Raw genomic sequence first — 57,671 nt, forward strand, 5'->3', positions numbered from 1 at the left:
GGTTACATTCCGAACCCGGAAGCTAAGCCTCACAGCGCCGATGGTACTGCAGGGGGGACCCTGTGGGAGAGTAGGACGCCGCCGAACAATCATTCCAAAAAGACCCCCTCCCATTCGGGAGGGGGTCTTTTTGCGTTAACCTCTGCCAATGCAGAACCTGACCCTGACCTGGCAGTCCGCCGGGGGTGCCGCCGTCGGCCTCTACGGTGGTGCGTACGTCGCCGCGAGGGTCCGGAAGCCGGGGGTCTCGGCGCTGCTGCGGGAGGCCGGCACCCTGCTGGCGCTGTTCGCGCTCTGGCAGTTGGTGGGGCACCTGTCGGTGATGAGCGCCGACCACGCGTTGGACCGGGCGAGCTGGATCCACCACACCGAGCAGATCATCGGACTGCCGAACGAGGCGTCCTGGCAGGCGGCGATCACGCCGTACCCGGTGCTGGTGAGGCTGGCGAACTACTACTACGCGGTCATGCACTTCGCCGTGATGCTTGCTGTGCTGCTCTGGGTGTTCCTGCGGCACCGGGAGCGCTACGCGTGGGTGCGCAACACGGTGGTGATCACCACCGCGGTCTGTCTGCTGGTGCAGTTCATCCCGGTGGCGCCGCCGCGGATGCTGCCGCAGAGCGGGTTCGTCGACGTGGCCGCCGAGTACGGGCAGTCGGTGTACGGGGGTGCGGTCGGCGGGGTGGTGGCCGATCAGCTGTCGGCGATGCCGTCGGTGCACGTCGCCTGGTGCGTGCTGGCGGCGGTCGCGGTGGTGCGGGTGTCGCCGAGCCCGTTCCGCTGGGTGGTGGTGTTGCATCCGGTGCTGACGGTCGCGGTGGTCGTGGTGACGGCCAACCACTTCTGGGCGGACGGCATCGTCGCCGTTGCGATCCTGCTCTTCGCCTACGTCGTCCTGGCGTTGGTGGCGCGCCGACGGGGTCGGGCCGCCGTCGAGACGGCGACCCGACCCCGCAGTGGTGCCGAGGAGCGACTGAAGCAGATCACTTGACCGGCAGGGCGACCTTCCCCCAGGAGCCGTTGCTCAGTGCGGAGGTGGCCCAGTACCAGGCGACGAGCCCGGAGACGGCCGCGATCCAGCCGGCCGCCTTGGCGAGGCCGCCGTACCCACCGAAGGTGGCGATGGCGGACAGCACCAGGGAGAGCGTCAGCAGACCGTAGACGGCGCGACTGAACAGACCGGCGCCCCAGCTGGCCGCCGTGAGGCTGAGGGCGAGCAGGGCCCACAGCAGCAGGAACAGTCCGGCCGCGTTCTTGCTCACGCCGCCCGCCACCGACCAGGTCGCCCAGAAGGCGCCGAGGCTGGTGAAGGCGGTGCCGGTGAAGCCCTCGCCGCGGCGGAGCTGCCACAGGCCCGCGATGAAGAGGGTGACGCCGCCGAGCAGGTGGGCGAGGTGGGCCGCGTCCCCGACACCGGCGCCGTGCAGGATTCCGGTGGAGAGCAGACCGTAGGCGAGCAGTGTCAGGCCGAGGGCGAGGTAGCCGAGGTTACCCGCGTCGGCTCCGGTGGAGCGGGCGTTCGATGCCCCGGTAGCGTCGTTGCTCACCGGAGGCTCCTTTCACTCTGGGCGCGCGCAGGGCGCAGTGACGCTTGGTGTCGTGTCGGTGAGTGGATGCGCGCGACCGCGCCGAGGGCGCACGGCGAAGGGCGTGCGCGGGCAGCGGTCAGAAGTGAGGTCAGAAGTGATGGGCCAGCGGAGAGCCGCTGGTCACGTCCCCGCCGGGGGAGATTCCCCGGCTAGATCGGTGTACCCGGCCCAACTCGCTTGTACCCTTGTGAAGATAACAATTTGTGACCGTGTCAGGCGGTGCGCTGGGTCGGCACCCGCAGGGTCAGGATCGCCATGTCGTCGGACGGCGGCTCCGGGGCGAAGCGCTCGACCGCGCGCTGCACCCGCAGCGCGACCGCCCCGGCGGTCAGGCCGGTGCAGCCGGTGAGTACCTCGGCCAGGCCGTCGTCGCCCAGCATCCGCCGCCCCTCGCGGCGTTCGGTGACACCGTCGGTGACGCAGAGCAGGACCTCGCCGGGGGAGAGCACCAGGTGCTCGGCGGTGAGGTCGAGGTCGTCCATGACGCCGAGCAGTGGCTGCGGGGTGGCGGCCCGGTCGACCCGGCCGTCGGTGCGCAGTCGTAGCGGCAGCGGGTGGCCGGCGCAGACCAGGGACAGTTCGGTGCTGCCGTCCGGGCGGGGCGTCAGTTCGCCGTAGAGCAGGGTGAGGAAGCGGCTGCGCGAACCCTCGTCCAGGATGGCCGCGTTGAGCCGGCGGAGCACCTGCGGGGCGTCCAGGCCCTCGCGGGCGAGCAGCCGCAGCGAGTGCCGGGCCAGGCCGGTGACCGAGGCGGCCTCGGGGCCGGTGCCGCAGACGTCGCCGATCGCGAAGCCGTAGGTGCCCTCGCGGATGGTGAACAGGTCGTAGAAGTCGCCGCCGACCTCGTTGCCCTCGCCGGCCGCCTGGTAGTAGACGTCCACCTCGACGCCCGGGATCTCGGGCAGGTCCGGGGGCAGCAGGCTGCGCTGGAGGGCCTGGCTGGTGGCGGTGCGCTCCGAGTAGAGCCGGGAGTTGTCGAGGGCGAGGGCGGCCCGCCGGGAGAGGTCCTCGGCGAGTTCGAGGATCTCCTGGCGGAAGCGGACGCCGGACGGGACGCCCAGCGCGAGCAGGCCGATGACCCGGTTGCGGGCGGTCAGCGGCAGCACCACGGTCTCGCCGAGCAGTCCGGCCAGTTCGGGGCCGTCGGTGAGGCCGAGGGCCTCGGCGGTCCCGGCGGGAGCCGTCCAGAATCGGACGCCGTGGGTGGGGCCGGCCTCGGGGGCGGGGGTCTTGTCGAGCAGGTCGCGCAGCGGGTCGATCCGGTCCTCGTCCTCGTGCAGGACGAAGGCGAGGCCGGCCGAGGCGCCGTGGTCGCCGTTGGTGTAGACGGCGCACCAGGAGGAGAGGGTGGGGACGGCCATCTGGGCCATCAGGGCGAGGGTCTGCTCGTGTTCGAGCGTGCCGGCCAGCAGGTCGGAGGCCTCGACGAGGAAGGACAGCGAGCCGCGGCGCAGCCGTTCCAGCTCGGTCAGCCGGGTGCTCTCGACGGCCAGGGCGACCCGGTCGGCCGCGAACTGCAGCCGCAGCGCGTCCTCGTTGTCGTAGCGGCCGGGCACGGCGGTGGCGATGCCGAGCGAGCCGATCAGCCGGCCCTCGACCTTGAGCGGGACGGTGACCAGGGAGCGCATGCCGCTGTCGGCGAGCAGCGGCAGGCCGGTGGGGCGGGCGGCGAGGTCCTCGTGGACGGAGGGCAGCCGGGCGGAGTCGTAGCGGTTGCCGGTCCCGACCGGGAAACGGGCGTGCCGGCGGTGCCCGTGGTTGAGGCCGGCGGCGGCGCGGAGCTCGAACTCGGTCTCGTCGTCGCTGGTGAGCAGCAGGTACGCGGCGTCGGCGTCGAGCAGGTCGCGGGCGCGTTCGACGGTGCGCTGCAGCAGGGTGTCGAGGTCGTCGGTGTCGACCGGGCCGGCCAGCAGGTCGAGCCGGGGGCCGGTCGGGTCGGGGCGCTCGCCGGGCAGGGTGCGGGCGGGGGAGCGCAGCACGGCGCGGTCGGGTTCGAGGACGAGCAGGCAGAGCGTGGAGGGAACGCCCTCGGTGTCACGCACGCGCACCTGGACGCCGTACACCTCGACCTCCTCGCCGTCGGCGCGGCGGACGCCGTAGCCGCCCTCCCAGCGGGCCAGCCGCAGGGTGTCGGTGAGGCCGAGGCCGCGGCCGGGGGACTGCGGCCAGACCGCGAGGTCGGCCCAGGGACGGCCGAGGACGGCGGTGGCGGGGTACTGGAAGAGGGCCGCGGCGTCCGGGTTCCAGGCCAGGACGCGGCCGTCCTCGTCGAGCTGGACGACGGCGACGTGCACCGGTCCGGGGCTGCTGGGCAGGTCGCTGCCGGGGGTGGCGGGGACGGCGTAGCGGGTGCCGACCACGTGGGCGGGCAGGGTGAGCCGGAACCAGACGGTCTTCTGCCCGGCCGCGTACTCGACGCCCCAGCGCTCGGCCAGGGCGGAGCACATCAGCAGGCCCCGGCCGCCCTCGCCGTCGGGGTCGGCGTAGCGGTGCCCGTCGCCGAGCGAGGGCAGGCCGCGCTCGGGGTGGTGGTCGGTGACCTCGATCCGGACGGTCTCCTCCTCGCGCAGGCAGCAGACCTCGGCGGCGGTGCCGGCGTGCACGACGGCGTTGGTGACCAGTTCGCTGACCAGGACGACGGCGTCGTCCACGACCTCGGGCAGGCCCCAGCCGAGCAGCGCGTCCCGGACGAACCCCCGGGCGGCGGCCGCGGACCGGCCGTCGGGATCGAAGGTGGCGGCTGCGCGCGCGGTGACCACGTTGCCACTTCTCCTCTGCTGCTCTTGCCCTGGCTGTTCGGGGTGCGGCGCCGACTTCCCCGTGCGCGCCGTCGGGGTGGGCGGCGTCGCTGGGTCGGGTCGCGGCCCGGTGCAGCGCTCCACCCTACTTTCCGCTTGGTTCCCCGTGGGGGCGGGGCCGCGAAACAGGCACCTGGGGGTGATTCTGCCCACCTGTTTCGGACGGTGCGGTACCAACCGAGCGCAACCACCCGTATACCCGGTGCCAGTGCTGCCAGACTGGGGGGTCCGCGACGGCTGGTGGGAGCAGTACGGTCGTGTGGGTGCCGGTGCGCCGTGGGGTCCGCCGGTACGCAGCCCAGCCGGGCCGGTGCCCGGGTGCGTGCCGTACGGCACGGCGGTCACCGGACAGTTCACTATGTGGGAGGGGCCCGTTGAGTTCGGCCACCAAGGACGCAACCAAGGACGCAACCGGTACGACGCCGCCCGCTCCGCGCGGTGGACGGTCCGGGACGGCGCTGCGGAGCGCGGCCGGCCGGCGATCGGGTCACAACCGCGGCGCCGAGCCGGCCGATCTGCGCAAGCTGCTGGCCGCGTTGACCGCGATGCGGGACGGCAACTTCCGTCGCCGGCTGACGGTTCCGGGCGACGGGCCGCTGGCGGAGATCGCCGCGGTGTTCAACGAGGTCGCCGAGCGCAACCAGCACCTGACCGGTGAACTGGCCCGGGTGCGGCGGGCGGTGGGCCGCGAGGGCCGGTTGAACGAGCGGCTGGAGACCGGTGCGGGCGAGGGCGCCTGGATGGCGGCCGTCGACAACTGCAATGCGCTGATCGACGACCTGGCCCGTCCGATGGCCGAGGTGGGCCGGGTGCTGAGCTCGATCGCCGAGGGCGACCTGGACCAGAAGATGGAGCTGCGCTCGCTGCACAGCAACGGGGTGAGCCACCCGCTGCGCGGCGAGTACCTGAAGATCGGGCGGACCGTCAACGGACTGGTGGACCAGCTCTCGGAGTTCACCGACGAGGTGACCCGGGTGGCCCGCGAGGTGGGCACCGAGGGCAAGCTCGGCGGTCAGGCCAAGGTCCGCAGTGTGTCCGGCAGTTGGAAGGACCTGGCGGACTCGGTCAACACCATGGCGGGCCGGCTGACCGCGCAGGTGCGCAACATCGCCCAGGTGACCACGGCGGTGGCCAAGGGCGACCTGTCCCGCAAGGTCACCGTGGACGTGGCCGGCGAGATGCTGGAGCTGAAGAACACCGTCAACACGATGGTGGACCAGCTGAACAGCTTCGCCGCCCAGGTCACCACGGTGGCCCGGGACGTCGGTACCGAGGGCCGGCTCGGTGGTCAGGCGCAGGTGCCGGGCGTGGCCGGGGTGTGGCGCGAACTCACCGACTCGGTGAACTTCATGGCCGACAACCTGACCGGCCAGGTGCGCAACATCGCCCAGGTGACCACGGCGGTGGCGCGCGGGGACCTCTCGCAGAAGATCGAGGTGGACGCGCGCGGCGAGATGCTGGAGCTGAAGAACACCATCAACACGATGGTGGACCAGCTGTCCGGCTTCGCTGAACAGGTGACCCGGGTGGCCCGTCAGGTGGGTACCGAGGGGCGGCTCGGCGGTCAGGCGCAGGTGCCCTGGGCGGCCGGGGTGTGGCGGGATCTGACCGACAACGTCAACTTCATGGCGAACAACCTCACCGATCAGGTGCGCAACATCGCCCAGGTGACGACCGCGGTCGCCAAGGGCGACCTGTCGCAGAAGATCCAGGTGGACGCGCGCGGGGAGATCCTGGAGCTGAAGAACACCATCAACACGATGGTGGACCAGCTCTCCTCGTTCGCGGACGAGGTGACCCGGGTGGCCCGGGACGTCGGCACCGAGGGCATCCTCGGCGGCCAGGCCAGCGTGCCCGGGGTGTCCGGCACCTGGAAGGACCTGACCAACAGCGTCAACCTGATGGCCAACAACCTGACCAGCCAGGTCCGCAGCATCGCCGAGGTGACCACCGCGGTGGCGCGCGGCGACGTGTCGAAGAAGATCACCGTCGACGCCCGGGGCGAGATCCTGGAGCTGGTGACCACCGTCAACACGATGGTCGACCAGCTGTCGGCCTTCGCCGACGAGGTCACCCGGGTGGCGCGCGAGGTGGGTACCGAGGGCATCCTGGGCGGCCAGGCGCGGGTGCGCGGGGTGTCGGGCATCTGGAAGGACCTGACCGACAACGTCAACTTCATGGCGTCGAACCTGACCGGTCAGGTGCGCAACATCGCCGAGGTTGCCTCCGCGGTGGCCCGCGGCGACCTCTCCAAGAAGATCACCATCGATGCCCAGGGCGAGATCGCGACGCTCGCCGGGACCCTGAACACCATGGTCGACCAGCTGTCCGCGTTCGCGGTGGAGGTCACCCGGGTGGCCCGCGAGGTGGGCACCGACGGCACCCTGGGCGGTCAGGCGAGCGTGCCGGGCGTGGCCGGCATCTGGAAGGACCTGACCGACAACGTCAACCAGATGGCCAACAACCTCACCGGCCAGGTCCGCAACATCGCGCTGGTGATCACGGCGGTCGCCCGCGGTGACCTGTCGCAGAAGATCGACGTCGACGCGCGCGGCGAGATCCTCCAGCTCAAGACCAACATCAACACCATGGTCGACCAGCTCTCGGCCTTCGCCGACGAGGTCACCCGGGTCGCCCGAGAGGTGGGCACCGACGGGCGCCTGGGCGGCCAGGCCCGGGTGCCCGGCGTGGACGGCACCTGGCAGGACCTCACCGAGTCGGTGAACGAGCTGGCCAACAACCTGACCCGGCAGGTGCGCGCGATCGCCCAGGTCGCCACCGCGGTGACCAGGGGCGACCTGAGCCTGCGGATCGACGTGGACGCCGCGGGGGAGCTCGACGAGCTCAAGGACAACATCAACCAGATGATCGCCAACCTGCGCGAGACCACCCGCACCAACCAGGAGCAGGACTGGCTCAAGACCAACCTGGCCCGGATCTCCGGCCTGCTCCAGGGCCGCCGGGACCTGGAGGCGGTCGCCTCGCTGATCATGACCGAGCTGACCCCGGTGGTCTCCGCCCAGCACGGCGCCTTCTTCCTGGCCCAGCCGGCCGGCCGCACCGCCGAGCTGATCACCGAGGACGACGACGAGAACGACACCGTGCTGCGGCTGATCGGCAGCTACGGCTACCAGCGGCGGGCGATGCCGACCACCTTCCGGCCCGGCGAGTCGCTGATCGGCCAGGCGGCGGTGGAGAAGCGGGCGATCATCGTCAAGGAGGCGCCGCCCGGGTACCTCAAGATCGCCTCCGGCCTCGGTGAGGCCTCGCCGACCCACATCGTGGTGCTGCCGGTGCAGTTCGAGGGCCGGCTGCTCGGTGTGATCGAGCTGGCCACCTTCAGCTCCTTCACCACTGTCGCGCTGGACTTCCTCAACCAGATCGCCGACCTGATCGGCGTCACCGTCAACACCATCAGCGTCAACACCAAGACCGAGGGCCTGCTGCTGGAATCCCAGCGGCTCACCGCCGAGCTGTCGATGCGATCCGCCGAGTTGGAGGCGCGCCAGGAGGAACTGGAGCGCACCAACGAGGAGTTGCAGGAGAAGGCCGAGCAACTCGCCCAGCAGAACCGCGACATCGAGATCAAGAACGGCGAGATCGAGGAGGCTCGGCAGGTCCTGGAGGAGCGCGCCGAACAGCTCGCCCTGGCCTCCCGCTACAAGAGCGAGTTCCTCGCCAACATGTCGCACGAGCTGCGCACCCCGCTCAACTCGCTGCTGATCCTGGCCAAGCTGCTCTCCGACAACAACGAGGGCAACCTCTCGCCCAAGCAGGTCGAGTTCGCCGACACCATCCACGGCGCCGGCTCCGACCTGCTCCAGCTGATCAACGACATCCTGGACCTGTCCAAGGTCGAGGCGGGCAAGATGGACGTCCGTCCGGCCCGGATCGCCCTGGTCCAGCTGGTCGACTACGTCGAGGCCACCTTCCAGCCGGTCGCCGTGGACAAGAACCTGGACTTCGCGGTGCGGGTCTCGCCCGCCCTGCCGGTCACCCTGCACACCGACGAGCAGCGGCTCCAGCAGGTGCTGCGCAACCTGATCTCCAACGCCGTCAAGTTCACCGAGACCGGCGGCGTCGACTTCTCGATCAGCGCGGCCGGCCGGGACGTCCCCCAGCACGTGCGCGAGCGACTGCTGGAGTTCGGCTCGATCCAGGGCCCGGACGACGAGCTGATCGCCTTCTCGGTCTCCGACACCGGCATCGGCATCCCCGGCAACAAGCTGCGGGAGATCTTCGAGGCGTTCAAGCAGGCCGACGGCACCATCAGCCGCAAGTACGCCGGCACCGGCCTCGGGCTGTCGATCAGCCGCGAGATCGCCCGGCTTCTCGGCGGCGAGATCCACGCCGAGAGCGAGCTGGGCAAGGGCTCGACCTTCACGCTCTACCTGCCGCTGCGCACCGACGCCCCGGAGGCCGCCGCCGAGCGGTCGGCCGAGCGCCCGGGGACGGCGAACCAGCCGGTGCCGCGCGCCTCGGTCGGGGTGACCCCGGTGGGCCTGCCGGTGCCGGTGGGTGAGAACCCGGCCGACCACTGGGCCCAGGAGGTCCGGGAGCTGGCCGAGGAGCGCCGCCGCGGGGCGTTGGAGCGCCGGCGCAGCGCCGCCCTGGAGAGCGCCGCCGCGCCCCGCCAGGCGGAGCCCGCGCAGCAGCCCCGGCCGGTCCGCGGCGACACCCGCTTCGACGGCCAGCAGGTGCTGATCGTGGACGACGACGTGCGCAACGTGTTCGCCCTGACCAGCGTGCTGGAGCAGCACGGCCTGACCGTCCTGTACGCCGAGAACGGCCGCGAGGGCATCGAGATGCTGGAGCAGCACGAGCACGTGGCGCTGGTCCTGATGGACATCATGATGCCGGAGATGGACGGCTACGCGACCACCGAGGCGATCCGTCGGATGCCCCAGTTCGCCGGGCTGCCGATCATCGCGCTGACCGCCAAGGCGATGAAGGGCGACCGCGAGAAGTCGCTGGAGGCGGGCGCCACCGACCACATCACCAAGCCGGTGGAGACCGACCACCTGCTGTCGGTGATGCACGAGTGGTTGAACGGGGAGCGCGGGCGTGAGTGAGTGAAGCGAGCGAGCCGTCGAAAGGTGCGTTCCGTGCGGCGTGAACTCCGGGCCGGGCCCCGGGGTTCACGCCTGCCGGTCGGTCGGTTTGCTGGCGGACGGGCCCGGGAACCCGGTAGGGTCACCGATCGTTGCGAACAGTGACCGGACGGCGACACACGGGTGAGCGTGCGCCGGAGCACTGACTGCGCGCCGCTCCGGATCGGGTCCCGACGGAGCGATGTGCCGGGCGAGGGGGTGCGGCTAGCATGACCGGGGTAGCGGTGGGCATTACGCGGGTGCCTTCACCGGGCGGCAGGCAGGCGACAGGAGGGCGGGCCCCCATGCAGAAGGCGAAGATCCTCCTGGTCGACGACCGACCGGAGAACCTGCTGGCGCTGGAGGCGATCCTCTCCGCCCTGGACCAGACGCTGGTGCGCGCCGCCTCCGGCGAGGAGGCGCTCAAGGCGCTGCTGACCGACGACTTCGCGGTGATCCTGCTGGACGTCCAGATGCCGGGCATGGACGGCTTCGAGACCGCCGCCCACATCAAGCGCCGCGAGCGCACCCGGGACATCCCGATCATCTTCCTCACCGCGATCAACCACGGGCCGCACCACACCTTCCGCGGCTACGCGGCCGGGGCGGTGGACTACATCTCCAAGCCCTTCGATCCGTGGGTGCTGCGGGCCAAGGTCTCGGTCTTCGTCGACCTGTACGTCAAGAACTGCCAGCTGAAGGAGCAGGCCGCGCTGCTGCGGCTGCAGCTGGAGGCAGGCGGCGGCGAGCCGGCCCTCGGCGGGGCGCTGCTGGGCGAGCTGTCCGCACGGCTGGCGGCGGTCGAGGAGCAGGCGGAGGCGCTGGGCAAGCAGCTGGACGGGGTCGAGGACGCCGGAGTGGCCGCCACCGCGGCGCACCTGGAGCGCAAGCTCGTCGGCCTGCGCCGGGCCCTGGACGCGATGCGCCCGGGCAGCTCGTAGGACGTCCGCCGGGCGCGCGCGGAGCCGGCGCCCCGCGTTGGGCCGTTCGGGTGGTTTGACGGTGCGGCCGGGTGAAAGCCGGTCAGCGTGACGATGTGTCTGCGACACGTCCAGGCGCTCCGGCTCGGCCGCATGTGCACCGGTGGTCCACACCGGTAGGCTGCTGACCCATGGCCACTCGCACGCCCGGGAACGCGGCACGTAAGTCGACTCCGGGACCGTCCAAGAAGGCCGCGGTGAAGGCCCCGGGCAAGCCGCCCGCGAAGAAGGCGGCAGCTCGCAGGGCGCCCGCGAAGAAGGCGGCGGCCAAGTCGGCCCCGCCGCCACCGCCGTCCCGCTCGGGGCTGATGCGGCTCCTCAACGCCTTGGCGAGCCCGATCGCCGCGATCTTCCGCGGCGTCGGCGACGGCGCCAAGAACCTCCACCCGGCCCACCGCAAGGACGGTCTGGGCCTGGTGCTGTTCGCACTCGGGATGGTGACCGCCGCCGGCACCTGGTTCAGCCCGCAGGGCTGGCTGGGTGAGGCGGCCACCGCCGTGGTGTCCGGGCTGTTCGGGCGGCTCGACGTGCTGGTGCCGTTCCTGCTGGCCGGGATCGCGATTCGGCTCTGGCGCCACCCCGAGCTGCCGGAGGCCAACGGCCGGATCGTGATCGGGCTGGGCGCGCTGCTGGTCGGCGTCCTCGGCCTGGTCCACATCGGGTGCGGCGCGCCCATGATGGGCAGCGGGGCCTCCCGGATAAGGGCGGCCGGCGGGATCATCGGCTGGGCCGCGTCCACCCCGATGATGGCCGCCGCCGGGCCGGCGCTGGCCGTGCCACTGCTCCTGCTGCTGGCATTCTTCGGCCTGCTGGTGGTCACCGCCACCCCGGTCAACCGGATCGGCGAGCGGGTGCGGGGGATGTTCGTACGGCTCGGCGTGATCGAGCCCGGGCCGGAGGACGAGCTGCGCTGGGGGCGTACGCCGGAGCGCGAGCTGTCCACCGACCCGCCGGAGGACGCCGACCCCGACGCCATGCCGTTCACCCTGGACACCGACGGTGAAGACCCGACCGACGAGGTGGCCGCCCGCCGTCGCCGTCGGCGGCGCAAACAGAGCGTCGACGACGAGGAGCAGCCGGAGGCCGTCCGGGTCTCGCTCGACAAGGAGCCGCCGGACCCGTACGCCACCCGCGACCTCGCCGCCGGCGCGGCCGCCGACCTGGACGGCGCGCTGGTCTACGGGGTGCCCGCCTCCTCCGCGGTGGCGGACATGATGCACCAGGTCAAGGACCTCACTGCCGCGCCGGAGGAGCCCGCCGTCCCGGCCGCGCGCAGCGGCGGACCGGGCGCGCCCGCGGAGCACGGCCCGGCGCCGGTGCGGATGGAGCAGCTCCAGCTCGGTGAGGGCATCACCTACGCGCTGCCCTCGCTCGACCTGCTGGAGCGCGGCGGCCCGGCCAAGGCCCGCAGTGCCCTCAACGACGAGGTGGTGGCCCAGCTCACCGGCACCTTCGCCGAGTTCAAGGTGGACGCCAAGGTCACCGGCTTCACCCGCGGCCCGACGGTCACCCGCTACGAGGTCGAGCTCGGCCCGGCCGTCAAGGTGGAGCGGATCACCGCGCTGGCCAAGAACATCGCGTACGCGGTGGCCAGCCCGGACGTGCGGATCATCAGCCCGATCCCGGGCAAGTCCGCGGTCGGCATCGAGATCCCCAACCGGGACCGCGAGATGGTCAACCTCGGCGACCTGCTGCGCTCGCGCACGGCCGCGGAGGACACCCACCCGATGGTCGTCGGCATGGGCAAGGACGTCGAGGGCCACACCGTGATGGCCAACCTCGCCAAGATGCCGCACATCCTGGTGGCCGGTGCGACCGGCGCCGGCAAGTCGTCCTGCATCAACTGCCTGATCACCTCGATCCTCGCCCGGGCCACCCCGGACGAGGTGCGGATGGTCCTGGTCGACCCCAAGCGGGTCGAGCTGACCGCGTACGAGGGCATCCCGCACCTGATCACGCCGATCATCACCAACCCCAAGAAGGCCGCCGAGGCCCTCCAGTGGGTGGTGCGCGAGATGGACCTGCGCTACGACGACCTCGCGGCGTACGGCTTCCGGCACGTGGACGACTTCAACGAGGCGGTGAAGGCCGGCAGGGTCACCCCGCCGCTGGGCAGCGAGCGGGAGCTGAGGCCGTACCCGTACCTGCTGGTGATCGTCGACGAGCTGGCCGACCTGATGATGGTCGCGCCGCGCGACGTCGAGGACTCGGTGGTCCGGATCACCCAGCTGGCCCGCGCGGCCGGCATCCACCTGGTGCTCGCCACCCAGCGGCCCTCGGTGGACGTGGTCACCGGCCTGATCAAGGCCAACGTGCCGTCCCGGCTGGCCTTCGCGACCTCCGCGATGGCCGACTCCCGGGTCATCCTGGACCAGCCCGGCGCGGAGAAGCTGATCGGCAAGGGCGACGCGCTCTTCCTGCCGATGGGCGCGAGCAAGCCGGTCCGCATGCAGGGCGCGTTCGTCACCGAGGCGGAGATCGCCAAGGTGGTGCAGCACTGCAAGGACCAGCTGAGCGCCGTCTACCGGGACGACGTGATGGCCGGGGCCGGGCCGAAGAAGGAGATCGACGAGGAGATCGGCGACGACCTCGACCTGCTGATCCAGGCGGCCGAGCTGGTGGTCTCCACCCAGTTCGGCTCGACCTCGATGCTCCAGCGCAAGCTCCGGGTCGGCTTCGCCAAGGCGGGCCGGCTGATGGACCTGATGGAGTCGCGCGGGATCGTCGGTCCGAGCGAGGGCTCCAAGGCCCGCGACGTCCTGGTGAAGCCGGACGAGTTGGACGGCGTGCTGATGACCCTGCGGGGCTGACGGGCCGTGCCCTCCGGGTGTGTTCACTCGTTCGGAGGAGGGTAGGCGCGGTGTGGGGAGCCGAACGTCCGTACACCGCGGCACAGGCCGGAAAGCACACTCCGGGTCCCCGCGAGTCCCCGCTGACGACCGGTCAGCGGGGGGTCGGCCCCCGGTCGGAACGGGCGCGCGCATTCCGTCCCGTTTCTGCTTGGGCAACGATCCGTCCACGCCCCTACACTGTTCTCCAGCAGGTGGCCATCCGCTCGAAAGGCGTGCCCCGTGACCATCGGCAAGTCCTCCGACCGCGAGAACACCCCGTCGTCCGTCGAGCCGACCGACGACGCGGTGCAGGCGGCCGATGCCCCGAGCATCGGCCGGGTGCTGTCCGCCTCCCGGATCGAGGCGGGACTCACGGTGGACCAGGTGAGTACCGCGACCCGGGTGCGGGTGCCGATCGTCCACGCCATCGAGGAGGACGACTTCGACCGCTGCGGCGGCGACTTCTACGCCCGCGGGCACATCCGCTCGATCGCCCGCGCGGTCGGCGTGGACGGCGAGGCGCTGGTCGCCCGCTACGACGCCGGCCACGGCGGCTCGCCGGCCGCCAAGCGCCCGGCCACCCAGCTGATCGACAGCGGCCCGATCAGGGTGCCCAGCCGCGGCCGGCCGAACTGGGCGGCGGCCATGGTCGCCGCGATCGTCGCGGTGGTCGCGCTGATCGGCTTCAACCTGGTGAGCGGCAAGGGCAGCCACGGCACCACCGGCTCCGCCAGCGCGCCGCTGCCCAGCGGCGCCGGCACCGGCTCGGTCGCCCCGGAAACGCCCGCCGTCCAGCCGCCGGCGCCCACGCCGAGCGCCGCCGCGATCGCCGCCGTCCCGGCCGACAAGGTCACCGTGAAGCTGGTCGCCCAGGGCACCAGCTGGGTCTCGGCGATGGACGGCAACGGCAAGTCGCTGTTCCAGAACAACATCAGCGACGGCCAGGACCAGACCTTCACCGACCCGAAGCAGATCAAGCTGGTGCTCGGCAACGGCGGGGCCGTGCACGCGTACGTCAACGGCAAGGACCTCGGAGTTCTCGGCAAGGACGGCCAGGTGGTGCACGTCACGTACACCCCCGGAGACCCGCAGGCTGGCTGACCACAGGGGCCGTCGAGGGCCGTTGATGATCAGCTGATCCATGGCACACGGCCTCCGGGGCGAACGGCACCGGAGGCCGCGCGTTAATCTTGGGCCTATGCCTGAACGCCGCACTGTCGCCCTTGTCACGCTCGGATGCGCCCGCAACGAGGTGGACTCCGAGGAACTCGCCGGGCGACTGGAAGCCGACGGCTGGTTGCTCGTCGACGACGCCGCCGAGGCGGACGTCGCCGTCGTCAACACCTGCGGCTTCGTCGAGGCCGCCAAGAAGGACTCCGTGGACGCCCTGCTGGAGGCCAACGACCTCAAGGGCCACGGCCGCACCCAGGCCGTCGTCGCGGTCGGCTGCATGGCCGAGCGGTACGGCAAGGAGCTCGCCGACGCGCTGCCCGAGGCGGACGGCGTGCTCGGCTTCGACGACTACGCCGACATCTCCGACCGCCTGCAGACCATCCTCTCCGGCGGCCACCACGCCCCGCACATCCCGCGCGACCGCCGCAAGCTGCTGCCGATCAGCCCCGCCGAGCGGCAGTCCGCCGCGGAGGCCGTCGCGCTGCCCGGCCATGGCGCCGAGGCCGCCGCCGAGCCGATCGCCGACCTGCCCGACGGCCTCGCGCCCGCCTCCGGCCCGCGCACCCTGCGCAAGCGGCTGGACGACAGCCCGGTCGCCTCGGTCAAGCTCGCCTCCGGCTGCGACCGGCGCTGCTCCTTCTGCGCCATCCCGGCCTTCCGGGGCTCGTTCATCTCCCGCCGCCCCTCCGACGTCCTGCACGAGGCCCGGTGGCTGGCCGAGCAGGGCGTCCGCGAGATCGTCCTGGTCAGCGAGAACAACACCTCGTACGGCAAGGACCTCGGCGACATCCGGCTGCTGGAGACGCTGCTCGGCGAGATCTCCGCGATCGAGGGCGTCGAGCGGGTCCGGGTCTCCTACCTGCAGCCCGCCGAGATGCGCCCGGGCCTGATCGACGCGATGACCGGGACCACCGACGTGGTGCCGTACTTCGACCTGTCCTTCCAGCACTCGGCGCCCGCCGTGCTGCGCCGGATGCGCCGCTTCGGCTCCACCGACCAGTTCCTGGAGCTGCTGAAGACCATCCGCGACAAGGCCCCACAGGCCGGCGCCCGGTCCAACTTCATCGTCGGCTTCCCCGGGGAGACCGAGGAGGACTACGCCGAGCTGGAGCGCTTCGTCACCCACGCCGGACTGGACGCGATCGGCGTCTTCGGCTACTCCGACGAGGAGGGCACCGAGGCCGCGACCTACGACGGCAAGCTGCCCGAGGACGTGGTCGCGGACCGGCTGAGCCGGCTGAGCCGCCTCGCCGAGGAGATGACCGCCCAGCGGGCCGAGCAGCGGATCGGCACCGAGGTCGAGGTGCTGATCGAGTCGGTCGAGGACGGCGTGGTCGAAGGCCGCTCCGCCCACCAGGCTCCGGAGACCGACGGCCTGACCACCCTGAACGGCGTCGAGAACCCGGAGGTCGGGCAGTTCTGGCGGGCCACCGTGGTGGCCAGCGAGGGCGTCGACCTGATCGCCGAGGCGCTGGAGCGGGTGCGACTGCCCAGGACTTCGGGGGCCGAGGCTCCGGGAGTCGGGGAATGACCAAGGGGCCCGGCGCCCCGGCCGCGGCCCACCCGGGCAGACCGGCGGCCGCCCTTCCGCCGGCGCCGGCTGTCTGGAACATCGCCAACGTGCTCACGATGGTCCGGGTCCTGCTGGTCCCGGTCTTCGTGGCGCTGCTGTTCGCCGACGGCGGGCACAACCCCAAGTGGCGCGCCGTCGCCTGGGCCGCGTTCGCGATCGCGATGATCACCGACCTGTTCGACGGTGAACTCGCCCGCCGCAAGGGCCTGGTCACCGACTTCGGGAAGATCGCCGACCCGATCGCCGACAAGGCGATCATGGGCTCGGCGCTGATCGGCCTCTCGCTGCTCGGCGACCTGCCCTGGTGGGTCACCGTGGTGATCCTGGCCCGCGAGCTCGGCATCACGCTGATGCGCTTCTGGGTGATCCGCTACGGGGTCATCCCGGCCAGCCGCGGCGGCAAGCTCAAGACGCTGACCCAGGGCACCGCGGTCGGCATGTACGTCCTGCCGCTGACCGGCTGGCTGGCCACCGGACGGGCCGTCCTGATGGCCCTGGCGGTGGTGCTCACCGTCGCCACCGCGCTGGACTACATCGGACAGGCGCTGCGACTGCGCCGCGAGGGAACGGCCGCGGAGCGCGCGGACCGGTGAGCGACGGGGGAGACCGGGTGACGGACTACGAGCTGGCCGATCGGGCGCACACCGCGCTGCGGGCCCAGGGGGGCACCCTGGCCGTCGCCGAGTCGCTGACCGGCGGGCTGCTGGCCGCCGCGCTGGTGGACGTCCCCGGGGCCTCCGCGACCTTCCGCGGCTCGGTCACCGCCTACGCGACCGAGCTGAAGGCCTCGGTGCTCGGTGTGGACGAGGGCCTGTTGGACGTGTACGGTCCGGTGCACCCGGTGGTGGCACGGCAGATGGCCGAGGGCGTGCGGGGGCTGCTGGGAGCCACGTACGGGCTCGCGACGACCGGGGTGGCCGGTCCGGACCCGCAGGACGGTCAGCCGGTCGGCACGGTACACCTGGCGGTGGCCGGCCCGGGGGGAACTCTGGTCAGTTCGCCCCTGCTGTCGGGTGGTCGTGCCACAATCCGTCACGGGGCGGTGACCGCCGCACTGGAGCTGCTCGTCGGCCGGCTCGCTCGATAGGGGCCCGGCGGAGGATCTCCACCGAACCGAGATCTGTCGAACCGGCACGCGCGGGTATGGCACTGCTGGAGGATCGTGTTACATCCGAGGTCCTGGTTGGGCAGATACCAGATGGCGAACGAGTTGCGTGATGGTGGCCGGGTGGGTCGCGTCGGGTACCACGAGGGGCCCGCGAACCCGGGTGTGACACCGGAACGAGGAGGGGGACGGCCTTGCAGCCCAGAGTGAACACGACCGGGGTCCCCGCACGCGAAGCGGGCAAGGCGGTACGGTGGGGGCGTGACATCTCGATCCGCAGTCCGAGGAGGGAGGCACCGATGATCCTGCTCCGTCGCCTACTGGGCGATGTACTGCGTCGGCAGCGCCAGCGCCAGGGCCGCACACTCCGCGAGGTGTCGGCGGCCGCCAGGGTTTCGCTCGGATACCTCTCCGAGGTCGAGCGGGGACAGAAGGAGGCCTCCTCGGAGCTGCTCTCCGCCATCTGCGACGCACTCGACGTCCGGATGTCCGAGGTCATGCGCGAGGTCAGCGACGAACTGTCGCTCGCCGAACTTGCGGCGATGGCCACCCTCTCCGAAGGTGATCTGCTGAGGCCGGTACTCGAACCGGTTCCGCTGCCCGCCCCCGGCGCCGACCGGGCGACCATGTCGCCCAAGGCCCCTGCGATGGACGTGGTCGCCGCCTGATTCCGGCCTCGACACCCGGGCTCCACCGATGCCCGGGGCGAGCGGAGGAGGGCGGTCGTGCGGAGACTCGCGACGGTGCGCGCGGTGGCCCGAATAGGGCTGCGGGCGCGACGGTTGGTGCCCTGGCCGGCCAGATGGGCCCCGGTGGCCCTGACGGCCGGGCTCGGTTGGTGGCTGGTGGCTGTCAGGGGGCAACTCGCCGACGACGCGGTGCTGGGCCTGCTCGCGGCCGGTGGCTGGGGTCTCGGCCTCATCCCGGTCCACGCGGACCGGAACGCGACCGGACCGGTCCGGCGCCGGCGCCAGGAGGCCGTGGGCCGGGTGGAGACGCGGTCGCCGCCGGTCGGATGATCAGATGTGGCTGAAGGCCGTGGGGTCGTTGACCCCGCGGCCTTCAGCGTTCCCGTGCACGCTCCGGACGCGGCTCCCTCAGGGCCGCAGCCGGAGGCCGCGCGGGGTGGCGTGGAAACCGGCCTCCTCCAGGGCGCGGCCGAGGTCGGAGCCGAGCGCGGGCTCGCCGTTGGCCCGCTCCACCGTGACGCTGCCGAGCGCGCCCGCGCGGACCGCCTCGGCCAGCGCCCCGGCGGCCAGCGCCCGGGTCGCCTCGTCCTCGGGCCAGGCCAGCAGGGACTTGCCGCCCCGCTCCACGTACAGCGCCAGCTCGCCGTCCACCAGGACCACCAGGGCGCCCGCCTTGCGGCCCGGTCGATGGGCGGTGGACTCCTTGCGGCCGGGGACGGTGGGCGGCTCGGGCCAGGGCAGGGCGGCGCCGTAGGCGTTCGCCGGGTCGGCGGCCGCCAGCACCAGCAGCTGCGGCGGTTCGGCGGTGGGAGCGGCCGGCCACTCGGTGCTGCGGGCCCGCTCCAGCCGGCCGTTGACCGAGCGCAGCCGGTCGGCCGCGCCTTCCATGGCGAACTGGGCGCCGCCCAGGCCCTCGACGAAGTAACCCCGGCGGGTCCGGCCGCGCTCCTCCATCGCGGCGAGCACCCGGTAGACGCCGGCGAAGCCGCCGGGCACCCGTTCGGCCGCCACCGTGCCCCGGGTGAGCAGGCCGTGCCGGTCCAGCAGGCTCTGCGCCTGGGCGGTGGCCCGGACCGTCGGGTCGGCGGCGAAGGCGGGCAGCAGCGACCAGCGCCCGGCCACCGTCGGCGGGCCGCTGCGCAGCGCGCCGCCGACCCGGCCGAAGGCGCGGCCGGCGCCGCCGTAGCGGCCGCGCGGGGTGGCCCGGGGCGCGCGGTGGGCGGTGGCGCCCGCGGTACGGCCGGAGCCGAGCAGGGCGCGCAGCGGGGCCAGGGTGTCGTTGGTGACGTACCCGGCCCAGACCAGGTCCCAGAGCGCCTCGACGATCTCCGGCTCGGCGGTGTCCTCCGGGAGCTGCTGGACCAGTTGGCGGAAGAACAGGCCGTAGCCGCCGGCCAGCGCCTGCATCAGCGCGCTGTGCAGCGGGGTGAGCGCGGGCGGGACGGGCTCGGGGCGCAGCAGGTGGGCGTTCTCGGCCAGGTGCAGGCTCAGCCAGCCGTCCTTGCCGGGCAGCGCGCCGGCGCCGCACCAGCCGATCTCGCCGGCGGCCGTCAGCTCGTCCAGCAGGCCGGGGGAGTAGTCGGCGAGCCGGGCCGGGAGGATCAGCTTCTCCAGGGCGGAAGCGGGCAGGGCGGTGCCCTGGAGCTGCTCGACCACCCGGAGCAGGCCGTCCGGGCCGCGCAGCCGGTGGCCGGCCAGGTGCTGCCACTGCGGGAGGAAGGCGGCCAGGGCGCGCGGCGGGACGGGCTCGGCCTCCTGGCGCAGGGCGGCCAGCGAGCGGCGGCGCAGCCGGCGCAGCACCTCGGCGTCGCACCACTCGGGGGCGGTGTGGCTCTCGGCGGGCCTGAACTGCCCCTGGACCAGGCGGCCGGCGGCGGTGAGCCGGTGCAGGGTGCCGGTGACCACGGCGGTGCCCAGGCCGTAGCGGGTGCCCGCCTCGGCCGCGGTGAACGGGCCGTGGGTACGGGCGTGGCGGGCCAGCAGGTCGCCCAGCGGGTCCTTGACCGGCTCGGTGAAGGCCTCGGGGACGCCGACCGGCAGCGGGGTGCCGAGCGCGTCACGCAGCCGTCCGGCGTCCTCGATCGCGGCCCAGCGCTGCTCGCCGGCGATCCGGACCTGGATCACCCGGCGGGCGGCCTCCAGCTCCAGGGCCCAGAGCGGTTCGGCGCCGCGGGCCGTCAACTCGGCCTCGGTGAGCGGGCCGAGCAGGCGCAGGGCGTCGGCGACGCCCTCGGCGTCCTTGATTCGCCGCTCGGGGGCGAGGCGTTGGAGTTCGGCCTCCAGCTCGGCGAGGACCCCGGGGTCGAGCAGTTCGCTCAACTCGGCCTGACCGAGGAGCTCGGACAGCAGCCGGGAGTCCAGCGAGAGGGCGGCGGCGCGGCGTTCGGCGAGCGGGGAGTCGCCCTCGTAGAGGAACTGGGCGACGTAGCCGAACAGCAGCGAGCGGGCGAAGGGCGAGGGCTCGGGGGTGGTGACCTCGACCAGGCGGACCGCGCGGGACTCCAGGTCGCCCATCAGCTCGACCAGGCCGGGGACGTCGAAGACGTCCTGCAGGCACTCCCGGACGGCCTCCAGGACGATCGGGAACGAGCCGTACTCGGAGGCGACTTCGAGCAGTTGGGCGGCGCGCTGGCGCTGCTGCCAGAGCGGGGTGCGGCGGCCGGGGTTGCGGCGGGGGAGCAGCAGGGCGCGGCCGGCGCACTCGCGGAAGCGGGAGGCGAACAGGGCGGAGCCGCCGACCTGGTCGGTGACCAGCTGCTCGATCTCGCCGGGGTCGAACAGGGCGGCGTCGGCGCCGACCGGGGCCTCGTCCGGGGCCGCGTCCGGGGGCGAACCGGCGGGTTCGGACGGGCTGCTGAAATCGAAGTCGGGGGCCAGGAGATCGGCGTCGGGCAGGCGGAGCACGATGCCGTCGTCGGCGTGCATGACCTGGGGGTCCAGGCCGTGCTTCTCGCGCAGCCGGGCGCCCAGTGCCAGGGCCCAGGGGGCGTGCACCTGGGCGCCGAAGGGGGAATGGATGACGATCCGCCAGTCACCGAGCTCGTCCCGGAAACGCTCGACCACGATGGTGCGGTCGTCCGGGAGGTGGCCGCAGGCGGTGCGCTGTTGGGCGAGGTAGTCGAGCAGGTTGGCGGCGGCCCACTCGTCCAGGCCGGCCTGCTTGAGGCGCTCGGTCGCGGCCTCCGGCCGGAGGGCGCCCAGCTCGCGGGTGAACGCGCCCAGAGCGCGGCCGAGTTCGAGCGGGCGGCCGAGGGTGTCGCCCTTCCAGAACGGGAGCCGGCCCGGGACGCCGGGGGCGGGGGTGACCAGCACCTTGTCGTGGGTGATCTCCTCGATCCGCCAGGAGGTGGTGCCGAGGGTGAACACGTCGCCGACGCGGGACTCGTAGACCATCTCCTCGTCCAGCTCGCCGACCCTGCCGCCGCCCTTCTTGCCCGTCTTCGAATCGGACGCAGTGGTGCCGGCGATGAAGACGCCGAACAGGCCGCGGTCGGGGATGGTGCCGCCGGAGGTGACGGCCAGGCGCTGGGCGCCGGGGCGGCCGGTGACCGTGCCGGCCACCCGGTCCCAGACCACCCGGGGGCGCAACTCGGCGAAGGCGTCCGAGGGGTAGCGGCCGGCCAGCATGTCGAGCACGGCGTCGAAGGCGGACTGCGGGAGGGTGGCGAAGGGCGCGGCGCGGCGGACCACGGTGAGCAGGTCGTCCACCGGCCAGGCGTCCAGGGCCGTCATCGCGACCAGTTGCTGGGCCAGCACGTCCAGCGGGTTGCGCGGGATGCGCAGCGCCTCGATCCGGCCGGCCCGCATCCGCTCGGTCACCACGGCGGACTGCACCAGGTCCCCCCGGTACTTGGGGAAGAAGACGCCGGTGGAGACGGCGCCGACCTGGTGGCCGGCCCGGCCGACCCGCTGCAGTCCGGAGGCGACCGAAGGTGGGGACTCGACCTGGACGACGAGCTCCACGGCGCCCATGTCGATGCCCAGCTCCAGGCTGGAGGTGGCGACCACGGCGGGCAGCCGACCGGCCTTCAACTCCTCCTCGACGAGCGAGCGCTGCTCCTTGGAGACGGAGCCGTGGTGCGCCCGCGCGATGACCGCGGGCGCACCCTTGGCGGCGCCCGAGCCGCCCATCAACTGGGCCGGGGCGTGCGCCTCGGGGACGGCGGTGCCGGTGGCGCGCTCGTGGGCGATCTCGTTCAGCCGGTTGCACAGGCGCTCGGCCAGACGGCGGGAGTTGGCGAAGACGATGGTCGAGCGGTGCGCCTCGACCAGGTCGACGATCCGCTCCTCGACGTGCGGCCAGATCGAGGCCTGACGCTGCGGGTCGCTGCCGGCGGCGCCGCCGGTGGCCGGGGCGGCGGGCAGGTCGTCCAGGTCGGGGACGGGGACGACCACCGAGAGGTCGAACTCCTTGGCGGCGGCGGGCTGGACGACGGCGGCGCCGCGCTGGGGGCTGAGGAAGCGGGCCACCTCCTCGACCGGGCGCACCGTGGCGGACAGGCCGATCCGGCGGGCCGGGCGGTCCAGCAGTTCGTCCAGCCGCTCCAGGCTGAGTGCGAGGTGGGCGCCGCGCTTGGTGCCGGCGACCGCGTGCACCTCGTCCAGGATCATCGTGTCCACGCCGCGCAGCGCCTCCCGGGAGGCGGAGGTGAGCAGCAGGAAGAGCGACTCGGGGGTGGTGATCAGGATGTCCGGCGGGTTGGTCGTGAAGCGGCGGCGGTCGGCGGCGGGGGTGTCGCCGGAGCGGATCGCGACCTGGACCTCCGGCTCGGGCAGACCGAGGCGGACGGCGGCCTGGCGCAGGCCGGTCAGCGGGGCGCGGAGATTGCGTTCGACGTCCACCGCGAGGGCCTTGAGCGGCGAGACGTAGAGCACCCGGCAGCGGCGCTTGGGCTCGGCGGGGGGCGGGGTGCTGCTGAGGCGGTCCAGCGCGGAGAGGAAGGCGGCGAGTGTCTTGCCGGAGCCGGTGGGGGCGACCACCAGGACGTCGGTCTCCCGCCGGATGGCGCGCCAGGCCTCGGACTGGGCGGTGGTGGGGGCGGAGAAGGCGCCGTTGAACCAGGCCCGGGTGGCCGGGGCGAATCCGGCCAGGGGATCGTCGGCCTGCGGGGTGTCGGCGGGCGGGTCGCCGGCGGGCGGGGTCGGGTGCTGGGGCGCCATGCCCCCATGGTGCCGGGTGGGACTGACAAGCGGGCCGGCGGGCGGGGGGCTCGTCGGGGGGCGGGTGTGGCCGTGGGTGTAGTCGAGAAGGCGGGAACGATAAACCACTTATATCGTAATGAATCGGACATGTGATCAATCCGTGGCTGTGACCGCACCGCCGTGGCCCGCATGCCGTGACCTCACCGGACCGACGAGCGGAGACCGTGGGATGGCGCAGGCGCACCAGTCCGGCAGTCCCGCCCGCGCGGTCCGCCGGCGCAGGATCCGCGGGCCCGTCCGGATGCTGCTGGCGATGCTGCTCACGGCCCTGGTGGTCGGCGGGGCCGTGCCGTACGTCTCCGGGCCCGGGCGGGCGTACCTGAGCTACCTGGTGCTGGCCGGGCAGGAGGACGCCGAGGGCGCCGCCCGGGCGGGGGCGGAGAGCCGGGCGGCGGGCGGACAGGTGGTGCAGGAGTACCCGCAGATCGGGGCGGTGCTCGCGTACGCGACCGGCGGCTTCGCGGACAAGGTCCGGGCCCGGCCGGGGATCGCCGCCGTGGGGGCGACCCGGACCGCGCCGGTGGTGGGGCCGCCGCGGGCGATGGACGGGGCCGGGGACTTCGCGGCGGGGGCGGAGCGGGGGAGTTCGCAGGGGCGTGCGACTTCCGGCGGACGCGTGGCTCCGGGTGGGCGTACGGTCCCCGACGGGCGTGCGACGACCGGCGCGCGTGTGACCGCCCGCGGACGGGCGGCTTCCGAGGGGGAGGAGGGCGGGACGCCCACCGTGCCCGATCCGGGGGAGGGCGGCGCCTGGAACCTCGCCATGCTGGGGCCGGCCTCGGGGCGGGCCGGGGACGCCGGTGGGGGGACGCCGAGTGCCGAGGCGCTGCACAAGGTGCTGGTCGCGGTGCTGGACTCGGGCGTGGACGACAGCCACCCGGACCTGTGGGCCGCCGTCGACCCGAAGGCCTCGGCCTCCTGTGCGGACGGGCGGCCGGACGCCCGGACCGGCTCCTGGCGGCCCGACTCGGGAGTGGGGGAGAGCGGTCACGGCACCCACGTCGCCGGGATCATCGGCGCGGCCCGGGACGGGAAGGGCGTCACCGGGGTCGCGCCGGGGGTGCGGATCGCCGCCGTCCGGCTGCTCGGGCCGCTGGGGCAGTACTACGCGGAGAACATCGTCTGCGGCATGCTCTGGGCGGCCGACCACGGGGCCAAGGCGATCAACAACAGCTACTTCGCGGACCCGTGGAAGTACAACTGCCCCGAGGACCGGGACCAGGCGGCGCTGGTCGCGGCCGTCGGCCGGGCCACCGCGTACGCCCAGCGCAAGGGCGCGGTGGTGGTCGCCTCGGCCGGCAACGACGGACAGGACCTCGGCGCGGCCCGGACCGACGAACGCAGCCCCAACGACCGGGGCTCCGAGCCGGCCCGTACCCGCTACCTGGGCACCGAGTGCATTCGCCTTCCCGGCGAACTCCCGGGCGTGGTCACCGTCACCGCCGTGAACCGGGACGGGCGTCCGTCCTCGTACTCCAACTACGGGCGCGGGCACGTCTCGCTCGCTGCCCCGGGCGGGGATCCGGACGGCGGGGCGCAGGGGGCGATCGTCTCCGACTGGCCCGGCGGGCAGTACGCGGCGCTGGCGGGGACCTCGATGGCGGCGGCCCATGTCGCCGGGGCGGTGGCGATCGCGGCGGCGTTGCATCCGGATCTCGGGTCCGGCGGGTTGGCTGCCCTGCTGGCGACTACGGCTGCGGCGGGGTGTCCGGTGGGGCCGCGGGCCTGTGGGGATCGGCAGTATTTCGGGGCGGGGTTGTTGGCGTTGCCCCGTTGAGGGGGTGGATGGGGTGACGGCGGAGGACTGGCAGCCCCCGGGGGTTCGGTGCGGGGTCCGGGATACTGGGGGCATGAGGCTGACGGAGTTCTGGCGACGGATGTACGCGCACTTCGGGGAGGGGTACGCGGAGTCCTTCGCGTCCGACCACGTGATGAGCGCGCTGGGCGGGCGGACGGTGCGCCAGGCGCTGGAGGCGGGCTGGGAGGCCAAGGACGTCTGGCGGGTGGTCTGTGAGACCCAGGGGGTCTCCACCCTGCTGCGCTGAGCCTTTCCCCCGGGGGTGGTGGGACAGACTGTCGGGGTGACGATCAGCGGAGAGCAGAAGAACGAGGAAGGGTCGGCGCGGGCCGTCGACGAGGAGCGGGCCCTGTGGGGTGGGATGCCGCGCTGGCTGCCCCGGGCGATGGTGCTGTTCCTGGTGCTGGTCGGGCTGTTCCAACTCGCCGACTGGGCGTTCCGGCAGCTGATCGACCTGTTCGTGATGCTGCTGGTGGCCTTCTTCCTCTCGCTGGCGCTGGAGCCGGCGGTGGACCGGATGGCGGCGCGCGGGGTGCGTCGTGGGGTGGGCACCTTCCTGGTGTTCGTCGCGGTCGGGATCGCGGTGACCGGGTTCCTGGCGGCGCTCGGCACCTTGTTGGTGGATCAGGTGGCGAAGATCGCCGGGGACATGCCGCACCTGGTCGACAATCTGATCGGCTGGGTCAACCGGACCTTCCATCAGGACCTCTCGCTGGGTGAGCTGCAGAAGCGGCTGCTCAAGGACTCCGGCACCATCGAGAGCTACGCCCAGCAGGCCGCCGACAATGTCTGGGGCGTCTCCTCCACCCTCATCGGAGGGCTCTTCCAGACCTTCACGGTCGGGCTGTTCACCTTCTACTTCACCGCCGAGGGCCCTCGGGTGCGCCGGACGGTGTGTTCCCTGCTGCCGCCGTCGAGGCAGGGCGAGGTGCTGCGGGCCTGGGAGATCGCGCTCGCCAAGACCGGCGGCTACCTGTACTCGCGGGCGGTGCTCGCGGTGGTGTCGGCGGCCGGGCACTGGGTGATGTTCGAGCTGATCGACCTGCCGTACTCGGCGGCGCTGGCGATCTGGGTGGGCGTCATGTCGCAGTTCGTGCCGACCATCGGGACGTACCTGGCGGGGGCGCTGCCGGTGCTGGTCGCGCTCACCGTGGAGCCGGTGGACGCGCTGTGGGTGCTGGTGTTCACGGTGGTCTACCAGCAGATCGAGAACTACGTGCTGCACCCGAGGATCACCGCGAGGACGGTGGACGTGCACCCGGCGGTGGCCTTCGGCGCGGTGATCGCGGGCGCCGCCCTGCTGGGCGCGGTGGGCGCGCTGATCGCGATCCCGGCGGCGGCCACCCTGCAGGGCTTCGTCGGGACGTACGTGCGGCGGTACGAGGTGGCCACCGATCCGCGGATCGACCGCGGTGAGCAGCGGCGGGCCCGTCGGGAGCTGCGGCGGGAGGCGGCGCAGCGGCTGCGGCGGATGGTCGGGGGCGACGGCGAGTGACCGGTGGCGGGGCGCGGTCGGTCCGGGGGCCCGCCCCGCGTCGGGGCCGGACGTGCGAGGCTTGAATCGAACAGATGTTCTTTGTACTCTCCGGCGAGGAGTTTTCCACAGGCTGAGCCGGGTGGGGCTCGTTTGTCAGTGGGACGCGCTAGCGTCGGTGACGATGAAGCGCACAGCACAGAACCCGAGGGAAAAAGCCATGGCAGGTACGGACCGCGAGAAGGCCCTGGAGACCGCTCTCGCCCAGATCGAGCGGCAGTTCGGCAAGGGCTCGGTGATGCGCCTCGGCGAGAAGGCCAATGAGCCGGTCGAGGTGATCTCCACCGGATCCACCGCCCTGGACGTCGCCCTCGGGGTCGGCGGCATCCCGCGCGGCCGAGTGATCGAGATCTACGGCCCCGAGTCCTCCGGTAAGACCACCCTGACCCTGCACCTGGCCGCCAACGCCCAGCGGGCCGGCGGCACGGTCGCCTTCGTCGACGCGGAGCACGCGCTCGACCCGGAGTACGCCAAGAAGCTCGGCGTGGACACCGACGCCCTGCTGGTCAGCCAGCCGGACACCGGTGAGCAGGCCCTGGAGATCACCGACATGCTGATCCGCTCCGGCGCGATCGACCTGGTGATCATCGACTCGGTCGCGGCGCTCGTCCCGCGCGCCGAGATCGAGGGCGAGATGGGTGACTCGCACGTCGGTCTGCAGGCCCGGCTGATGAGCCAGGCGCTGCGCAAGATCGCCGGTGCGCTGAACCAGTCGAACACCACCGCCATCTTCATCAACCAGCTGCGCGAGAAGATCGGCGTGATGTTCGGTTCGCCGGAGACCACGACCGGTGGCCGGGCGCTGAAGTTCTACGCCTCGGTCCGCCTGGACATCCGCCGGATCGAGACCCTGAAGGACGGCACCGAGGCGGTCGGCAACCGCACCCGGGTCAAGGTCGTCAAGAACAAGGTCGCCGCGCCGTTCAAGCAGGCCGAGTTCGACATCCTCTACGGCATCGGCATCAGCCGTGAGGGCGGCCTGATCGACATGGGCGTCGAGCACGGATTCATCCGCAAGTCCGGCGCCTGGTACACCTACGAGGGCGACCAGCTCGGCCAGGGCAAGGAGAACGCCCGCAACTTCCTGCGGGACAACCCGCAGCTCGCCGACGAGATCGAGCGGAAGATCAAGGGCAAGCTGGGCATCGGCCCGAAGACCGAGGAGCCCGCCGAGGGCGAGGCGGAGGCCGCTGCCGACGGCGCCGCCAAGCCGATCACCGCGACCGCCGCCAAGACGGCCGCGGCGAAGAAGACGGCGGCTGCCAAGGCCTGAGCCGTTGACGCAGTACGACACGGTGGGCGGCGGCCCGGCGGGCCCCGAGGACGACGACTACGGCCCGCCGGACTGGTTCGCCGCGGTCGCGGAGGAGCCGGAGCCGGAAGGAGAGCCGGAGCCGGAACCGCGGCCGTCGGCGGCCCGGCCGCGGTCGCAGTCCCGCAAGGGGCGGCGGGAGCGGCCGTCCACCACACAGTGGGCATCCGGCCCGGAGCCGGAGTTCGACCGGGCTCCGGTCCGGGCGGTGCGCGGCGCGGTGTCCGGTCCGGGGCCGGCGGAGGCCTCGGTCGAGGCGCTCGGGTTGGTCTCGGCCTCCGAGCTGCGCACCGGCCGCCGTCGGCGCCGCTCGGCGCTGGCGGCCGAGGAGTTCGAAGCCGCCGAGGGCGGTGCCGTGCCCGCGGACAGCGGCTGGGGCGAGGCGGAGGCGGCCGGTCACGGGGGTGCGGCCGCCTCGACGGCCCGCTCCGGCACGGGACCGCGCCGCGGTCGGCGCGGTGGGCGGTCCGCCGAGGGCCTGCCGGATGAGGAGGACGGCGCCGCCCGTACCTCCCGCAAGCGGGCCGAGGAGCAGGTCGATCCGGAGACCCGCGCCCGGGACATCTGCCTGCGGCTGCTGACCGGCGCCGCCAAGACCCGCAAGCAGCTCGCCGACGCCCTGCGCAAGCGGGAGATCCCGGAGGACGTCGCCGACGAGGTGCTCACCCGGCTCGAAGAGGTCGGGCTGATCGACGACGCGGCCTTCGCCGCGGCCTGGGTGGAGTCCCGGCACGCCGTCCGGGGCCTGTCCCGGCGGGCGTTGGCCCAGGAGCTGCGCACCAAGGGCGTGGCCGCCGAGCTGGTCGAGCAGGCCGTCGCCCAGCTCGACCACGACGACGAGGAGGACGCGGCCCGGGCGCTGGTGGAGCGCAAGCTGCGCTCCACCCGGGGGCTGGACCCGCAGGTCCGGACCCGGCGGCTGGTGGGCATGCTGGCCCGGCGCGGTTACTCCGAGGGGCTGGCCTTCCGGGTGGTGCGGGGAGCGCTGGAAGAGGAGGCGGCCGACGGACTGTCGGAAACCGGGTGGGAGTAGTGGCAGTTCCGCGCACTTCTTGGTCCGGACCAGATCAAGTCTTGACCCTCTCGTGACCCGCACCTAGCCTCGCACTCAGTGCGGGGGCGCTTCCGGACGCGCCCGCGCAGGGACGGGGAGTGGGGCGCGGCATGGGGATCTCGGCGGCCACCGGCACGGGCGAGTCCGTGCTGCCGATCGTCGGGTCGGCCGCCGCCGTCCTGCTGGTGCTCGCGGTGCTGGCCGCGCTGCTGGTCAGACGGTTGCGGGCGGACCGACGGCAGGCCCTCGCCGAGGTCGAGCGGGTCCGCCGGTGGGCCGAGGAGCAGACCGGCCGGCAGCGGGCCGAACTCGCCCGGCGCGAGGACGGCGTGGCCGAGGAACTGCGCCGGCTGCGCCGACGGGAGGACGAACTGGCCGAGCGCTCCGTGGAGTTGGAGCGCTCCCGGGGCGAGGCCGAGGCGCTGGTGGCCCGCCGGACGGCCGCGCTGGAGCGTGCCGCCGGGCTCTCCGCCGAGCAGGCGCACGCCCGACTCCTGCGCGAGGCCGAGGAGTCGGCCCGCCGAGTGGCCGCCGTCACGGTCCGGGAGATCGAGCGTGAGGCCAAGGAGGAGGGCGAGCGCCGGGCCAGGGACATCCTGGCCGGGACGATCCAGCGGCTGGCCGCGGAGCAGACCGCGGAGACCGCCGTCACCGTTTTCTGGCTGCCCGGCGAGGAGATGAAGGGCCGGATCATCGGCCGCGAGGGCCGCAACATCCGCTCCTTCGAGGCGGTCACCGGGGTCAACCTGATCGTCGACGACACCCCCGCCTCGGTGCAGCTCTCCTGCTTCGACCCGGTCCGCCGGGAGACCGCCCGGCTCACCCTGGAGCAGCTGGTCGAGGACGGCCGGATCCACCCGACCCGGATCGAGCACATCCACGAGCGCAGCCGCGCCGAGGTCGAGGCGCGCTGCCTCCGGGCCGGCGAGGACGCCCTGCTGGACGCCCGGGTCGGCGGGATGCACCCCGAACTCGTCCGCACCCTGGGCTCCCTGCGCTACCGGGCCTCGTACGGGCAGAACGTGCTGGGGCACCTGCTGGAGTCCGCGCACCTGGCCGGGATGATGGCCGCCGAGCTGGGGGTGGACCCGGAGCCGGTGCGCCGGGCGGCGCTGCTGCACGACATCGGCAAGGCGCTCACCCACGAGGTGGAGGGCAGCCACGCCGCGGTCGGCGCGGACCTCGCCCGGCGGTACGGAGAGTCCCCCGAGGTGGTGCACGCGATCGCCGCGCACCACGGCGAGGTGGAGCCCCGGAGCGTGACGGCCGTGCTGACCCAGGCGGCGGACGCCTGCTCGGGCGGGCGGCCCGGGGCACGCAAGGAGTCGCTGGAGGTGTACGTGCGGCGGCTGGCGCGGCTGGAGGAGATCGCGCGCTCGCACACGGGAGTGTCCGAGGTGTACGCGATGCAGGCCGGGCGCGAGGTGCGGGTGATGGTGCGTCCGGAGGCGGTGGACGACCTGGGGGCGGAGCTGATCGCCCGTGAGGTGGCCCGGCAGGTCTCGGCGGAGCTGACCTACCCGGGCCGGATCCGGGTGACGGTGGTCCGGGAGAGCCGGGCCACGGCGGTGGCCGGCTAGGACCTGTCTCCTGGGTTCCGGCGGATCCGGCAGGGGTCCAGGAGGCCGGCCCTAGCTCGCCGAGTCCACCTGCTGAGGCTCCGGAGCGGGCTCCGGCGACGCCCCGGGCGCGGGCTCCGGCGCGCCGGCGATCGGGGCCGGGCCGCCGCGGGCCCGGTCGGCGAGCATCAGCAGGTCCTCGGCGGCCGCGCCCTGGGTGAGGCCGACCAGGTGGCCGTCCGGCCGGATCAACAGCACGGTGTGCGGCCCGGCGCCCGGGTACTCCTCGGTGACCAGTACCTCGGCCGGTACCGGCAGCGCGGCGGCGACCTCGGCGAGCCGGGGCATCAGCCCGGCGCCGAGCCAGTGCTCGGAGGACCAGACGGCGGTGCCGGGGGCGACCAGCAGCAGCAGGAAGGTGGCACCGAGCCGGGCGTGCAGGTGGTCCGGGGTGCCGTCGGCGGCGAGCACCGGCAGGTCCGGGACGAGCACCCCGGGGGCGGTGGCGGGCAGCAGCTCGCTGAGCGAGGTGGTGCCGCGCGCGCCGCGCTGCGCCGGCACCCGGCCGGGGACGCCGGAGGGCGCTGCCGGGTAGGCGGGCGCGCCGCCGAAGCGGCCGGTGCCCAACTGGCCGTCGGCGAGCAGCGGGGCGTGCTTGCGGAAGCCGCCGACCAGCAGCGAGCGGCGGGTCTGCTGCCAGCCGCGCAGCGGGCGCAGCAGCGGCATGGACTGGTCGACGGCGCGCAGCCGGGCGCCGACCGCGCCGCGCCGCTCGGCCTCGTAGCCGTCCAGCAGCGAGCCGCCGGGCTGGGGGCCGCCGGAGTGGAGGTGCCAGGCGAGGGCGAGCCGCCAGGCGAGGTTGTCGGCGTCGCGCAGCCCGTCGGCCAGGTTCTGCATACCGAGTGCGCCGTGCAGGTGGGCGGCGTCGCCGGCCAGGAAGCAGCGGCCGCTGCGGAAGCGGGCGGCCAGGCGCTGCTGGGCGGTGTGGTCGGCGGCGGCGAGCAGTTCGAAGCGGGGCAGTTCGCCGCACCAGCCGGTGAGGGTGGAGGTGACCCGGGTGAGCAGGGTGTCGCCGGTGACGATGCCGGGCCAGGTGGCGTGCGGGTCGACCTGCTCGGTGGGGGTGGGCCGGCCGGGGGGAAGCCGCCAGTCGAGTCGCCAGACGCCGTCCGGCAGTGGACGGGCGGAGGCCTCGCGGTCGCCGCGCCACGGGGGTTCGCGGTGCAGCCGGGCCCCGTCGAAGGGCAGGTCGACCCGGACGGTGGCGATGGCGTTGCGGTCGACCGCCGGGCGGCCGGGGAAGCGGATCTTCAGCAGCTTGCGGACGGCGGAGCGGGCGCCGTCGCACCCGACCAGGTGGCTGCCGCGCCACCAGGTGGCGGAGCCGTCCTGGGTGCCGTGGGTGCGGACGCTGACGCCGTCGCGGTCCTGTTCGAGTTCGACGACCCGGTTCAGCGGGACCAGCCTGACCAGCGGGGTGCCGGTCAGGGCGTCGCGCAGACCGCGCTGGAGGCGGTGCTGGGGCAGGTGGAAGGTGGGGGAGTCGGTGAGGTCGAGCCGCAGCACCTCCTGGCGGCGCCGCCAGATGGCGAAGGAGTCCCACAGGGCCGAGTCGGAGACGGCCCGGGAGTAGCCGATCCGGGTCAGGAAGGCGGCGGTGTCGGCCCCGAGGACGACGCTGCGAGGGCCCTCGGGGCAGAGCCCGGAGCCCTCGTCCAGGACGACGGTCGGCACCTCGTGCCGGGCCAGCGCGAGGGCCAGGGCCAGACCGACCGGTCCGGCCCCGACCACGATCACCGGGTCCATGCGGGGACCTCCGGGCACGAACCGGCCCATGGGCCGGCGTCAGTTACCGCTGCCGCATATGCCGCGTGGATGCTCCCGGGAGGTGTCACGAAGAGCAATGCAACAGTTCACCTGCGTGTCCGTCAAGCAGCAGATGAAGTGCGCCGGTTCGCGCCGCGACGGCCGCGTGCCTCGATCCAGCGCGCGAGCGCGGTCAGCAGCAGGCACAGGGCGATGTAGATCGGCCCGATCACCAGCACCACGGGGATGTAGGGGAAACCCGCGGCGTTCAGTGGCTGGGTGGCGATCTTCTTGCCCATGAACAGCAGCTCGTTGTACGTGATGATGTAGCCGAGCGAGGTGTCCTTGAGGGTGACGACCAGCTGGCCGATCATCGACGGCAGCATCGAGCGGACGGCCTGCGGCACCAGGATGGAGGACATCACCTGGGTCTTGCGCATCCCGAGGGCGTACGCCGCCTCGCCCTGGCCGCGGGGGACGGCGTTGACGCCGCTGCGGATGATCTCGGCCTGGACCGAGCCGTTGTAGAGGGTGAGGCCGAGCACCAGGGCCCACATCGGGTCCTTGGCGAAGAACGCGTAGTAGAGCCCGACGATCAGGATCAGCAGCGGCATCGCCCGGAAGAACTGGACGACGGCGGTGCAGGCCCAGCGGACCGGCTTGTGGTCGGACAGCTGGCCGGAGGCCAGCAGCGCGCCCAGGGAGAGCGAGAAGACGGCGGCCAGGCCGAACGCCTTCAGGGTGGCCAGCAGGCCGTCCACGATCATCTGCTGGACGGCGTTGTACTGGAACGGGTCCCAGAGGTCGGCGTCGAACTGGCCGTTGTCGGCCAGGGTGGAGACGACGTACCAGAGCAGTCCGGCGACGCCGATCAGCGCGAGGACGCCGAAGAGGCGGTAGCGGGCGCGGGCCTTCGGGCCGGGGGCGTCGTAGAGGACGCTGGCCGAGGCAGGGCGCTGGAACACGTTCATCGGGCCACCGCCAGTCGGGATTCCAGGAAGCGGAAGAGGGTGGCGACCGCCGCGCTGATCAGCAGGTAGGCGCAGGCCACCCAGAAGAAGATCGCGAAGATCGAGTAGCCGCGCTCGGAGAAGGTCTGCTGGGCGCTGTACAGCTCGGGGACGCTGAACGCGCCGGCGATCGCCGAGTTCCTCGGCAGCGCGATGAACACGCTGCTCATCGGGCCCAGCACGGTCCGGCCGGCCTGCGGCAGGACGACCAGGGTGAGGGTCTGGCCGAAGGTCATGCCCAGGCTGCGGGCCGCCTCGGCCTGGCCGAGCGGCACGGTGTTGATGCCGGAGCGGATCACCTCGCAGACGAACGAGGCGGTGTACCCGCCGAGCGCCAGCACCGCGAAGACCAGGTGGCTGAAGTGCACGCCCAGCGGCGGCAGGCCGAAGGTGACGGCGAAGAACAGCAGGGTCAGCGGGGTGTTGCGGAACAGCGTCACCCAGGTGGTGCCGAAGGCGCGCAGGACCGGCACCGGGGAGACCCGGAAGGCCGCCAGCAGGGTGCCCAGCAGCAGGGCGAGCAGGGCGCTGAGCGCGCTCAGCTCGATCGTCTGCAGGAAGCCGTCGCGGAACAACGCGAAGTTGTCCTGCTCGAACAGGAACCCCATCCGGCGGCCCTCCTCTCACAGATGGTCAGAACGGGTGGTCGGGTACGGCGGTCGGATCAGTAGCGGTCGAGGGTCGGGATCTCGGGCGCGGCGGAGCCGGACGCGCCCAGGGTCGCGTCGTAGGCCTTCTTCCAGTCGCCGTTGTCCTCGTGGGCCTTGAGGGCGTCGCTGATCGCGTCGCGCAGCGCCTTGTCGTCCTTGTTGAGGCCGACGCCGTAGTTCTCCTTGGTGAACGGCTTGCCGACGACCTTGAGCTTGCCCTTGTACTTGGAGGCGTAGCCCTTGAGGATCGCGTCGTCGGTGGTGACCGCGTCGACCTCGCCCGACATCAGCTTCTCGACGCAGGCCGAGTAGGTGTCGAACTGGGTGATCTTCGGGTTGTACTGCTTGATGTTCTGGATCGAGGTCGAGCCGGTCGCGGTGCAGACGTTCTTGCCGCTGATGCTCTCCGGGCCGGTGATCGAGGTGTTGTCGCTCTTCACCAGGAAGTCCTGGCCGGCGATGTAGTACGGGCCGGCGAAGGAGACCGTCTTCTTGCGCTCGTCGTTGATGCTGTAGGTGCCGACGTAGAAGTCGATCTGGCCCTTGGCGATGGCCGGCTCGCGCTGCGAGGAGACCAGGGTCTGCCACTTGATCTGCTGCGGGGTGAAGCCGAGGTCGGCGGCGACCATCTTGGCGATCTCGATGTCGAAGCCGCTGCGGTCACCGCTGGCGACGTCCTCCCAGCCGAGGTTCGGCTGGTCGGCCTTGGCGCCGATGATCAGCTGGCCGCGCTTCTTGGCCTCGGCCAGGATCGCGGAGTCGACCTTGACGTCGGTCTTGACCGTGTAGGTCGGCAGCGCCGGGGCGTTGCTCGCGCTCGCGTCGGTCGAGCCGGCGGGGGAGCCGTCCTTGCCGCAGGCGGCGGTGGCGGTGAGCGCGACGGCACAGAGCGCTACGGCGAGGGTGCGAGAAGTCCTCATGAGGGTTGTTCTCCTGGGGCTGGGCCACGGTTTCAACCGGGCTCTGGCGTCTGGAAGTTGTGCGCGGGCAGGGCTGACCGGCGTCATTGCCGGGGGCGGCCCCGCATGGTCTCGAAGCGTCAGTGGTGCAGGATCTTCGAGAGGAAGTCCTTGGCGCGCTCGGAGCGCGGCGCGGTGAAGAAGGCGTCCGGGGTGTTCTGCTCGACGATCTTGCCGTCGGCCATGAACAGCACGCGGTTGGCGGCGGAGCGGGCGAAGCCCATCTCGTGGGTGACCACGACCATCGTCATACCGTCGGCGGCCAGCTGGCGCATGACCTCCAGCACCTCGTTGACCATCTCCGGGTCGAGCGCCGAGGTCGGCTCGTCGAAGAGCATCACCTTGGGCTTCATCGCCAGCGCCCGGGCGATCGCCACCCGCTGCTGCTGGCCGCCGGAGAGCTGGGCCGGGTACTTGTCGGCGTGCGCCGCGAGGCCGACCCGTTCCAGCAGCTGGCGGGCGGTCTTCTCGGCGTGCGAGCGGATCACCTTGCGCACCTTGACCTGGCCGATGACCACGTTCTCCAGCACGGTCTTGTGCGCGAACAGGTTGAAGCTCTGGAACACCATGCCGACCTCGGCGCGCAGCCGGGCCAGCTCCTTGCCCTCGGCTGGCAGCGGGCGGCCGTCGACGGTGATCCCGCCGGAGTCGATCGTCTCCAGCCGGTTGATCGTCCGGCAGAGCGTGGACTTGCCCGAGCCGGACGGGCCGATCAGGACGACGACCTCGCCCTGGTGGATCTCGAGGTCGATGTCCTGCAGCACGTGCAGTGCGCCGTAGTGCTTGTTGACGCCGTTCAGCACGACCAGCGGGGCGGCTGCGGGGGTGGAGTCCTCGACAGGGCTCTCGGTCATCGCGCCTGCTCCCTCTGTTTCGGATCGTGCCTGCCCTAGAAGTAGTCAACTCCCTTGGGTGGCAATGGTGGTACGAATCCGGGAGCCGCGACCGGCGGAGCCGCAGCCCCCGGTGGGGCGACCTTAGGAGCGCTGACGGTGCCCCGTCAGCCGATCTGAGCGGAACTTGAGGATCACAAAACGGCCACACGGTGGGTACGTGCTGTTCGCGAAGGTGCCCACGGGGCATGTCACAGCGGGAATCCGCGCCGGTGCTCCCCGTCCCCCAAGGGCCCGGTGCGCGGTCGAACCTGGCGCCGGGCCGCCCGCTGGCCCATACTGCGCAGGAGCTGGGCCCCGACCGATCGGGCCCGGAGACCACGTGGGGAGAGGAGGAGAACAGAATGCGACTGCTGCTCGTCGAGGACGACGAACGCGTGGCCGCCGCGCTGGTCGCGGTGCTGGGTCGGCACGGTTTCCAGGTGCGGCACGCCCGCAGCGGGCACGAGGCACTGGACGCCCTGGTGCCGGACGGCAACGAGCCGTACCGGGTGGTGCTGCTCGACCTCGGGCTGCCCGACCGCGACGGCTTCGAGGTGTGCAGCCGGATCAGGGCCGGCAGCGGAGTGCCGGTGATCATGGTGACCGCCCGCGCCGACATCCGCTCCCGGATCCACGGCCTCAACCTGGGCGCCGACGACTACGTCACCAAGCCGTACGACATGGGCGAGTTGCTCGCCCGCATCCACGCGGTGGCCCGCCGCGGCGCCCCGCCCTCCTCGGCGGCGGTGCCCGCGCCGGACGCCGTACCGCAGCAGCGTGGCCCGCTGGAGTCCCGCGGCATCCGGATCGACCGGGAGCGCCGCCGGGTCAGTGTGGACGGCCGCGACGTGCCGCTCACCCGCAAGGAGTTCGATCTGCTGGCCCTGCTCGCCCAGAGCCCCGGTGTGGTCTACCGGCGCGAGCAGATCTTCAGCGAGGTCTGGCGCAGCGGCTGGGAGGGCAACGGCCGCACCCTGGAGGTGCACATCGGCTCGCTGCGCAACAAGCTCGCGCTGCCCGGCCTGGTCGAGGCCGTCCGCGGCGTCGGCTACCGGCTGATCCCCGACTGCCCGACGTCCACCGCGGCCGACCCGGCCCCGCCCGCCCCCGCGGAGCACTGACCGCACGTGCGCACCCGCCTGCTCGGCATCCTGATCGCCCTCATGCTCTGTGTCCTGGCCGCCCTGGGGCTGCCGCTCGCGGCGGCGTTCGCGGCGGCCGAGCAGAGCAAGGTGGTCGTCGACCGGCTCGACGACGCCGCCCGCTTCGCCCAGGACCTGCCCACCTCCGGCGCCTCTTCGTTGGACGCCGCCCGCAAGGGCGACCCGGAGCCCGCCCCCGGCGACCTCAGCCGCCGGCACGCGATCGACGCCGAGGTCCGGCGCTACTTCGACCTGTACGGCGTGCGGCTGGGCATCTTCCAGCGCGACGGCATGCCGATAGCGGTGGCCCCCGGGGACTGGCGGGTGCCCGCCGTCGGCTGGGGCGCCACGGCCTTCCAGGAGGCGCTGGACGGGCGGCGCAGCCACAACCCGCCGCAGGTCTGGCCGTGGACCGAGGACCGGACGATCACCGTCGCCGCCCCGGTGGTGCGCGACGGCGACGTGGTCGCGGTGGTGCTGAGCGAGTCCCCGACCGGGGCGCTGCGCACCCGGGTGCTGCACAAGTGGCTGGTGGTGGCCGGCGGCGAGGCGGTCGCGATGATCGTCGCCGTGCTGCTGGCCGTCCGGCTCACCGAGTGGGTGCTGCGCCCGGTGCGCACCCTGGACCGGGCCACCCACGACATCGCCACCGGCCAGATGGCCGCCCGGGTCGCGCCCGGCGGCGGACCGCCCGAACTCCAGCGGCTGGCGCGCTCGTTCAACGAGATGGCGGACCACGTGGTGCACGCCATGGACCAGCAGAAGGCCTTCGTCGCGGACGCCTCGCACCAGCTGCGCAACCCGCTGTCGGCACTGCTGCTGCGGGTCGAGGTGCTCGGCCTGGAACTGCCCGAGGGCCATGAGGAGGAGCTCAGCGGCGTCCGGGAGGAGGGCACCCGGCTGGCCCGGGTGCTGGACGACCTGCTCGGGCTGGCCACCGCCGAGCACGCCCGCCCCGAACCGGAGCAGACCGACCTCACCCAGCTGACCCTGGCCCGGGTGGACGGCTGGCAGCCGGTGGCCGAGCAGCGCGGGATCGAGCTGCGCTGGGACGGACCGGCGCTGGCGATCGGCATGGCGGACCCGATCGGCTTCGGCTCCGCGCTGGACGCCGTCCTGGACAACGCGCTCAAGTTCAGCCCGTCCGGCAGCCGGGTGCGGCTGCGGGTCGCGGTGCGCCGGGACGAGGTCGCGGTGACCGTCACCGACGCCGGGCCGGGCCTGACCGAGGACGAGCTGTCCCGGGCCGGCGACCGGTTCTGGCGCAGCCCGCGGCACCAGAACGTGGACGGCTCCGGGCTGGGCCTGTCCATCGCCCGCACCCTGCTGGCGGCAGGCGGCGGCTCGCTCGGCTTCGCCCCGGTCAAGCCGACCGGACTCGCGGTGACCTTGGCGGTGCCGCGGCCGGAGAGGCCCTGATATGTAGCGGACTTTGTCAAGCGGTGCAGGGTTGAGCTGCCCCCGGAGTGGTGGATGGGGGCTGGTGGGGGCCCGGGTGGGGTGCGTGTCATGGCGACGACGCGCGGTCAGCCTGATATGCGCGGGTTGGCTACCGCATGACCGGTTGTGCGTCGGGAACGGGCCGCTCGTCTAACGGTCGGGCGTGACCCGGTGGGCCGGGCTGCCCATAGGGCCTTCGCGGGTCGTTCCTCGCGCTGCACCTTCGCTCGGGCTCCCACCAGCCGGCTTGTGGGGGGTGGCTCACGGGTCCATGGTGGCCAGGCTCCAGCACCAGCCGGACAGTTCCCGGGCGACGGCCACCACGGTGATGGTCGAGTGCTTATGGCGGGCCTGGAGCGTGGTCCAGCGGTGGTGCAGGCGGCGGTTGCCCTCGTCGGCCCGCTGGCGGATCGGGGCGGGCACCTGGTCGAGCCGCGCGCGCAGGCTCACGCCGGGGTGACGATAGGGCGTGCGGTGGTGCCAGGCGGCCTCGACGAGAAGGCGTCTGGCGTGGGTGTTGCCGGTCTTGGTGATGCTGCCCTGCCTGCGTCGCTCGCCGGAGGAGTCCTCGCTGGGGACGAGTCCGAGGTAGGCGCCGATGGTGGAGCCGGTGAAGCGGTGCCAGTCGCCGATCTCCACGGCCAGGCCGAGCGCGGTCAGGGTGCCCACTCCGCGCAGGCACGACAGCCGGGCGACCACGGGCGCCCACGCGTCCTGGCGGGCGAGCTCGGTGATGACGGCATCGAGGCGGTCACGTCGCGCTTCGAGGGCCAGGACGGCTTCGAGGGCCTGGTCGTAGGCGACCCGTGTTCCCAGATCCTCGAAGTGATGGCTGGTCAGCCACTGGTGGTGGGCGGCGGTCCATGCCTTGCCGCCGGTGTAGACGATGCTGTGGCGCAGGAGGAGTTTGGACAGGCGGTGGCGGGCGCGCATCAGGTCGGCCCGGACGTCGTCGCGGGCGCGGGTCAGGTCCCGAGCGGCCTCCTCCTCGATCGTGGGCACCCGCACGGCGGGCACCTCGTCCAGTCGCAGCAGCCTGGCCAGGCGCTCGGCATCGCGTCTGTCGGTCTTGATCCGCTCCCCGGGCGGTCGCGCCATCTTGGACGGGGCGGCCAGCACGCAGCGGAACCCTGCGGTCTCCAGGGCCCGGGCGAGGTGGAAGCCGGTCGGACCGGCCTCGTAGGCGACGGCCACCGGCTGGGGCAGCCGGTGCAGCCAGGCCAGGATTTCCGCGGTGTCGGGGACCAGGCGCTCGGTGAAGACCTCGCCGGTGACGCCGTCCAGGCCCCAGGCCACGGTGGATCGGGCGTGAACGTCCAGCCCGACCGAAGTACGCTCGGAATACATCCGGTGCCTCCCGCAATTGCGGCACTACCGCCCACGATCCCGTGGGGCGGCAACCCGCGACAACTTGCGAGTGAGGCTCCGGATCGTTGTTCCCAGCACCCAGGGCGGCCGCGCCTTCCCCGGGTCCGCCCGACAGCCGACGAGGTCCGTCCGGCTCGGGAAAGGCCCGGGTCAAGGCTCGCGCAGCGACCGCGAAGCGGCCCTGCCTTGACGCGGACCACGAGCCGGGAATCTCCCACACCGGGCGGACCCGCCACCGCAAGCAGCGCACTTCATACGGTCTAGCTAGCCGTGGCTTCTCAGGGCTTCACCGAGCGGTAGTAGCGCGCGGCGCCCTCGTGCAGCGGGAGCGGGTCGGTGTAGACGGCGGTGCGCAGGTCGACCAGCTGGGCGGCGTGCACCTGGGCGCCGATCTGGTCGCGGCTGTCGATCACCGCCCGGGTCATGCCCTCGACCAGTTCCGGGTTCACGTCGTCCCGGGTGATCAGCAGGTTGGGCACGGCGACGGTGGCGACGGCGTCCTGGGGCTCGGCGTTCGGATAGGTGCCCTTGGGCATGGTGGCCGCCCGGTAGGCGTCGGTGCCGCTGCCCTCGGCCTTGTGCAGGGCCTCGGACAGGTCGCTCAGCGGGACGAGCCGGATCCTGACGTGGTCGGAGAGGTCGGTGAGCGCGCTGGTCGGCAGGCCACCGGACCAGAAGAAGGCGTCCAGCTTGCCCTCGCGCAGCTGGTCGGCGGCGTCGCCGACGCCGGCCATCACCGGGGTGATGTCGTGGTCCGGGTCCAGGCCGGCCGCGGCCAGCAGCCGTCTGGTCACCAGGTTCACCCCGGACTGCGGCAGGCCCACGCCCACCCGCAGGCCCTTGAGGTCGGCGGTGCGGCGCACGGTCGAGGAGGCCGGGACGATCAGCTGCAGGTAGTCGTCGTACAGCCGGGCGATCGCCCGCAGCCTGTCCTTGCCGGGGCCCTGGTAGTCGGCGACCGCGTCGGCGGTGGCGATCGCGAAGGTGTCCTGGCCGGTGATCACCCGGGTGAGGTTGTCTATCGAGCCCTCGGTGTTGTCCAGGGCCAGCCGCACCCCCGGCACGGTCCGGGAGACATGGGCCTGCAGCAGTTGCCCGTACCGGTCGTAGACGCCGCGCTGCACACCGGTCGCGAAGCGGGTCTCCCCGCGCGGGTAGCCGGGCGCGCGGCCCGCCGACAGCCACCAGCCGCCCAGTCCGGCGACCAGTAGCACCAGCACCAGCACCGTCCGCCACAGCGGGCTGCGGGCCGCGCGGCGGACGGCGGCGCCGAGACGTGACGGATTGGTGGGGGCCATGCAGGGATACTGCCAGGCGCTCCGGCCGAACGGGAGGGGTAAGCGGCACCCGCGCCGGAGCGAGGAGCGTCGGCGCCGGGTCCGAGTACCCCGGAGGCGAGTGCGCGAACACGGCCGGGAAAACCGGCTCGCGGCTGCCCGTACCCTGGTCTGGTGAGCGGTGAGAGCGGATTGAAGAGCTACAAGGTCGTCACGCACGGCTGTCAGATGAACGTCCACGACTCCGAGCGGCTGTCCGGCCTGCTGGAGGACGCGGGCTACGTCAAGGCCGGGCCGGAGGGCGACCCGGACCTGGTCGTGTTCAACACCTGCGCGGTGCGGGAGAACGCCGACAACAAGCTGTACGGGAACCTCGGCCAGCTCGCGCCGGTCAAGAGCCGTCACCAGGGCATGCAGATCGCCGTCGGCGGCTGCCTGGCCCAGAAGGACCGCGAGACCATCGTCAAGCGCGCCCCCTGGGTCGACGTGGTGTTCGGCACCCACAACATCGGCCACCTGCCGGCCCTGCTGGAGCGGGCCGCGGTCGAGCGCAAGGCCCAGGTCGAGATCCTGGAGTCGCTGGAGACCTTCCCCTCCACGCTGCCCACCCGCCGTGAGTCCGCGTACGCCGCCTGGGTCGCCATCTCGGTCGGCTGCAACAACACCTGCACCTTCTGCATCGTCCCCGCGCTGCGCGGCAAGGAGGAGGACCGCCGGCCCGGCGACGTCCTCGCCGAGATCGAGGCGCTGGTGGACGAGGGCGTCGTCGAGGTCACCCTGCTCGGCCAGAACGTCAACGCCTACGGCTCCGACCTGGGCGACCGCGAGGCCTTCTCCAAGCTGCTGCGCGCCGCCGGCCAGATCGAGGGCCTGGAGCGGATCCGCTTCACCTCGCCGCACCCGCGCGACTTCACCGACGACGTGATCGCCGCGATGGCCGAGACCCCGAGCGTGATGCACCAGCTGCACATGCCGCTGCAGTCCGGCTCGGACCGCGTGCTCAAGGCGATGCGCCGCTCCTACCGGCAGGAGCGTTTCCTCGGGATCATCCGCAAGGTCCGCGAGGCGATGCCGGACGCGGCCATCTCCACCGACATCATCGTGGGCTTCCCCGGCGAGACCGAGGAGGACTTCGAGGAGACGATGCACGTCGTCCGCGAGGCCCGCTTCACCAACGCCTTCACCTTCCAGTACTCCAAGCGCCCCGGCACCCCGGCCGCCGAGATGGCGGACCAGATCCCGAAGGAGGTCGTCCAGGCCCGCTACGACCGGCTGATCGCCCTCCAGGAGGAGATCTCCTGGGAGGAGAACAAGAAGCAGGTCGGCCGCACCCTGGAGGTCCTGGTCGCCGAGGGCGAGGGCAAGAAGGACGACCGGACCCAGCGGCTGTCCGGGCGAGCCCCGGACAACAGGCTCGTCCACTTCAGCAAGCCCGACGAGCCGGTGCGCCCGGGCGACATGGTGACCGTCGAGATCACCTACGCCGCCCCGCACCACCTGCTGGCCGAGGGCCCGGCGCTGGCGGTGCGCCGCACCCGGGCCGGCGACGCCTGGGAGAAGCGCCAGGCCAAGCCCGCCGACAAGCCGGCCGGCGTGCTGCTCGGCCTGCCGAAGATCGGCGTCCCGGCCGAGCTGCCGCTGGCCGCGCCGGCGGGCGGCGCCTGCTGCGGGGACTGACACCCGGTTCCGTACGTGCGGCCCGGCGGGAGCCGCGCCGAGCGGCCCGGCGGCGAGTGCGCGAGTAGCCAGCTCCCGCCGGGCCGTCGGTCGTCCCGGCTAGAGTGATCCACATGCTGGTAGCCGCCGCCGTGTGCCCCTGTCCGCCGCTGCTCGTCCCCGAGGTCGCCGCCGGGGCCGCGCCCGAGCTGGACGAACTGCGCGCCGCCTGCGACGAGGCGCTGGCGGCGCTGGTCGCGGCCGAGCCGCAGCTGGTCGTGGTGGTCGGCGCCGGGCCGGAGGCCGAGGTGTGGACCGAGGGCGGGGCCGGGTCCTTCCAGCGGTACGGGGTGCCGCTGGTCGCCAAGCTGCCCGGCGACCGGGTGGAGGGGCCGGAGCTGGCACCCTCGCTGACCGTCGGGGCCTGGCTGCTGGAGCGCGCCGGGGTCACCCTGCCCACGCACGCCTGCGCGGTGCCCGCCGACGCCCCCGCCGACCGGATGCTCGGGCTCGGCCAGGGCCTGGCCGGGCTCGCCGACCGGGTCGCCCTGCTGGTGGTGGGCGACGGCAGCGCCTGCCGCTCGGTGAAGGCGCCCGGCTACCTGGACGAGCGGGCCGAGGGCTTCGACGCGGCGCTGGCCGCCGCCCTGGGCTCGGCCGACCTGCCCGCCCTCGCCGCCCTGGACGCCGCGCTCGCCGCCGAGCTCAAGGCCGAGGGCCGGGCGCCCTGGCAGGTGCTGGCCGGCGCCGCCGAGGGCGCCGGCCTCACCGCGCGGCTGGGCTACCAGGACGCGCCGTACGGGGTCGGGTACTTCGTGGCGTCCTGGAGCTGAGCCTCAGGACCGGGGGGCCTCGCCCCCGTCACCCGGCTTCGGCTTGTGGGCGAAGTCGTCCACCGCGTCCTTGGCCTTGCTGGCGCCGTGCTCGATCTTCTCGCTGTACTTGCCCTTGGTCGCCTTGTCGATCGCGCCGCCGGCCTTGTCCACCATCTGATCGATCTGGTCGCTGTGCTTGCCGGCGAGCTCGCTGGCCTTCTCCTTGAGCTCCTCGGCCTTGCCCTTGAGGTTGTCCATCAGACCCATGGCGATCTCCTTCTCTCCCTGTCCCCCGTACAACGCCTGCGAGCGGTAAAGCGTTCGCAAAAACGGCCCCGGTCGGCCAGGCGGCCGGAAACAGTCACGGAAGCAGTCCCCGGACAGTCATATCCTCGCGCAGCCGGGGGTGAGCGGCAGCCCGGTCTCCGATGCTCCAGGGGTTTTGCGAGACTGGAGCGGTGAGCAGCTCCCGTACCCCGCGCGTCGTATCGATCGTCGGCGCGACCGCCGCCGGCAAGTCCGACCTGGCCGTCGCCATCGCCCGTACCCTCGGCGGCGAGGTGATCAACACCGACTCGATGCAGCTGTACCGGGGCATGGACATCGGCACCGCGAAGCTCACCATGGACGAGCGCGGCGGAGTGCCGCACCACCTGCTGGACGTCTGGGAGGTCACCGAGGCCGCCAGCGTCGCCGAGTACCAGCGGCTGGCCCGGGTCGAGATCGACCGGCTGCTCGCGGCCGGGCGCACGCCCGTCCTGGTCGGCGGCTCCGGGCTGTACGTCCGGGCGGCGATCGACGAGATGGAGTTCCCCGGCACCGACCCGGCGGTGCGCGCCCGGCTGGAGGCCGAGCTGGAGCAGCACGGCCCGTACGGGCTGCACCGGCGGCTGGCCGAGCTGGACCCGGCGGCCGCCGAGGCGATCCTGACGAGCAACGGGCGGCGGATCGTCCGGGCGCTGGAGGTCATCGAGATCACCGGGCAGCCGTTCACCGCCAACCTGCCGAGCAACACCGCCGTGTACGAGGCGGTCCAGATCGGCGTCGCGGTGCCGCGCCCCGAACTGGACGAGCGGATCACCCTGCGGGTCGACCGGATGTGGGAGGCCGGACTGCTGGACGAGGTGCGGGAGCTGGAGAAGGTCGGACTGCGCGAGGGGAGGACCGCCTCCCGGGCGCTCGGCTACCAGCAGGTGCTCGACCACTTCGCCGGCGAGTGCACCGAGGACGAGGCGCGGGCCGAAACCGTACGGGCCACCAAGCGCTTCGCCCGCCGTCAGGAGTCCTGGTTCCGCCGGGACGACCGGATCCACTGGCTCTCCCGCCCGGCCGGCACCGACCCGGTCGAGTTGCTGGAACGATCCCTCGAACTGATCGGACGTCAGGGAGTTCCGGCCGCGTAGGAGTGGTTTTGGCCAATTCGGCGGTGCACCTGCGCGCGCAGGTGACCGTGCAGGACGAACCGGGGGTCACGGCCCGATCACGTGATGGCCACGGATCACCCGAGGACCCCGGTCACGTCCCGAACGGCCCCTCTGGACATGCCATCATCGATGCCATAGGGGTCGGCCCGTGCGGGCCGACCGTGCCCGGCCGCGAGTCCGCTCGTGTCGAACTGTCAGGGGAGGCCGTGTGTCGACGGGTACCGGCCCCGAACCCGGTCAGGGCGGGAGTGTCACCGCACCGGCCGAGGAGTTCGACGAGTCGACGATGGGGGACCTTCCGGTGCTGACCGGCCTGGGAGCGCCGACCTCGTACGCGGCCGCGGTGCCCGCGCTGGACACCCGCACCCCGCCGGACGCCGCGGTGCGCGAGCGGGAGATCCGGCCGCTGCGCCGGCTGCGCTGGTGGCAGACCCTGCCGATCGCCCTGCTGGGCACCCTCGGCTCGCTGATGTTCGCCTTCCCGCTCGCCTTCGGCTCGGCCGGCGCGCGCGCCACCATGGTCGGGATGCTCGGGCTGCTGTTCACCGCCGCCTCGGTCGGCTGGGGAGCGATGGCCGCCCGGCACGCCGGATACAAGTGGCCGGGACTGCCGCGCCGGGGCTCCGGGAAGCGAGCCGGCTGGAAGGCGATCGTGGTCTACACCCTGATCGCGCTGGCCGCCTGCGCGCTCGCGGTCTGGCGGGTCGCCCACCTGCGCTGAGCGGGCCGCTGAGCGGGCCGCGCGCCCTTTCCCGCGCGAGCCGAAGGGCAGGAGCGCCCGGAGGCGAGCGGGCGACAATCAGTACCATCGGAGGGGTGAGCGCATCCTCTCCCCAGCAGGCCGGTCTCCCCTTCTTCAAGGGGCACGGCACCCAGAACGACTTCGTGATCGTGCCGGACCCGGACGGCGTGCTGGAGATCGGCCCGGAGGCCGTCGCCGCGCTGTGCGACCGACGGGCCGGCATCGGCGCGGACGGACTGCTGCGCGTGGTGCGCGCCGCCGCCGAACCGGCCGCCGCCCACCTGGCCGACCGGGCCGAGTGGTTCATGGACTACCGCAACTCCGACGGCAGCATCGCCGAGATGTGCGGCAACGGCCTGCGGGTCTTCGCCCGCTTCCTGGTCGAGGCCGGCCTGGCCGAGCCCGGCGAGCAGGCGATCGCCACCCGCTCCGGGGTGCTCACCGCGAAGGTCGCCGAGGACGCCGGGGACGGCACCCCCGGGGACGTCACCATCGGCATGGGCCGCGCCCGGCTGCCCGGACCGGACGGCATCGAGGTCGCGGTCGGCGACCGGCGCTGGCCCGCCCTGAACGTCAACATGGGCAACCCGCACGCGGTGGCCTTCGTCGAGAGCCTGGACCACGCCGGCGAGCTGCGCACCGCGCCGTTGACCAGCCCCGAGGGCGTCTACCCGGAGGGCGTGAACGTCGAGTTCGTGGTGGACCGCGGCCCGCGGCACGTCGCGATGCGGGTGCACGAGCGCGGCTCCGGCGAGACCCGCTCCTGCGGCACCGGCGCCTGCGCCGTCGCCGTGGCGGCGATCCGCCGGGACGGCCTGGACCCCGCGACCACCGGCGAGGCGGTCTCGTACACCGTGGACGTGCTGGGCGGCCGACTGGTCATCACCGAGCACCCGGACGGCCGGGTGGAGATGGCCGGACCGGCGGTGATCGTGGCCGAGGGACGGGTCGACGCGCGCTGGTGGGAGTCGCTGCGCCGCGGCTGAGGGCCCGGTTTGCCCATTTCGTACGGCGACGAATCCCCCCGATCGGGTGATACCGGTCGCGGACGGGAATCACGGCATCGCAGAACGTGCTCTGCTCGGTAGCATGGACCACCGGGTCGATCCCCCTGGGAGGGGTGGCAAGATCACCCTCCCTCGGGAGGGGCAGCGCCCGGCGACCGTTGCCGGAGGTGCGCCGATGACCATCGAAGCCGGGCAGTCCCTCGCGGGGCAGCCGACGACCGCACGGCAGGCCGGGGCCAGGCGGCCCCTGGGAGAACTCGGCCGGGCCGCCCTGGGCCGGGCCGGGCGGGCCGCGTTACTGGCCACCGGCCGCCCGCCCGTGCCGGACGCCCTCGAACCGCTCGTCCGGGTCCACCGCCGACATCACCCGCAGGCCGACCTCGGGCTGCTCGCCCGGGCGTACCGGCTGGCCGAGGCCAGCCACCGCGGCCAGAAGCGCAAGAGCGGCGAGCCGTACATCACCCACCCGCTGGCCGTCACCATGATCCTGGCCCAACTCGGCGCCGGGACCACCACCCTGGTCGCCTCGCTGCTCCACGACACCGTCGAGGACACCGATCTGACGCTCGACCAGGTGGGTGCCGGGTTCGGGCCCGAAGTCGCCTACCTGGTCGACGGGGTGACGAAACTGGAGAAGGTCGACTTCGGCGCCGCCGCCGAGGCCGAGACCTTCCGCAAGATGCTGGTCGCCACCGGGGACGACGTCCGGGTGATGGTGATCAAGCTCGCCGACCGGCTGCACAACATGCGCACCATCCGGCACATGAAGCCGGCCAGCCAGGTGCGGATCGCCAAGGTCACCCGGGACGTGCTCATCCCGCTGGCCGAACGGCTCGGCATCCAGGTGCTCAAGGCGGAGCTGGAGGACATCGTCTTCGCCACCCTGCACCCCGAGGAGCACGCTCGCACCCGCGCCCTGATGGCCGGTCACGAGACCGAGTCGGACACCCTGCTGGAGCCGTTCGCCCGGCAGCTGGCCCGGCAGCTGGCCGAGACCGGGGTCGCCGCCGACGTGACCGTCCGGCCCCGGCACTGCGTCTCGCTGCACCGGGTGCTGCTGGAGCGGGCCGCCGCGCCCGGGCCGGACGGGCGGCCGCAGGGGCCGCAGCCGGCCGACTTCGGGCGGCTGCTGGTGGTGGTCGAGGAGAACGCCGACTGCTACGCCGTGCTCGGCGAGCTGCACACCTGCTGGACGCCGCTGCCCGGGGAGTTCAAGGACTTCGTGGCCGCCCCCAAGTTCAACCTCTACCAGTCGCTGCACACCGCCGTGGCGCTGGAGGGCCGTGCGGTGGTCGAGGTGCTGGTCCGGACCCGGCGGATGCACGAGGTGGCCGAGACCGGGGTGGTCGCGCTCGGCGACCCGACCCCGGCCGGCACCGCCCAGGACGCCGACGAGCTGGACCGCACCGACCCGGCCCGGCCCGGTTGGCTCAGCCGGCTGCTGGAGTGGCAGCAGGAGACGCCCGACCCGGACGCCTTCTGGTCCGCGCTCACCGCCGACCTGGCCGGCGACCGTGAGATCACCGTGGTGACGGAGAGCGGCGAAACGCTTCAGCTGAGGGCCGGGGCCAGCTGTGTGGACGCGGCCTACCTGCTCGGCGAGGAGACCGGCCACCGATGTATCGGCGCCCGGGTCAACGGCCGGCTCACCGCGCTGTCCACCGTCCTGCAGGACGGGGACGTGCTCGCGGTGCTCACCGAGAACCTCCCGGCGGGTGGCAGCCAGCCGTCCGGCCCCTCGCCGGAGTGGCTGGCGCACGCCCGCACCCCCGCCGCCCGGCTGGCCATCGAGCGCTGGCTGGCCGACCACCCGGCCCGGCTGCCGGTGGTGCGCACCGGCCCGGCGGGCGGCCAGCCCGCTCCGCCCGCGCACCGGGCCGGCGAGCGCCGGGCCGCCCCGGTCACGGTGGCCGGGCGGCCCGGCGCGCCGGTGCGGCTGGCCCGCTGCTGCACGCCCGTCCCGCCGGACGAGGTGGCCGGCTACCCGATTCGCGGCGGCGCGGTGGCCGTGCACCGCACCAGCTGCCCCGCCGGGCAGCGGCTGCGCGCGGACGGCCGCGCCGAGCTGGAGGTCCGCTGGCGGTCCGAGGGCGCCCCGGCGGCCGGGCACCGGGTCACCCTGCTGGCCGAGGCGCTGAACCGGCCCCGGCTGCTCGCCGACCTCACCGCGGCGATCTCGGGCGAGGGCGTCGGCATCGTCTCGGCCGAGGTCGAGCCGCCGCAGGAACTGCGGGTGCGGCACACCTACACCGTCGAACTGCCGGAGCCGGGCACGCTGCCGGCGCTGATGCGGGCGATGCTCAAGGTCTCCGGGGTGTACGACGTGAGCCGCCCGCACGCCCCGGAAGGGGCCCGGCCCCGGCACTCCGCGGGAAATGGGGGTGACCGGCCCGCGCCGGGCGTGCGAACATCGTGGGGAATTCACGACCGGTCCACGGCGTTCACAGGGCACAGGGGCCCCGGTGACAGCCGAGGGTCCGCACCGCAGCCTCACAGCGACCAAAGGACAGAATGACCTCCACGTTCGACACCCGCGACCACGCCGACGCCCCGCGCCGCATCGGCGGTCTGCGGGCGGAAGCCCTCATGGACGAGGACCTCGCGGCCATCGACGAGGACCTCGGCCACAGCTACGACGGCGACCAGTACGACCGCAGCGAGCGTGCGGCCCTGCGCCGGGTCGCCGGCCTCTCCACCGAACTCGAAGACGTCACCGAGGTCGAGTACCGCCAGCTGCGCCTGGAGCGCGTGGTGCTGGTCGGTGTCTGGACCGACGGCACGCTGGAGGAGGCGGAGAACTCGATGGCCGAGCTCGCCGCGCTCGCCGAGACGGCCGGCTCCGAGGTGCTGGACGGCGTCATCCAGCGGCGTGACAAGCCCGACGCGGCCACCTACATCGGCTCCGGCAAGGCGCAGGAGCTGCGGGACATCGTCGCCTCCAGCGGCGCCGACACCGTGGTCTGCGACGGTGAGCTCACCCCCGGCCAGCTGATCCACCTGGAGGACGTGGTCAAGGTCAAGGTCGTCGACCGGACGGCCCTGATCCTGGACATCTTCGCCCAGCACGCCAAGTCCCGGGAGGGCAAGGCGCAGGTCTCGCTCGCGCAGATGCAGTACATGCTGCCGCGCCTGCGCGGCTGGGGTCAGTCGCTGTCCCGGCAGATGGGTGGCGGTGGCTCCGGCTCCTCGGGCGGCGGCATGGCCACCCGTGGTCCCGGTGAGACCAAGATCGAGACCGACCGTCGTCGGATCCGCGAGAAGATGGCGAAGCTCCGCAGGGAGATCGCCGACATGAAGAAGGGCCGCGACACCAAGCGCCAGGAGCGCAAGCGCCACCAGGTGCCGTCCGTGGCCATCGCCGGGTACACCAACGCCGGCAAGTCGTCCCTGCTCAACCGGCTCACCGGCGCGGGCGTGCTGGTGGAGAACGCGCTGTTCGCCACCCTGGACCCGACCGTGCGCCGGGCCCAGACCCCGAGCGGGCGGCTCTACACCCTGGCCGACACCGTCGGCTTCGTCCGGCACCTGCCGCACCACCTGGTCGAGGCCTTCCGCTCGACCATGGAGGAGGTCGCCGACGCGGACCTCATCCTGCACGTGGTCGACGGCTCGCACCCCGAGCCGGAGACGCAGCTGGCCGCCGTCCGCGAGGTCATCGTCTCGGTCGAGGCACAGAACGTGCCGGAGATCGTGGTGATCAACAAGGCGGACGCCGCCGACCCGCACGTGCTGCAGCGCCTGCTGCGCCGCGAGCCGCACGCCATCGTGGTGTCGGCCCGCAGCGGCGCGGGCATCGACGAGCTGCTGAAGCTCATCGACGACGAGCTGCCGCGCCCGGCCGTCGAGGTGCGGGCCCTGGTGCCCTACACCCAGGGCGCCCTGGTCTCCCGGGTGCACAAGGAGGGCGAGCTGCTCGCCACCGAGCACACCGGCGAGGGCACGCTGCTGCACGCCAAGGTGCCGGCCGAGCTGGCCGCGGAGCTGGAGCACTTCGCGGTGGCCCTGCAGGGCTGACCGGTTCCGTCGGAGGGCCTCGGACGGTCACGTCCGGGGCCCTCCGTGTTTCCCGGGGCGCGTTACCTCACGTTCTTGGTGAAGTAGTCGAAGGCCTGCTTCGCCTGGTCCTGCAGCGACGGCCCGGCCAGGTACCCGGCCGGGTTGCGGTTGCCGATCGCGCTGACGCTGACCAGGTTGGGCTTGCCGTCCTTGGTGATGAACCAGCCGCCGCCGCCCGCCCCGCCCGTCATGGTGCAGCCGATCACGTACATCGGCGGGCGGCGGCGGTCGAAGGAGAGCGCGCCCGGCGCGGCGGGGGAGTCGCAGCGGTTCAGCTCCATGCCGTCGAAGGGCCGCTCGACCGGGTAGCCGTACGCGACGGCGGAGCCGACCTGCTCGCGCGGGGCGTTGAACCAGACCGGGACGGAACCGCCGACCGTCTCCTCCAGGGACGGACCGGGGTCCGACTCGCCGCGCACCCGGACGATCGCGTAGTCGTACTGGCTGTGGGCTCCGACGCCGCCCTCCTGCAGCCAGGTCGGCGACACCAGCGCGCGCACCGCCGCCCACCGGCCGTACGGGGCGGCCTGCTGGTCGCCGTACGGCTTGCCGCGGCTCGCCCGGCCGTCCCGGTTGAAGCCGGGCACGAAGACCAGGTTCCTCACCCAGGCGCTGCCCTTGCCGTCGGTCAGGCAGTGCGCGGCGGTGTAGACCAGGTTGCTGCGGCCCGGGTTGACCGGGTCGGAGACCACCGTGCCGGAGCAGACCGCGTCGCCCTGGGGCGTGGTCATCAGCAGCTTGCCGACCACGGCGGAGTCCGGGCCGTACGGGTGCTGCTGCGGCCTGGCCTGGACGGCGGCCGGCGGGGCGTCGCGCTGGACGGTGCTCGGCGCGGTGGCGGTCAGCGCGTACTCCGGGGTGGGCCTGGCCTTGGCGGCCTCCATCCGGGAGGGCGACCAGTAGCCCGGGGCCACCGGGTTGGCGAAGCCGCTGTCGGTCACGTACCGGGCCCAGTCCTCCAGCTTCCAGCCGCTCAGGTCGCCCAGGCTGGTCGGTGCGGCCTTGGGCAGCGCGCCGGGCGGCGTGGCCGGGGTGGGGCCGTCCGGCCCGCAGGCGGCCGCGGTGATCGTCAGGGCGGCGAGCAGCGCGGCGCCGGCCGTCGCGGCCCGGCGCCCACTGCTGCTGATCGTGCGCACGCTGGTTCGTCCCCCGTGGTGGTACCGGTCACTGCTTCCTGGAGATCCAGTCCAGGGCCTGCTTGGCGACCGACTCCAGGTACGGGCCGCTCAGCGAGGTGTGCTCCTGGGTGCCGATCGAGGTGTTGCTGACCAGGGCGGTCCTCCCGTCCGGCATGGTGGCGAACCAGCCGCCGCCGCTGGCGCCCTGGGTCATGTCGCAGCCGATGGTCAGCATCGTCGGGCGCTTGGCGTCGAAGGACAGCCGGGTCGGCTTGCCGCCGTCGCACTTGTAGAGCTCCTGGCCGTCGAACGGCTTGACCAGCGGGTAGCCGACGGCCGAGACCTTGAGCTGGTCGCGGGGCGCGTCGAACCACACCGGGACGGCCGAACCGACCGTCTCCTCAAGGGACTTGCCGGTGTCGTTCTGGTTGTGCACGCGCATCACGGCGAAGTCGTACTGGTTGGCGGCGTCACCGGTCTGGCCGCCCTCGACCATCCACTGCGGCGAGGTGGTGACCTGGTCGGCCCACCAGGTGCCGAGCGGGGCCAGCTCGGACAGCGGGGCCTTCTTGCCGCCGCTGGAGGCACCGGAGTTGTTGTAGGCGGGAACGAAGACCAGGTCCTTGTAGAAGTTGCCGCCCTTGCCCTCGTGCACGCAGTGGGCGGCCGTCCAGACCAGGTTGCTCTTGCCCGGGTGCTGCGGGTCGGCGACCACCGTGGCCGAGCAGTTGCCCCGGCCGCCCTGGGCGGAGAAGAACACCTTGCCGGAGGGCTGCTTGAGGTACGGGCGGGGCACCTGCACGGCCTTGACCACCGGGGGCTCCGGGTCGGTCACGCCGTCGTCGGTGGAGGGCTTGGGGGTGGCGGGGGCCGGCTTGGCGGTGGGCGGGGCCGGGTCGGCCGGCTTGGCGTCGCCCATCTTGTCCGGGTCCCAGAAGTCCTTCACCACCGGGTTGTTGAAGACGTGCTTGGACGCCCACTTGTCCCAGTCGTCGAACTTCCACTTCTTCAGGTCGTCCCAGCTCTTCGGCAGGCCGTCCAGCAGGCTGGTCGGCAGGCCGGAGGGCAGGGTGATCCCGCCGATGGCGCCGCCGCCCGGGGCGGCCGCGCCGCTCGCCGCGGTGACACCGGGTGGCGGCGCGGCGGTCTTCCCGCCGTCGCCGGCCGGGCCGTCCGGTCCGCAGGCGCTCGCGGCGAGCAGCGTTCCGGTGACCAGGGCGGCGGCCAGGGCTGACCGGTGGATCGATGGCATCAGTGCGCTTCCCCCTGTGCTCGGTCGTACTTCGGTGTGGCGGCTCACCGCTCTGGAGTCTTCCATCGCCGTACAGGACGGCCGTGGCCGCCCCCAGGGTTGCGGGGCCGGCCGGAGGTCACCGATCCGTGACGCGCGACCAGGCGGCTCTTCGGTGCAGCAAGGCCTTCCGCCCCCGGGGTGGACAATCCTCGATCTTCACTCGGACGAGTGAGCCGTCCTTGTGATCACCCGTCAGGGATAGGTAACCCTTACCTGACGCGACGGTGCGAGCGCCCGCCGATCCTCTCCACCACCAGCGCGCGTCCGCACCCCCACGCGCACCAAGGAGCAGCCTTGAGCACCGCCCTCACCGGAGCCCCGCCCGAATCGCCGCTGTTCATGGACCAGCCCCTCGGGCCCGACCCGCTGCTGCACCCGGATCCCGCCGTCGCCGCCGAACAGGCCGCCCTGGAGGGCCTGCTGCGCTGCTGGACGCGGGAGACCGACGCCCGGCCCGGCCCGGACGGGCGGCTGCGGATCGACGTCCTCGGCGGCGCCGCCCGGCTCACCGCGCCGGTCCGCTACTGGTCGCCCGGCGGCTGGCACCGGTTCGGCCCGGCCACGCTCTCGGCCGGGGAGGGGACCGCCGAGGCCCCGGTGGACGCCGTCACCGCCGCCGCGCTGCTCGCCGCCGCGGCCGCCGAACGACCCGACCCCGGGCAGGTCGCCGACCTCGCCGCCCGGGTGGCCGACTCGGTGGTGCGCACCGCCGAGATCCTCGCCCACCGCCGTACCGCCGCCGAACCCGGCGGGCCGGAGCGCTCGCACTTCCTCGCCGCCGAACAGTCCCTGCTGCTCGGCCACCCGCTGCACCCCACCCCGAAGAGCCGCGACGGCCTCGGCCCGGCCCAGAGCGCCGCCTACTCGCCCGAACTGCACGGCTCCTTCCAGCTGCACTGGTACGCGGTCGAGCGCGAACTGCTCGCGGCCGGCTCCGCCGTCGCCGACAGCGCCGACCGGCTCACCGCCGCCCTCCTCGGCGGCCGTGCCGCCCTGCCGTCCGGCACCGCCGCCCTGCCGCTGCACCCCTGGCAGGCCCGCGAACTCGCCCACCGCCCGGCCGTCGCGGCCCTCCTCGCCGACGGGCTGCTGCACGACCTCGGCCCGGCCGGCGAGCCCTGGCACCCCACCTCCTCGGTGCGCACCGTCTACCGCCCCGGCACGCCGTGGATGCTCAAGCTCTCGCTCGGCCTGCGGATCACCAACTCCCGCCGGGAGAACCTGCGCAAGGAGCTGCACCGCGGCCTGGAGATGCACCGGCTGCTGGAAAGCGGGCTGGCCGCCGAGTGGCGCGCCGCCCACCCCGGCTTCGACATCGTCCGCGACCCGGCCTGGATCGGCGTCGACCACCCCGACCTCGGCGACCCCGGCGGCCTGGACACCGTGCTGCGCGCCCAGCCCTTCGCGCCCACCGACCGGGCGCTGTGCGTGGCCGGCCTGGTCGCCGAACAGCCGCTCGGCACCGGCGCCACCGTGCCGTCCCGGCTCGGCGACACCCTGCGCTCGCTCGCCGCCCGCACCGGCCGCCCGCTGCGCACGGTGGCCGCCGAATGGTTCCTGCGCTACCTGGACGCCGTCGTGCTGCCCGTCCTGTGGCTGGACGGCCGGGGCGGCATCGCCCTGGAGGCGCACCAGCAGAACAGCATTGTGCTGCTGGACGCCGAGGGCTGGCCCTGCGGCGGCCGCTACCGCGACAACCAGGGCTACTACTACCGGGAGAGCGCCGCCGAGCGGCTCACCACCCGGCTGCCCGGGCTCGGCACGCAGAGCGACACCTTCCTGCCGGACCCGGTGATCGATCACCACTTCGCCTACTACCTCGGCATCAACCACGTCCTCGGCCTGATCGGCGCCCTCGGCTCCCAGGGCCTGGCCGACGAGACGGTGCTGCTGGCCGCGCTGCGCCGGTTCCTGGCCGGCCCGCAGGCGACCGCCACCGGCTCGGCACTGCCCGCGCTGCTGCTGGACGCGCCCACCCTGCCCTGCAAGGCCAACCTGCTCACCCGGATCAACGGCCTGGACGAACTGGTCGGGCCGGTCGCCACCCAGTCCGTGTACGTGGACATCCCCAACCCGGTGGCGGGCGCCTGATGTTCCACGACCTGCCCGGGTGGGGCGAAGTCCCCACCCCGGCCGGCGGGTTCCGGCTCAGCCCGGTCCGGCTGCCCGCCGACCTGGAACTGCTCGCCGGCTGGATGAACGACCCCGAGGTCGACGAGTTCTGGCAGCTCGCCGGGCCGCCCGCCGTCACCGAGCGGCACATCCGGGCCCAACTCGACGGCGACGGACGCAGCGTGCCCTGCCTGGGCCTGCTCGACGGCGCGCCGATGAGCTACTGGGAGCTCTACCGCGCCGACCTCGACCCGCTCGCCGGGCACTACCCGGCCCGGCCGCACGACACCGGCGTGCACCTGCTGCTCGGCCCCGCCGCCAGCCGCGGCCGGGGCCTGGGCGGTCACCTGCTGGCCGCCCTCGCCGACCTGGTCCTCCGGCAACGACCACGGTGCGAACGAGTGGTGGCCGAACCGGACATCCGCAACCGGCGCTCGGTCCGGGCCTTCGAGCGGGCCGGATTCCGGGCCACCGCCGAACTCCACCTGCCCGACAAGCGCGCCGCCCTGATGGTCCGCGAACGAGACTCGACTCCCGCCTAGGACACCCCTGTGGACACCTCGACACCCCCGCCCTACGACCTGCTCGGCGTCGGCATCGGCCCGTTCAACCTCTCGCTCGCCGCACTCGCCGAACCCGTACCCGGCCTGCGCACGCTCTTCTGCGACCAGCGCCCGGAGTTCCGCTGGCACCACGGGATGCTGGTGGACGGGGCCCGGATGCAGGTGCCCTTCCTCGCCGACCTGGTCTCCCTGGTCGACCCGACCAACCCGTGGTCCTTCCTCAACTACCTGCGCGCCCAGGACCGGCTGTTCCCGTTCTACTTCGCCGAGCGCTTCCAGCTGCCCCGCCGCGAGTACGACCACTACTGCCGCTGGGCCGCCGAGCGGCTGCCCAACTGCCGCTTCGGCACCGAGGTCACCGCGCTGCACTGGGAGGATCCCCACTACCGGGTCGAGTTGACCGACACCGCGACCGGCCGGCGCTCCGCCGTACGGGCCCGCAACCTCGCGCTCGGCGTCGGCACCCGGCCCGTACTGCCCGAGGCCTTCGCAGGGCTGGCCGGCCACCCGACGGCCTTCCACTCCGCCGAGTACCTCGACCGCCGCGCCGACCTGGCCCGCGCCCGGGACATCACCGTGGTCGGCAGCGGGCAGTCCGGCGCCGAGGTCTTCCTCGACCTGCTCCGCCGCCACGAGGACGACAGCGTCCGGCTGCGCTGGCTCACCCGCACCCGGGCGCTCGCCCCCATGGAGTACTCCAAGCTCGGCCTGGAGCACTTCACCCCCGACTACACCCGCTACTTCCACGGCCTGCCCGGGCCCGTCCGGGACGCCCTGGTCGCCGCCCAGTGGCAGCTGCACAAGGCCGCCAGCGCCGAGACCCTCGCCGAGATCCACGACCACCTCTACGAGCGCACCATCGGCCGCCCGATCGACGCCGCCCCGGTCGAGATCACCCCCGGCACCGCCGTCACCGACGCCCGCCCCGGCTCCTGCGGGGGCCTCGAACTGCACTGCCGGCACACCGACTCCGGCACCGAGCACCTGCTGCGCACCGACGCCGTGGTGCTCGCCACCGGCTACCGCGCCGCCCGTCCGGCCGCGCTCGAACCGCTCGCCCACCTGATCGACTGGGACGGGACCGGGCGCTACCGGGTCGACCTCGACCACCGGGTCGCCACCCGGCCCGAGCTCACCGGCGGCCTCTACGTCCAGAACGCCGAACTGCACACCCACGGCGTCGGCACCCCCGACCTGGGCCTCGGCGCCCACCGGGCCGCCGTCATCCTCAACGCCGTCACCGGCCGCACCGTCCACCGACTGCCCGACCGCACCGCCTGGACCGGCTTCGCGCCGCCCGCCCCCGCCGGTCGCGCCGCACAGCCCACCCCCGTCGTCCCCCGTCCCCAGGAGCTGACCCGTGCCGCAACCGTCGGCCGCTGAACCGCCGCTCTACCTGCCCCCGCACCTCACCGCCGGGCACTGGCAGCGGGCCGGCCGCGCCCTGCTGGCCAAGATGTTCGGCGAGTTCGCCTACGAGGAGCTGCTCACGCCCGTCCCCGGGGCCCTCGACGGCGACTACCTGCTGAAGCTGCCCGAGGCCGAGTACCGCTTCACCGCCCGCCGCGGCGCCTACGGCAGCTGGCAGGTCGACCCGGAGTCCATCCGCTGCTCGTGCCCGGACGGCCTGGACCCGCTGCGCTTCCTCCCGTACGCCCGGCAGACCCTCGGGATGCGCGGCGAGACCACCGCCCACCTGATCCGTGAACTCTCCGCCACCCTGACCGCCGACGTCCGCCAGCTCGCCACCGCGCTCACCGCCGCCGAACTCGCCGAGCTCGACCACCCGGCGCTGGAGGGACGGCAGGGCGGCCACCCGTGGATCGTCCCCAACAAGGGCCGGATCGGCTTCTCCGGCGCCGACACCGCCCGCTGGGCCCCGGAGGCCCGCAGCCCGCGCCCGCTGCCCTGGATCGCCGTCCACCGCCGGCTCGCCCAGTACCGCGGCGTGCCCGGCCTGGAACAGCCCGAGCAGCTGTACGCCCGCGAGCTGGACGACCCGGACGCGCTGCGCGCCCCGCTCGGCCCGGACGCCGACGACTACCTGCTGCTGCCCGTCCACCCCTGGCA

The 57,671-nt window shown here is 73.2% G+C and carries 42 protein-coding genes and 1 rRNA gene (1 of these 43 running past the window's edge); 30 read left to right on the top strand and 13 right to left on the bottom strand.

All coding sequences use genetic code 11. The features are described 5' to 3' along the window. Together rrf and ACGF12_RS08535 are read left to right on the top strand one after the other, a co-directional pair. A 5S ribosomal RNA gene (rrf, locus tag ACGF12_RS08530) occupies positions 1 to 87 on the top strand; the annotation flags it as partial. Positions 88 to 148: 61 nt separating this feature from the next. After that, positions 149 to 991: a phosphatase PAP2 family protein gene (locus tag ACGF12_RS08535; protein ID WP_393027257.1), complete on the top strand. Its 843-nt coding sequence runs from the start codon at positions 149 to 151 to the stop codon at positions 989 to 991. Here the strand turns inward: ACGF12_RS08535 and ACGF12_RS08540 are convergent. Both ACGF12_RS08540 and ACGF12_RS08545 read right to left on the bottom strand, forming a co-directional pair. Further along, positions 984 to 1,547: an acetate uptake transporter gene (locus ACGF12_RS08540; protein WP_387629426.1), complete on the bottom strand. Its 564-nt coding sequence runs from the start codon at positions 1,545 to 1,547 to the stop codon at positions 984 to 986. The two genes, ACGF12_RS08535 and ACGF12_RS08540, sit on opposite strands and share 8 nt — an antisense overlap. 254 nt (positions 1,548 to 1,801) lie before the next feature. Further along, positions 1,802 to 4,348: a SpoIIE family protein phosphatase gene (locus ACGF12_RS08545; protein WP_393027259.1), complete on the bottom strand. Its 2,547-nt coding sequence runs from the start codon at positions 4,346 to 4,348 to the stop codon at positions 1,802 to 1,804. A 497-nt stretch (positions 4,349 to 4,845) separates the two neighbouring features. Here ACGF12_RS08545 and ACGF12_RS08550 point away from each other — a divergent pair, with 497 nt between their 5' ends. The 9 genes from ACGF12_RS08550 to ACGF12_RS08590 all read left to right on the top strand — a co-directional run bounded on the left by ACGF12_RS08550 (position 4,846) and on the right by ACGF12_RS08590 (position 18,158). Then, positions 4,846 to 9,459, top strand: coding sequence for a HAMP domain-containing protein (locus ACGF12_RS08550; RefSeq protein ID WP_393027444.1), 4,614 nt, complete (start codon positions 4,846 to 4,848; stop codon positions 9,457 to 9,459). A gap of 323 nt (positions 9,460 to 9,782) precedes the next feature. After that, on the top strand, positions 9,783 to 10,418 hold the full coding sequence (locus ACGF12_RS08555; RefSeq protein WP_393027261.1) for a response regulator: 636 nt from the start codon (positions 9,783 to 9,785) through the stop codon (positions 10,416 to 10,418). 170 nt (positions 10,419 to 10,588) lie between these two features. Continuing rightward, positions 10,589 to 13,267, top strand: a complete 2,679-nt coding sequence (locus tag ACGF12_RS08560) for a DNA translocase FtsK (RefSeq protein ID WP_393027263.1) — start codon at positions 10,589 to 10,591, stop codon at positions 13,265 to 13,267. A gap of 261 nt (positions 13,268 to 13,528) precedes the next feature. Continuing rightward, positions 13,529 to 14,389, top strand: a complete 861-nt coding sequence (locus ACGF12_RS08565; protein WP_393027265.1) for a helix-turn-helix domain-containing protein — start codon at positions 13,529 to 13,531, stop codon at positions 14,387 to 14,389. A 97-nt stretch (positions 14,390 to 14,486) separates the two neighbouring features. Beyond that, positions 14,487 to 15,992, top strand: coding sequence for a 30S ribosomal protein S12 methylthiotransferase RimO (gene rimO / locus ACGF12_RS08570; protein ID WP_393027267.1), 1,506 nt, complete (start codon positions 14,487 to 14,489; stop codon positions 15,990 to 15,992). Further along, a complete protein-coding gene (gene pgsA, locus ACGF12_RS08575) occupies positions 15,989 to 16,627 on the top strand; it encodes a CDP-diacylglycerol--glycerol-3-phosphate 3-phosphatidyltransferase (protein ID WP_393027269.1) in 639 nt (212 codons plus the stop codon). Before rimO ends, pgsA begins: the two co-directional genes overlap by 4 nt. Then, positions 16,624 to 17,121 (top strand): CinA family protein, encoded by a 498-nt coding sequence (locus tag ACGF12_RS08580; RefSeq protein WP_393027271.1) that lies wholly within the window; start codon positions 16,624 to 16,626, stop codon positions 17,119 to 17,121. The genes pgsA and ACGF12_RS08580 overlap by 4 nt, the downstream gene beginning before the upstream one ends. Positions 17,122 to 17,438: 317 nt before the next feature. Then, positions 17,439 to 17,807, top strand: coding sequence for a helix-turn-helix domain-containing protein (locus ACGF12_RS08585; RefSeq protein ID WP_393027273.1), 369 nt, complete (start codon positions 17,439 to 17,441; stop codon positions 17,805 to 17,807). A 57-nt stretch (positions 17,808 to 17,864) separates the two neighbouring features. Beyond that, the gene (locus tag ACGF12_RS08590; RefSeq protein WP_393027275.1) at positions 17,865 to 18,158 is read left to right on the top strand and encodes a hypothetical protein; all 294 of its coding nucleotides are present in this window, start codon (positions 17,865 to 17,867) and stop codon (positions 18,156 to 18,158) included. A 78-nt stretch (positions 18,159 to 18,236) separates the two neighbouring features. Here ACGF12_RS08590 and ACGF12_RS08595 read toward each other — a convergent pair whose 3' ends face one another. Next, the gene (locus tag ACGF12_RS08595; RefSeq protein WP_393027277.1) at positions 18,237 to 22,988 is read right to left on the bottom strand and encodes an ATP-dependent helicase; all 4,752 of its coding nucleotides are present in this window, start codon (positions 22,986 to 22,988) and stop codon (positions 18,237 to 18,239) included. Positions 22,989 to 23,199: 211 nt separating this feature from the next. On the opposite strand from ACGF12_RS08595, the gene ACGF12_RS08600 reads away from it, so the two are divergent. The 6 genes from ACGF12_RS08600 (at position 23,200) to rny (ending at position 30,308) form a co-directional block, all read left to right on the top strand. Further along, the gene (locus ACGF12_RS08600; RefSeq protein ID WP_393027279.1) at positions 23,200 to 24,807 is read left to right on the top strand and encodes a S8 family serine peptidase; all 1,608 of its coding nucleotides are present in this window, start codon (positions 23,200 to 23,202) and stop codon (positions 24,805 to 24,807) included. Between the two features lie 73 nt (positions 24,808 to 24,880). Continuing rightward, on the top strand, positions 24,881 to 25,075 hold the full coding sequence (locus ACGF12_RS08605) for a DUF3046 domain-containing protein (protein WP_393027280.1): 195 nt from the start codon (positions 24,881 to 24,883) through the stop codon (positions 25,073 to 25,075). A 36-nt stretch (positions 25,076 to 25,111) separates the two neighbouring features. Then, on the top strand, positions 25,112 to 26,323 hold the full coding sequence (locus ACGF12_RS08610; RefSeq protein ID WP_393027282.1) for an AI-2E family transporter: 1,212 nt from the start codon (positions 25,112 to 25,114) through the stop codon (positions 26,321 to 26,323). A 199-nt stretch (positions 26,324 to 26,522) separates the two neighbouring features. Then, positions 26,523 to 27,635: a recombinase RecA gene (gene recA, locus ACGF12_RS08615; RefSeq protein ID WP_387626923.1), complete on the top strand. Its 1,113-nt coding sequence runs from the start codon at positions 26,523 to 26,525 to the stop codon at positions 27,633 to 27,635. Positions 27,636 to 27,639: 4 nt separating this feature from the next. Next, positions 27,640 to 28,707: a recombination regulator RecX gene (recX, locus tag ACGF12_RS08620; RefSeq protein WP_393027287.1), complete on the top strand. Its 1,068-nt coding sequence runs from the start codon at positions 27,640 to 27,642 to the stop codon at positions 28,705 to 28,707. Positions 28,708 to 28,838: 131 nt separating this feature from the next. Then, entirely contained in the window at positions 28,839 to 30,308 is a 1,470-nt protein-coding gene (gene rny / locus ACGF12_RS08625) for a ribonuclease Y (RefSeq protein ID WP_393027289.1), read from the top strand. A gap of 51 nt (positions 30,309 to 30,359) precedes the next feature. Here rny and ACGF12_RS08630 read toward each other — a convergent pair whose 3' ends face one another. The 5 genes from ACGF12_RS08630 to ACGF12_RS08650 all read right to left on the bottom strand — a co-directional run bounded on the left by ACGF12_RS08630 (position 30,360) and on the right by ACGF12_RS08650 (position 35,521). Continuing rightward, entirely contained in the window at positions 30,360 to 32,093 is a 1,734-nt protein-coding gene (locus ACGF12_RS08630; RefSeq protein WP_393027291.1) for an FAD-dependent monooxygenase, read from the bottom strand. Positions 32,094 to 32,215: 122 nt separating this feature from the next. Further along, positions 32,216 to 33,064, bottom strand: coding sequence for an amino acid ABC transporter permease (locus ACGF12_RS08635; RefSeq protein WP_393027293.1), 849 nt, complete (start codon positions 33,062 to 33,064; stop codon positions 32,216 to 32,218). Beyond that, complete coding sequence (locus ACGF12_RS08640; protein WP_393027295.1) at positions 33,061 to 33,711, bottom strand: amino acid ABC transporter permease; 651 nt, start codon at positions 33,709 to 33,711, stop codon at positions 33,061 to 33,063. Before ACGF12_RS08640 ends, ACGF12_RS08635 begins: the two co-directional genes overlap by 4 nt. Before the next feature lie 56 nt (positions 33,712 to 33,767). After that, complete coding sequence (locus tag ACGF12_RS08645) at positions 33,768 to 34,673, bottom strand: glutamate ABC transporter substrate-binding protein (RefSeq protein WP_393027297.1); 906 nt, start codon at positions 34,671 to 34,673, stop codon at positions 33,768 to 33,770. A gap of 119 nt (positions 34,674 to 34,792) precedes the next feature. Next, on the bottom strand, positions 34,793 to 35,521 hold the full coding sequence (locus tag ACGF12_RS08650) for an amino acid ABC transporter ATP-binding protein (protein WP_393027446.1): 729 nt from the start codon (positions 35,519 to 35,521) through the stop codon (positions 34,793 to 34,795). Between the two features lie 428 nt (positions 35,522 to 35,949). Here ACGF12_RS08650 and ACGF12_RS08655 point away from each other — a divergent pair, with 428 nt between their 5' ends. Together ACGF12_RS08655 and ACGF12_RS08660 are read left to right on the top strand one after the other, a co-directional pair. After that, positions 35,950 to 36,708, top strand: coding sequence for a response regulator transcription factor (locus tag ACGF12_RS08655; protein ID WP_387626911.1), 759 nt, complete (start codon positions 35,950 to 35,952; stop codon positions 36,706 to 36,708). A 6-nt stretch (positions 36,709 to 36,714) separates the two neighbouring features. After that, positions 36,715 to 38,148, top strand: a complete 1,434-nt coding sequence (locus ACGF12_RS08660) for a sensor histidine kinase (RefSeq protein ID WP_393027300.1) — start codon at positions 36,715 to 36,717, stop codon at positions 38,146 to 38,148. Between the two features lie 282 nt (positions 38,149 to 38,430). On the opposite strand, the gene ACGF12_RS08665 is transcribed toward ACGF12_RS08660, so the two are convergent. Together ACGF12_RS08665 and ACGF12_RS08670 are read right to left on the bottom strand one after the other, a co-directional pair. Beyond that, on the bottom strand, positions 38,431 to 39,516 hold the full coding sequence (locus ACGF12_RS08665; protein WP_393027302.1) for an IS110 family transposase: 1,086 nt from the start codon (positions 39,514 to 39,516) through the stop codon (positions 38,431 to 38,433). A gap of 299 nt (positions 39,517 to 39,815) precedes the next feature. Beyond that, positions 39,816 to 40,835 (bottom strand): TAXI family TRAP transporter solute-binding subunit, encoded by a 1,020-nt coding sequence (locus tag ACGF12_RS08670; RefSeq protein WP_393027304.1) that lies wholly within the window; start codon positions 40,833 to 40,835, stop codon positions 39,816 to 39,818. A 153-nt stretch (positions 40,836 to 40,988) separates the two neighbouring features. Here ACGF12_RS08670 and miaB point away from each other — a divergent pair, with 153 nt between their 5' ends. Both miaB and ACGF12_RS08680 read left to right on the top strand, forming a co-directional pair. Then, entirely contained in the window at positions 40,989 to 42,491 is a 1,503-nt protein-coding gene (gene miaB / locus ACGF12_RS08675; RefSeq protein WP_393027307.1) for a tRNA (N6-isopentenyl adenosine(37)-C2)-methylthiotransferase MiaB, read from the top strand. A gap of 113 nt (positions 42,492 to 42,604) precedes the next feature. Continuing rightward, positions 42,605 to 43,303, top strand: coding sequence for a hypothetical protein (locus ACGF12_RS08680; RefSeq protein ID WP_393027309.1), 699 nt, complete (start codon positions 42,605 to 42,607; stop codon positions 43,301 to 43,303). Between the two features lie 3 nt (positions 43,304 to 43,306). Here ACGF12_RS08680 and ACGF12_RS08685 read toward each other — a convergent pair whose 3' ends face one another. Then, positions 43,307 to 43,552: an antitoxin gene (locus ACGF12_RS08685; protein ID WP_393027311.1), complete on the bottom strand. Its 246-nt coding sequence runs from the start codon at positions 43,550 to 43,552 to the stop codon at positions 43,307 to 43,309. Between the two features lie 161 nt (positions 43,553 to 43,713). Between ACGF12_RS08685 and miaA the strand changes: the two genes are divergently transcribed. The 5 genes from miaA to hflX all read left to right on the top strand — a co-directional run bounded on the left by miaA (position 43,714) and on the right by hflX (position 50,472). Beyond that, on the top strand, positions 43,714 to 44,688 hold the full coding sequence (gene miaA / locus ACGF12_RS08690; protein WP_393027313.1) for a tRNA (adenosine(37)-N6)-dimethylallyltransferase MiaA: 975 nt from the start codon (positions 43,714 to 43,716) through the stop codon (positions 44,686 to 44,688). Positions 44,689 to 44,917: 229 nt separating this feature from the next. Continuing rightward, positions 44,918 to 45,430 (top strand): hypothetical protein, encoded by a 513-nt coding sequence (locus ACGF12_RS08695; RefSeq protein ID WP_393027315.1) that lies wholly within the window; start codon positions 44,918 to 44,920, stop codon positions 45,428 to 45,430. Between the two features lie 95 nt (positions 45,431 to 45,525). Beyond that, on the top strand, positions 45,526 to 46,437 hold the full coding sequence (gene dapF / locus ACGF12_RS08700; protein WP_393027317.1) for a diaminopimelate epimerase: 912 nt from the start codon (positions 45,526 to 45,528) through the stop codon (positions 46,435 to 46,437). A gap of 196 nt (positions 46,438 to 46,633) precedes the next feature. Next, positions 46,634 to 48,973 carry a RelA/SpoT family protein gene (locus ACGF12_RS08705; RefSeq protein ID WP_393027319.1) on the top strand — a complete coding sequence of 780 codons (2,340 nt, stop codon included), beginning with the start codon at positions 46,634 to 46,636 and terminating at the stop codon, positions 48,971 to 48,973. Continuing rightward, positions 48,970 to 50,472 (top strand): GTPase HflX, encoded by a 1,503-nt coding sequence (hflX, locus tag ACGF12_RS08710; RefSeq protein WP_380611936.1) that lies wholly within the window; start codon positions 48,970 to 48,972, stop codon positions 50,470 to 50,472. Before ACGF12_RS08705 ends, hflX begins: the two co-directional genes overlap by 4 nt. A 62-nt stretch (positions 50,473 to 50,534) precedes the next feature. Here hflX and ACGF12_RS08715 read toward each other — a convergent pair whose 3' ends face one another. Continuing rightward, positions 50,535 to 51,650, bottom strand: a complete 1,116-nt coding sequence (locus ACGF12_RS08715; protein ID WP_393027321.1) for a trypsin-like serine peptidase — start codon at positions 51,648 to 51,650, stop codon at positions 50,535 to 50,537. A 28-nt stretch (positions 51,651 to 51,678) separates the two neighbouring features. Continuing rightward, the gene (locus ACGF12_RS08720) at positions 51,679 to 52,884 is read right to left on the bottom strand and encodes a trypsin-like serine peptidase (RefSeq protein ID WP_393027323.1); all 1,206 of its coding nucleotides are present in this window, start codon (positions 52,882 to 52,884) and stop codon (positions 51,679 to 51,681) included. A gap of 240 nt (positions 52,885 to 53,124) precedes the next feature. Here ACGF12_RS08720 and ACGF12_RS08725 point away from each other — a divergent pair, with 240 nt between their 5' ends. The 4 genes in view from ACGF12_RS08725 to ACGF12_RS08740 are tightly spaced (at most 9 nt apart) and all read left to right on the top strand, a layout consistent with a single transcriptional unit that may run on beyond the window. Next, on the top strand, positions 53,125 to 55,017 hold the full coding sequence (locus ACGF12_RS08725) for an IucA/IucC family protein (protein WP_393027448.1): 1,893 nt from the start codon (positions 53,125 to 53,127) through the stop codon (positions 55,015 to 55,017). Continuing rightward, positions 54,909 to 55,580, top strand: coding sequence for a GNAT family N-acetyltransferase (locus ACGF12_RS08730; RefSeq protein ID WP_393027450.1), 672 nt, complete (start codon positions 54,909 to 54,911; stop codon positions 55,578 to 55,580). Before ACGF12_RS08725 ends, ACGF12_RS08730 begins: the two co-directional genes overlap by 109 nt. Positions 55,581 to 55,589: 9 nt before the next feature. Beyond that, positions 55,590 to 56,984 (top strand): lysine N(6)-hydroxylase/L-ornithine N(5)-oxygenase family protein, encoded by a 1,395-nt coding sequence (locus ACGF12_RS08735; RefSeq protein ID WP_393027325.1) that lies wholly within the window; start codon positions 55,590 to 55,592, stop codon positions 56,982 to 56,984. After that, positions 56,962 to 57,671, top strand: the 5' portion of a protein-coding gene (locus tag ACGF12_RS08740) for an IucA/IucC family protein (protein ID WP_393027327.1). 1,114 nt of this gene lie beyond the right edge of the window; the window shows 710 of its 1,824 coding nt (coding positions 1–710); its start codon is at positions 56,962 to 56,964; its stop codon lies off the right edge, out of view. The genes ACGF12_RS08735 and ACGF12_RS08740 overlap by 23 nt, the downstream gene beginning before the upstream one ends.

Source organism: Kitasatospora sp. NPDC048296 (genome assembly GCF_043201815.1).
GTDB lineage: Bacteria > Actinomycetota > Actinomycetes > Streptomycetales > Streptomycetaceae > Kitasatospora.

Bases quoted from the DNA above. Each gene is read 5' to 3' on its own strand.
- ACGF12_RS08655 (WP_387626911.1), top strand. From the start codon at position 35,950: ATGCGACTGCTGCTCGTCGAGGACGACGAACGCGTGGCCGCCGCGCTG.
- pgsA (WP_393027269.1), top strand. From the start codon at position 15,989: ATGACCAAGGGGCCCGGCGCCCCGGCCGCGGCCCACCCGGGCAGACCG.
- ACGF12_RS08670 (WP_393027304.1), bottom strand. From the start codon at position 40,835: ATGGCCCCCACCAATCCGTCACGTCTCGGCGCCGCCGTCCGCCGCGCG.
- ACGF12_RS08645 (WP_393027297.1), bottom strand. From the start codon at position 34,673: ATGAGGACTTCTCGCACCCTCGCCGTAGCGCTCTGTGCCGTCGCGCTC.
- ACGF12_RS08630 (WP_393027291.1), bottom strand. From the start codon at position 32,093: ATGGACCCGGTGATCGTGGTCGGGGCCGGACCGGTCGGTCTGGCCCTG.
- ACGF12_RS08560 (WP_393027263.1), top strand. From the start codon at position 10,589: ATGGCCACTCGCACGCCCGGGAACGCGGCACGTAAGTCGACTCCGGGA.
- ACGF12_RS08705 (WP_393027319.1), top strand. From the start codon at position 46,634: ATGACCATCGAAGCCGGGCAGTCCCTCGCGGGGCAGCCGACGACCGCA.
- ACGF12_RS08665 (WP_393027302.1), bottom strand. From the start codon at position 39,516: ATGTATTCCGAGCGTACTTCGGTCGGGCTGGACGTTCACGCCCGATCC.
- ACGF12_RS08555 (WP_393027261.1), top strand. From the start codon at position 9,783: ATGCAGAAGGCGAAGATCCTCCTGGTCGACGACCGACCGGAGAACCTG.
- ACGF12_RS08605 (WP_393027280.1), top strand. From the start codon at position 24,881: ATGAGGCTGACGGAGTTCTGGCGACGGATGTACGCGCACTTCGGGGAG.
- ACGF12_RS08535 (WP_393027257.1), top strand. From the start codon at position 149: ATGCAGAACCTGACCCTGACCTGGCAGTCCGCCGGGGGTGCCGCCGTC.
- ACGF12_RS08635 (WP_393027293.1), bottom strand. From the start codon at position 33,064: ATGAACGTGTTCCAGCGCCCTGCCTCGGCCAGCGTCCTCTACGACGCC.
- rny (WP_393027289.1), top strand. From the start codon at position 28,839: ATGGGGATCTCGGCGGCCACCGGCACGGGCGAGTCCGTGCTGCCGATC.
- ACGF12_RS08595 (WP_393027277.1), bottom strand. From the start codon at position 22,988: ATGGCGCCCCAGCACCCGACCCCGCCCGCCGGCGACCCGCCCGCCGAC.
- ACGF12_RS08685 (WP_393027311.1), bottom strand. From the start codon at position 43,552: ATGGGTCTGATGGACAACCTCAAGGGCAAGGCCGAGGAGCTCAAGGAG.
- ACGF12_RS08720 (WP_393027323.1), bottom strand. From the start codon at position 52,884: ATGCCATCGATCCACCGGTCAGCCCTGGCCGCCGCCCTGGTCACCGGA.
- recA (WP_387626923.1), top strand. From the start codon at position 26,523: ATGGCAGGTACGGACCGCGAGAAGGCCCTGGAGACCGCTCTCGCCCAG.
- ACGF12_RS08680 (WP_393027309.1), top strand. From the start codon at position 42,605: ATGCTGGTAGCCGCCGCCGTGTGCCCCTGTCCGCCGCTGCTCGTCCCC.
- hflX (WP_380611936.1), top strand. From the start codon at position 48,970: ATGACCTCCACGTTCGACACCCGCGACCACGCCGACGCCCCGCGCCGC.
- ACGF12_RS08585 (WP_393027273.1), top strand. From the start codon at position 17,439: ATGATCCTGCTCCGTCGCCTACTGGGCGATGTACTGCGTCGGCAGCGC.
- miaA (WP_393027313.1), top strand. From the start codon at position 43,714: ATGCTCCAGGGGTTTTGCGAGACTGGAGCGGTGAGCAGCTCCCGTACC.
- ACGF12_RS08600 (WP_393027279.1), top strand. From the start codon at position 23,200: ATGGCGCAGGCGCACCAGTCCGGCAGTCCCGCCCGCGCGGTCCGCCGG.
- rimO (WP_393027267.1), top strand. From the start codon at position 14,487: ATGCCTGAACGCCGCACTGTCGCCCTTGTCACGCTCGGATGCGCCCGC.
- ACGF12_RS08640 (WP_393027295.1), bottom strand. From the start codon at position 33,711: ATGGGGTTCCTGTTCGAGCAGGACAACTTCGCGTTGTTCCGCGACGGC.